Here is a 57671-nt window from a genome sequence, read left to right on the forward strand (position 1 = left end):
CGGCTAGTTTTGCACCTATGGTAGCTCAAGCAGCTGAGCTTAGCGATAGATTGCCTGTGATTTGGCTACATATGGCTGAATGTACAGGTTGTAGTGAAAGTCTTTTAAGAAGTGATGCACCTACAATTGATAGCTTAATATTTGATTATATCAGTTTAGAGTACCATGAAACAGTTATGGCAGCTTCTGGTTGGCAAGCTGAAGAGAATTTAGAACAAGCTATAGAGAAGTATAAAGGCAAATATGTCTTAATGGTAGAAGGCGGAATTCCAGATGGCGATAGCGCCTTTTATCTAACAGTAGGCCCAAAAGGCACAACAGGTAGAGAACATGCTATCCACGCTAGTGATAATGCTCTTGCTATCTTTGCTATCGGGACTTGCTCTAGTTTTGGTGGTATTCAAGCTGCAGCTCCAAATCCTACAAACGCAAAACCACTTCACAAAATCACCAATAAACAAGTAATCAATGTCCCAGGCTGTCCGCCAAGTGAGAAAAATATAGTTGGTAATGTCTTAAATTTCTTACTATTTGGCACACTTCCAGCACTTGATGTCTATAATAGACCAAAATGGGCTTATGGACTTAGAATTCACGATCTTTGCGAGAGAAGAGGGCATTTTGATGCGGGTGAATTTGTCCAAGAATTTGGCGATGAAGGCGCTAAAAAAGGCTATTGCTTATACAAAGTCGGCTGTAAAGGGCCATATACCTTTAATAACTGCTCTAGAGAGAGATTTAATCAACACACTAGTTGGCCTATTCAAGCAGGTCATGGCTGTATCGGCTGCTCTGAGCCTGATTTTTGGGATCAGATGGGGCCATTTGAGATGCCACTAGGCGATAGATTATATAATACCGTGTTTGATGGGCTTGGAGCGGACGCTATAAGCGATAAGATCGGTATAGGTGTATTAGCCATCACAGGTGTAGCTGTAGCGGCTCACGCACTTATTGCTACTGCAACAAAAGAGAAGGAGTAAAATATGAGCGAACAAAGAATAGTAGTTGATCCGATAACTAGAATTGAAGGTCACCTTCGTGTAGAGGTGGTTGTTGATGAGAATAATGTAGTTAAAGAAGCTTATAGTGGCTCAACTCTTTGGCGTGGCATTGAGGTGATCGTAAAAGGTAGAGATCCAAGAGATGCTGGTTTTATGACGCAAAGAATTTGCGGAGTATGTACATTTTCGCACTATAGAGCAGGGGTTGAAGCTGTAGAAAATGCTCTTGGTATCGTCCCACCACTTAATGCCAAACTCACTAGAACGCTTATGAATGCGGCTCTATTTTTACATGACCATCCTGTGCATTTCTATCAACTTCATGCGCTTGATTTTGTAGATGTGGTGAGTGCTCTTAGCGCTGATCCAAAAAAGGCTAGTGAAGAGGCATTTAAATACTGCGATACTCCATATGCTTGTGGTGCAGACCAGCTAAAATTAGTCCAAGATAAGGTTAAAAAATTTGTAGAAAAAGGCAACCTTGGGCCATTTGCTAATGCTTATTGGGGGCACTCTACTTATAAATTTAGCCCAGAGCAAAATCTAATAGCCCTTAGCCACTATTTAGAGTGTTTAAGACTTCAAAGAACAATAGCTCAAGCTATGGCGGTATTTGGTGCTAAGCAACCACACCCTCAAAGCCTAACTGTCGGTGGCGTAACTTGTATAATGGATCTACAAGATCCAGCAAGACTAGGTGAATATATGGTGAAATTCCAAGAGATGGCTGATTTTATCAATCGTGCTTATTGGCCTGATTTGGTGATGGCGGCTAAGGCTTATGCGAATGAGCCAAGTGTGGTAAATGATGTAGGAGCTCCAAATTTACTAACATATCGAGATTTCCAAATTGGTGCTAATGAGTATCTATTTGATGGTGGTTATATCTTAAATGGCGATATATCTAAGGTATTTGAAGTAGATGAGAGCAAAATCACCGAAGAAGCGACTCACTCATGGTATAAAAACGACGCTCCACTTCACCCTTATGATGGTGATACTACGCCAAATTACACAGGATTTAAAGATGCTAAAACTCTAAATGCTAAGGGTAAAATGGAAGATTCTAAAGTCTTTGATTTAGATGGTAAATATAGCTGGATCAAAGCCCCAAGATATGATAGTTTGCCTATGCAAGTTGGCCCATTAGCAAATATAGTTGTAAATTACGCTAAAGGCAATAAAAATGTAGTGCCAGTAGTGGATAAATTCCTAGCTGAAACAGGACTTCCTGTGAGTGCTGTGCTATCAACTTTGGGTAGGACTGCTTGTAGGATGATTGAAGCAAAAATTATCGCTGATAATACTTTAAGGGCTTTTAATAATCTAATTGAGAATTTAAAAATCGATGATAGCACTTGTGCTAAATATCAAATAGATAGCAAAAAAGAGTATAAAGGTAGATTTATCGGTAATGTGCCTCGTGGTATGCTAAGCCACTGGTGTAGGATTAAAAATGGAGTGATTGAGAATTGGCAAGCTGTCGTTCCATCTACTTGGAATGCTAGCCCAAAAGATGCTAAAGGTCAAATGGGTAGCTATGAGGCTTGTTTGATTGGACTCAAAATCGCTGATTTAAAACAGCCTTTAGAGATAATACGCAAAATTCACTCTTATGATCCTTGTATAGCGTGTTCTGTCCATGTGATGGATACAAAAGGCAATGAATTAAGTAGCTATAAAGTTAATCCGAATTTAATCTAAGGAGCAGATATGAAAAATAGTAAAAAACATATCGCTGATTATGAATTTAGCATAGGATTACGCCTTACGCACTGGATTAGGGCTATATCTATTGTGGTTTTGAGCGTGAGCGGATTTTATCTTGCTTATGTCTTTGTAAGTCCTACTATAACAGGTGAGCCTATAAATTTTATGAACGCTAAATGGCGTGCTGTTCATCAAATAGCTGGATTTATACTAATAGGTTGTTTTATCTTTAAAATTTATCTATTTTTCTTTGATAAGCAAAGCCATATAGAAAGAGTGAGTGTAAGGGATTTTCTAAGCCCAAAAATTTGTATAGAGCAGATCAAATACTATCTATTTTTAGGCAAGCACCCGCATATGCAAGGAACCTATAATCCACTACAATTTGCCTCTTATCTATTCTTTTATATTGTGCTTTTTGTGATCTGCTTAACTGGATTGATTTTATATGTCAATGTATATCATGATGGGCTTGGTGGGTTGCTTTATACACCTATGAGAGTTATTGAGGCTTGGATGGGAGGACTTGCTAATGTGCGTCAAATTCACCATATTTCTATGTGGATTATCTTTATTTTTATGGTAGTTCATATCTATATGGCTGTATTTAACGCTATAAAAGGCAAAGATGGTGCTATTGATGCGATAATCAGCGGCTACAAATTCCCAAAAGAGAAGTAGATGCGTGTCTTAATCCTAGGTATAGGAAATGTAATGTTCGCCGATGAGGGAGTCGGCGTTCATTTTGTTAAAATGATAGAGAATAACTTTAAATTCACTTCAGATGAGCATAGCTTAAAATTCATTGATGGTGGCACCTTAGCTAACTATCTAACGCCGATAATGGCTGATAGTGATTATCTCATTGTTGTTGATTGTATTGATGCCGATGGCGGGCAGATTGGTGATGTGTATTTTTTTGATTTTGAAGATATGCCAAAGAGTATAAAGTGGTCTGGGTCAGCTCATGAGATTGAGATGCTACAAACTATAGAGATGATGGATTTGGTAGGTGATAGACCAAAGACTAAGATAATTGGCGTGGTACCAAAGAGAGTCGAGCCTATGAGTTTTGAGCTTAGCAGTGAGATTTTAAATTCAGCCGACCTAATGAGTAAAATAATCTTAAAAGAGCTAAAATCAATCGGTTTTGAGTATAGCAAGATAGATGACAAAAATTTACAAGATATCGCAAATGAGTGGAAGAAAGGGCAATTTTGATACTTTGCTTTGAGTTTAAATTTAGTTGTAGTCTAAAGACATTTGCTTTTTTTCTTGATTTTTGGGCAAAACAAAGTACTTTGCAGTATGCTTTAAACTACGAAAAAGACATAATACGACTTTATGTTAGCGCAGCAGATGAAGAGCTTGGTAAATTTAGCGATGAGTATCTTTCCTTGGTTCCTCACTCTATATTTTTACAATCTAGCAAAGTTAAAGTAGCTGAGTATTTGCCAGCTCATCAAGAGCAAATTTTTGATTTTAAATTTAAAAATATCACTCCAAAATCTTTAAAAAATGGAAAAAATGAGTTTGGCTTTGGCTTTGATGATGAATTTATAAATGAAGCTGTAAAACGTATAGAAAATGGAGAAAGTATCATATATGAAGGTGCTTTGATATCTAAATTTGATAGTTTTGATGCGGATTATCTTTTGCCTACAAACCTAAATACTCTTCCTAAAATATTTGTTGTTGATGAAAAATCATTGATCGCATTAGCTAGTTTTGAAAAACCTATTTTATCTCTAAAAACAAATGCTATTTTTAGAACAAATCATAAAAACACACCGACTTTTTTTGATGTAAGAGCGGCTTGGGATATAAATATTTATAAGATAGCTAGTATTTTAAACTCAAAAGGTATAAATTTCTTAAAAGTGAAATCAAGCCAAAATGAGTTTAAGATAAACGTTTTAGATGATAGCTTTTTGATAGTAAGAAATAGTGAGTTTTTACAAAGAGAGGATTTGGATTTTATCGGCTCTAAAAGTGATAAAAATTTAGCCACCTTTGGACTTATGCTAAAAGAATTTAACTTGCTAGATACTACCGTAGCAAGGCTATTTTTTAGTCATAAATTTGATGATTTTATCAAGGTTTATAAGGGGAGTGATGAGTTTGATATGTTTAAACTCAGTATTCCAAAAAGCTATGAAGAAATTTATGAGCAAATAGCTACGTTTAATGGTGGAGATAGACTGCTTGAAAACTATAAAAAAAGTTTTCTTTTACCTAGTGGTAAGTTTAGTTTGCCAAACAACTTTTATTCTATTTATACTATTTTAGATGAGATTTTGGGCTTTGATGGAAAGTTATTTGACTTTGCTAGAGATTTTGGAGGCTCAAAAGGCGTTAGGATAGACTATAAAATGAAAAGTAAAAATGAATTTGACGTCATTACTTTGATACGTTCTGCTATGAGTTTTAAATTAGCCGGGGCAGAGCCTAAAAATATTAGTTTTGGTTGTTTTGAAAGTTTGGCTTTTTTTGTCAGTGATTTTGGCGATATCATCAAAGATGAGTTTGAATGTCAAAATTTCTTACTTAGTGGCGAACTTTTTGAGAGCAAAACTATAGCAAATTTAGTTTTAAAATATTCAAATTCAAACTATAAAACGAGATTTAGCGAGCAATACCCTCTTGAAATCTCTTAGAATAGAAATTTTTGGTTTAGTTCAAGGTGTAGGTTTTCGTCCTTTTATATATAATCTTGCTCTTAGATTTGGGGTTTTTGGTAGAGTTTTTAACGACTGCGAAGGCGTTAAAATAGATATTTACGCTAAAGATGAAATTTGCGATCAGTTTTGCAAGGCTATATTTGACGAACTTCCGCCACTTGCTAGGATTGATGATTTCAAAGTACTACATAGTGAGCTTAAATTTGATACTTTTAAGATAGTAAATTCGCAATTTACCCAAAAACTAAACCCGATACTTCCTGATTTTGCTATTTGTGATGAGTGTAAAGCCGAGTTTTATGACCATACTAATCCGCGTTATCATCATCCGTTTATAAACTGTACTAATTGTGGCCCTAGATTTTCTATCATAAAATCCTTGCCTTATGATCGTAAAAACACAACTATGATAAACTTTAAAATGTGCGATAAGTGCGAATATGAATATAAAAATCCGATTAATCGTCGCTATCACGCTCAGCCTATAGCTTGTAATGATTGCGGACCAAAAGTTTATTTAAAAGATATGAGTGAAGAGATTTTGGCTAAAAACAAAGAGGCGGTAAAACTATGTGCAGCTTGGCTAAAAAAAGGTAAAATCATAGCTATAAAAGGAATAGGTGGTTTTCATCTTGTTTGTAGAGCCGATGATAGCGAAGTTTTAAGAACTCTTAGACAAAAAAAACAGCGCCCAAGCAAACCATTTGCGCTTATGTGTAAAGATGAAAAAATGGCATTAAAATATGCTAAATTTAGTAAAAAAGAGTTAGAGCTTTTAAACTCAAACATTAAGCCTATAGTTTTAGCTTCAAATTTAAATGCTCTTCTAGAAGAGCTTGCGCCAGGACTTCAAAAAATAGGAATATTTTTAGCTCCTACCGCTCTTCATCTACTGCTTTTTGAATATATAGATTTTCCTATCGTTGCAACTAGCGCAAATATCAGCGGCGAGCCTATCATTACAAATTCCATAGATATAGTTAAAAAGCTAGGAGGCGTAGTTCATCTCATCCTTGACAATGATAGAGAGATCATAAATCCAAGTGATGATAGTATCGCTTTTTTTGCAGATGATAGACTTCAATGGATACGTACTTCAAGGGGTATAAAACCAAAAATAATCCGTTCTAAATTTAGTCAAAAAGGCTGTTTTTTGGCTCTTGGCGGTGAGCTTAAAAATCAATTTGCTATTTATAAAGATGGATTGATATTTAGCTCTGTTTATATCGGGGATTTAAAAAATATAGCTACTTTTGAAAGATTTCTAAATTTAGTTGAGAAATTTAGCCAAACTTATGATTTTAAATTTGACTTTATAGTCGGCGACTTGCATCCACATTTTTTACACACAAAGTATTTTGAAAAGCAAGGATTTAAGCTGTATAAAGCCCAACATCACTGGGCGCATTTACTTAGTGTAATGATAGAAAATGATATTAGCACTGAAGTACTTGGAGTAGCGTTTGATGGTACTGGATATGGCGATGATGGGAATATTTGGGGTGGAGAGCTGTTTTTATGTGATCAAAAGGGTTATAAAAGGATCTTACATTTTGATGAGTTTGAGCTTATAGGTGGCGATAAGGCTATCAAAAATATATATTATTTGGCTTATGCAATTCTTAGAAAGTACGATATCGATGCGCCGGAATTTAAAAGTAGATTTGATGAGAAAACTCTTTTAAATTTAGACAAGGTATTAAATCGCAATATAAATTTAGTAAAAACAAGCTCGCTTGGACGTATATTTGACGCATTTGCCTGTTTAGCTCTTAAGATAGATACCATAAGTTACGATGCGCAGGCTGCTATGAGCTTAGAAGCTTTATATGATGAGAGTTTAGATATTTCATATAAATTTGAGATAGAAAATGACGTTATAACTTATAAAGACGTGTTTTTGAATGCTTTGAGTGGTAGCCCAAGAGTTTTGGCGACCGGGTTTATAAATGGTTTGGCAGATCTTATATTAAGCGTTGCGCTTATGTATAAAAAGCCGTTAGTTCTTAGTGGTGGAGTTTTTCAAAATAGAGCTTTACTAACTAAGACGATATCAAATTTAAAACAAGCGGGCATTACGTTTTATCTACCAAAAGATGAGCCTGCAAATGACTCAGGACTAGCTATGGGGCAAATTTACTATGGTTTAAACTTTTTGGGTTATAATTCAAATAAATAGTAAAAAGGTTGTATGATGGATAAAGAAGATAAGATTATAAGATTTAGTGTCTCTTTGCCAGAAGAGCTTTTGGGCGAATTAGACAAGATGATAAAGACAAAAAATTACGCTAGTAGAAGCGAATTTACTAGAGATCTTATCAGAGAAAAGATAGTACAAGATAGCTGGTCAAATGAAAAAGAAGACCTTATAGGTGTCCTTAGTATAGTTTATGATCATCATCAAAGTGGTCTAATGACTAAAAAAATGAGTATAGAACATGATGCTAATGTAAATATTATATGTACAAATCATATTCATATAGATCATCATAATTGTCTAGAAAATATGGTTTTAAAAGGTAAAGCCAAAGAAGTAGAGATTTTTAGCGACAGAATTGCTGGTCTTAAAGGTGTTAAGTTTTCAAAACTTGCTAGGGTAGCAGTGCCAAAACATTAAATATAAATTCAAAGGAGAAAATATGTGTAAAGATTGCGGTTGTAGCATGGGAAACCATAGCAATCACGACCATACTCATAATCACGACCATCCAGCTTTAAATGAGAAAAAGACGATAGAAGTAGTAACCAAAATATTACAGGAAAATGACCACGAAGCTGCTCATAATAGAGCGCATTTAGACGAATATGGGCTATTGTGTCTGAATTTGATGAGTAGCCCAGGAGCGGGGAAAACCACGCTTTTAGAAGCTACTATAAAATCAAGTGGGCTAAGAGTTGGGGTAGTTGAGGGGGATTTAGAGACAAATAAAGACGCCAATCGCATTATAAACGCAGGCGGCAAGGCTCATCAGATTAGCACCGGTCAAACTTGTCATTTAGATGCTTTTATGGTACATAATGGCTTACACCACTTGCCGCTTAAAGAGCTTGATTTGGTATTTATAGAAAATGTTGGAAATTTAGTTTGCCCAGCTAGTTATGATGTGGGAGCTCACCTTAATGCTGTCTTAATCAGTGTGCCAGAAGGAAGCGATAAGGTGGCTAAATATCCTGTTATGTTTAGAGCAGCTGATATAGTGGTTATAACGAAAACTTCGCTATTAGAGCATTTTGATTTTGATATTAATGAGGTGAAAAAAGAGGCTAAAAAGCTAAATCCAAAAGTTGATATCATAGAAGTTGATAGCAAAACGGGTCTTGGCATAGATAAGTGGATAAATTATTTAAAAATGAAAAAGGAATTAAAATAATGTGCCTTAGCATACCTTCAAAAGTGATATCAATAGATGAGAATAATTTTGCTATAGTCGATACTATGGGAGTTAGGCGTGGGGTGAGCTTGGACTTGATAGCTGAGCCTGTAAAAGTAGGGGATTATGTGCTGATACATGTAGGCTTCGCGATGGAGAAGATAGATACCAAATACGCCTTAGAGAGCTTAGAGATTTATAAGCAGATCGCAGATGATATGAATAACGGCAAAATACCAGCCGATGAAGGCGATATGGGCTTAGTGGCATTGAAGTAGAGATTGATGTTTAAAAGTATTGAGTTATTTGCTGGTGGCGGAGGTATGGCTCTTGGATTAGAAAGAGCCGGTTTTGCTCATATAGGTTTGATAGAAATAGATAAATCATCTGTTAAAACTTTATTGGCAAATAAACCCAATTGGAATGTTATTTGTGATGATATTAGCGTGATTTCTAGCAGAGATTTAGAAAAAGAATTTAATATAAAAAGTGGTGAATTAGATTTACTCTCAGGCGGTGCGCCTTGTCAGAGCTTTAGTTATGCTGGCAAGAGGCTTGGGCTTGAAGATGCTAGAGGGACGCTCTTTTATCATTATGCTTTGTTTTTAAAAAAATTACAGCCTAAAATGTTTTTGTTTGAAAATGTAAAAGGACTTTTAACGCACGATAAAGGCAAGACTTTTAAAATAATTTGTGATATTTTTTGCGAACAAGGCTATAATATAGAATATAAAGTGCTAAATGCGCTTGATTATGGTGTGGCGCAAAAAAGAGAGCGATTGATTGTAGTTGGAATTAGAAAAGATTTGCAAGGTAAGGTGTTTTTTGCTTTTCCTAAAAAGCACGATAAGAAGCTGGTTTTAAGAGATATTTTACAAAATGTCCCAAAAAGCCAGTGCGCTAAATACTCAGAGCAAAAAGCGGCTGTTTTTGCTCTTGTGCCTGCTGGTGGGTATTGGCGTGATATAGACCCAAATATAGCAAAAGAGTATATGAAAACTTGCTGGGATATGGCTGGTGGCAGAACTGGAATTCTAAGGCGACTTAGCTTTGATGAGCCAAGCCTAACTGTGCTTACAACACCGCAAATGAAACAAACTGACAGGTGCCATCCAAGCGAAATTAGACCATTTAGTGTAAGAGAAAATGCCAGAATTCAGTCTTTTCCAGATGAGTGGGAGTTTTGTGGCTCTATGGCAGAACAATACAAACAAATCGGCAATGCTGTGCCTGTAAAACTAGCATATGAAGTGGGTAAAGAAATAATTAAGTCATTAAATGGAGAAACGAAGTGGGGCGAGAGTTTATTTTAGACTTTATATCAAAAACAGACTTTGAAAAACATGTTTTGCAGACTTTAAACGAGTATCAAGAAGTGCTAAAAAGCATTGATTTAAGCAAATTTAACTCAAATATAATTGACCCTATAAAATTGCTTTTTGATAAAAATATTTATGCTAAAAGTTATGAAGAAATTATAGCCTTAGAGCTACAAAGACAAAGAGATAAGTCAAATAATAACTCTATTGGATATTTTCATCAAAATATTTTTAAATATATTAAAGGTTGCGAAGTTCCAAAAAGTGGCTGGGATATAGTATTTAAAGGCGAAAAAAACTCATATTTTGTTGAGCTAAAAAATAAACACAATACAATGAATAGCTCATCAAGCCAAAAAACCTTTATGAAAATGCAAAATCATCTTTTAAATTCTAAAAATTCCAAAGATATTTGCGCCCTTGTAGAAGTAATAGCTAAAAAATCAGCAAATGAGCCTTGGGTTATTAGCCTTGATGGACAAAGGCAAGCTAAAAATGAGAAATTACGCAGAATTTCTATTGATAAATTTTACGAAATTATAACAGGTGATAAAGTGGCTTTTAAAAAAATGTGCGAACAATTACCTAAAACTATAGAAAAACTACTAAAGCAAAACTTGCATTTGCAACTACAAAAAGATAGCGTTTATGAAGAGATTAAAGATCTTGATAATGATATTTTGATGGCTCTTTATAAGTTAGCCTTTAACACATATGAGGGTTTTTAATGGATTTGATAAATAGTTTTAGAGATAAAGATAAGATTTTAGCCTTAAGCCAGATAATTAAGCAAAGAAGCAAAAGGCCATTAAATATCATGGAAATTTGCGGCGGTCATACTCATAGTATTATGAAATTCGGTATCCCTGAACTCGTTGGTAAATATGTAAATTTCATCCATGGCCCAGGATGCCCAGTTTGTGTAATGCCAAAAACTAGGATAGATGAAGCTATAAAACTTGCTAGTTTTGATGGTGTGATATTTTGTACTTTAGCTGATATGTTAAGAGTGCCTGGAAGCAAAACTAGTCTTATGAAGCTAAGAGGCGAAGGGCATGATATAAGAGCTCTTTATACGCCTCTTGATACTTTAAGTATCGCTGAAAAAAATCCAGATAAAAAAGTTGTATTTTTTGCTATAGGATTTGAGACTACTACTCCTATGACTGCGGTTTTAATACAAAAAACTATAGAACTAGGTCTAAAAAATATCTTTTTTCATATAAATCATGTCACAGTCCCAGCACCAGTAAGGGCTATAATGAGTGATAAAGATGTGAAAATCGATGCGTTTTTGGGTCCTAGTCATGTGAGCGTGATTACTGGTAGTAAAATTTATGAAGAGTTAGCAAATGAGTTTAAAACGCCTATTGCGGTGAGCGGATTTGAGCCTTTGGATCTTATGGATAGTATATTAAATTTAGTCAATCAGCATGAAAATGGCACTCATAAGGTCTATAATGAGTATGCTAGAGTGGTTAGCAAAGATGGTAATTTAAAGGCCAAAGAGCTAATAGAGCGTTATTTTGAGCCTTGTGATTTTGAGTGGAGAGGGCTAGGCGAGATACCAAAAAGTGGTATGAAGCTAAAAGACGAGTTTAGCTATTTAGACGCTAGAGTTAAATTTGATTGCAGTGTGCAAAGCACAGGAGAAAATAGAGCTTGTATATGTGGCAAGATACTTCGAGGTCTTGCTAAGCCGTATGATTGCAAAGTTTTTGGCAAGGTGTGTAATCCGCAAAATCCTATAGGAAGCTGTATGGTTAGTAGCGAGGGCGCTTGTGCGGCTTATTATAAATACGCTAAAAGGGTATAAATGCAAAAAATCATGCTAAGCCATGGTGGTGGCGGTGAAGAGATGAATAAACTCATAAATGGGTTGATTTTTAAGATTTTTGATAATGAAATTTTGGCTCAAAGCAATGATAGTGCGATTTTAAATTTAAGTGGTAAAATAGCCTTTAGCACCGATAGCTTCGTAGTAAGCCCTATTAAATTTCCAGGTGGCGATATCGGTAAAATCGCAGTTTGCGGGACGATAAATGACCTAGCAATGGTAGGGGCAAAGCCTGGGTATATTAGTTGTGCTTTGATTATAGAAGAGGGGCTTGGTATTGATGAGCTTAAAGATATTTTAAATAGTATGAAAAGCACGGCTGATGAGGCTGGAGTGGCTATAGTTTGCGGTGATACTAAGGTAGTTAGCAAGGGGAGTTGTGATAAGATTTTTATCAATACTTCAGGTGTCGGAGAGATAGTAACTGAAAATATCGAAGTAAAAAATTTAAAAGTAGGGGCAAAGATCTTAGTCAGTGGAGATATCGGAAGACATGGAGCAGTCGTGCTTGCTAGCCGTGAAGAACTATCTTTGCAAAGTGAGTTAAAAAGTGACTGCAAAGCACTAAAAAATGTTGTTTTAGAGATACTTGGTTGTGGTATAAAACCTCAATGCATGAGAGATGCTACAAGGGGAGGAATCTCTGCTGTGTTAAATGAGTGGGCGAATTTCAAAGGATTTGAGCTAAAGATCTATGAAGAAAAGATAAAGATCAAAGATGAAGTTAGTGGAATTTGCGAACTTCTTGGTTTTGAGCCTTATGAACTTGCTAATGAGGGGACTTTTGTCATAGCAGTAGATCCTAAAGACGAAGAAAAAACGCTTGAGATTTTGCGTAAATTTGACGAAAATGCAAACACTATAGGCGAGGTTGTAAGCGATAAAAAAACAGGTGTGATAATAGAAAATATTTATGGCTCAAGTAGGTATTTAGAAGTACCAAAAGGTGAGCTTTTACCGAGAATTTGTTAAAGGAAGATAATGCACGAGTTAGCCATAGTTCAAGATCTTTTTAAGCTTTGTGAAACAAATGCTATGAAAAATAACGCTAGAAAAGTGACAAGAGTAGAAGTCCAAATAGGCAGGCTTAGTGGTGTTGAGCCACACTATTTAGAGAGTGCGTTTGATGCATTTAAGATAAATACTATCTGCAGTGACGCAAAGCTTGTCATTGGCACACAAGACGTTATTGTAAAATGCAGTGGTTGTGGTTTTGAAGGAGCACTCTTAGAAAATAACTTTTTATGCCCAAAATGCGGTGAAAATAAGCTTGATGTTGTAGCTGGTGAGGATATGTATTTGATGCGTCTTGAGATGGAATAGTTTCCATCTCTAACCTATCATTTTGTTTCTGAATTAGTCAAATATAGTAAATGGAAGCTGTAAGGTATTTTTTATGATATTATACGGCGTTTTGATAATATCTTTGATGATTTGTGTTTCAAATTTAGGTTCATCTAAAGTTCCTCTTACTTCTATGACAGTTGAGATAGTCTTATTATCTCCTAAAAATATATGACCTACTAATGGAATCTTGCCTATAATAGAACTTGCGTCTTTTAATAGCTTTAGCTCAAAATCTATATTTATATCTTTGCTGTCTAAATCTATACTTCCACGTCCTGCGATATCTGCGCTACTTCCTGTTAAATTTAAAGCCTTTATATTTAGTCTGTTGTTATCGCGCTCTATGAACATCACGCCATCATTTACGGTAAATCCTTTGTCGTTAAAATCAGGAACTTTAAATATCAAAAGCGATGGGACGGAATTTATAAAGCTTAGAAATTTTTGATAGAATTTATAGCTGCTTAAATATGTATTTTTTACCTTTATTTCGCTTTGAAAGGTATCAAAATCCTTGCCGTATAGTTTTATAGTAAAATTACCCTCGTTAAATGAATTTAATCCTAAAAAGTCATTTGCAATCTCAGAGCTGAGATTTTGCCCAAATATTTTTAAATCACCATTTTTCTTTATCACTCTTATGTTTGAATCAAAGCTATTATTTCCATCAAATACCAACTCATTTTTAGTAATACTTCCGCTAAATTTATCAAACGATATTGTGCGGTTTAAATCTTTTAAGTATAAAGCAGAATTTGTAGCAAAAAATTTGATATCTTTTTGCTCGTTTTGATTGCTCATATTTTTATCTACTATAAGAATTAGATCTTTAAAATACGCTTTTATCAAGCTACCCGAGATATCAAATTTCATAAGCTCACTTTTGCTAGTTACGTTTATATCTTTATTTAAATTTATGCTAAAATCATCATCTTTATAAGGCGTACCATCACGTTTTTGAAGTGGCATATCAAATTTAGTACCCGTAAGATTTATATTGAATTTAGAAAAATCATCTGTTTTGAGACTCAAATTTGCATCTTCAATACCCAGCTCTTGCATTATTTGAGAACTCTTTTTTAAATTTGCAAGGTTTGTTAAATTTATAGTTTTTTTGGTTATATTCATATTAAAGTTTAGCTCTGGCGATGAGAGTTTTACTTCATCATTAAAGTCCAAATTTACAGTGGCGTTTTGATCTTTGATATTAAGCACCTTGCATTCATTTATACAGATATTTTTAAAATACGTACCAAATTTAGCGTTACTAGTATTTGTATCTATGGCTCCATATATGGTTGCTTCAAAGATATCATTTTTAAGATCTGAATTTTTTATATCTATGATATTATCTTTTAAATATATGAGCCCTTGTTTGCTATAAAACTTAGCCCCGCTTATATCGATGTTTGAATTTTCTACTTTAAATTCCCCATAACTATTTATAAAAAACGGATCAAAATTTATATCTAATGTTAAATTTGCATCCATTTTTCCACTATTTTGACTTAATGGAAAGTCTATCTCATAAGCTTTTAATATTTCGTGGATATCATAATCAAGCAAAGAATTTGTTTTTAAATTTAGCACTAAATGCGAGTTTTGAGTTAGGAGATTATATATATTTATGCTACTTCCATTTATAGATTTATCTTTAAATTTTGGGTTTGAAAGCGCAAAACTAAGAGTATCGTTTTTCAAAGTCACATCTACAAACTCAGCTACTGCTGGAGTTACGTTTTGATGAAATTTTATAATAGGATCTTTAGCTCTTGCTTTTGCATACATCTGTTTTGGATAATACTCTAAGTTGTTTAAATTTATCTTTCCACCAAATTCATACAATACATACTCTTTTGCTATAATATATCCGTATATCCAGTTTTTTATCTCTTGGTTAAGACCAGTTTTTATAGCTAAATTTTCTATAAAGTTTTTTAAGCTATCTGCTTTTGTATCAAAAACATAATAATCCAAAATATCGTTATTTAAATTTAAATACAGCCTTCCGTTTAGCTCATAAGAGGCAAAATTCCCCAAAAAGCTATATTTGTTTTCTGCTATATCTACTTTAAAATTTCCCCAAATAGTAAGGTTGTAATCTTTAAATTTGATCTCTTTCGCACTTACTATCAAAATCTTGTTTTTATTTTCTATGACTGTATTTATGGTAAGCCTTGGTGTATCGATATAAAATATATTGTCTTTGTATAATAATTTAATACTAAATTCGCCGTAAGTTAAATTTTCTATATTGATCTCTTTAAATAGTCTATTTAGCCAAATTATATTATCACTTATATCAAGTAGCTCTTTGTTGCTCTTTTTTTGATTTTTTTGTTTATGAATTTCTAAATTTTTTAAATTTACAATTAGTTTTTTATCTAATTTTATATATAATTTTTCGATATCAATTATATTTGAATGAAAATTGTCTATTTTTATTCCGTTGATTAAAGTTAGAAGTAAGGCAGATATTATAATGATAAAAAGTGCAAAAAAGAAGCGTATTTTTTTGATAATTTTTGAAATCGTGCTCATAATTTTCCTAAGTTTATTTGCAACGCTCGCAAGACCTATATATACTAGCAAGGTTGTATATCTTCCAAGTGGAAGCGTGGGGGAAATTATATCATATTTAACTCAGCGCAACTTTAATGTCAATAAATTTGACAAATATGTTTTAGTTTTTATGGGTTTTCCGCAGTCTGGTTGGATAGAGATCGGCTCTGAAAAATTAAGCAAATTTGACTTTTTATACAAGCTTACGACCGCAAAAGCTGCTATGCAAAACATTACACTGATACCAGGAGAGACGACTAAGTATTTTTTAAAGCAGATCGCAGACGAACTAAATCTTAACTATAGTGTTCTTATAAAAGAGTATGAAGCGCAGTCTCCTATAAAAGAGGGTTACCTTGTCCCTGAAACATATAAAGTGCCAAAAGGGATTAGTGAGAAACATTTGATATATTATATGGTAAATTTATCCACAAAATATCATCGTCAAATCAGTCAAAAAATATTTGGTGAGTGGGATGAAAAAAAATGGTTTAACTTCTTAATTATAGCTTCAGTTATCCAAAAAGAGGCTGCTGATGCGAGCGAAATGCCTATCGTTTCATCAGTCATCTATAATAGGTTAAAAAAAGGTATGAAGCTTCAAATGGACGGAACTTTAAACTATGATTTATACTCACACGATAAAGTTACTAGTGAGCGTATAAGGGAAGATAAAAGCAGATATAACACCTATCTTTATGAAGGACTTCCGCCTAGTCCTGTCTGTAATGTGAGTTTAGATGCTATAAAGGCGGCTATTTTTCCTAAAAAAACAGATTTTTTATACTTTGTGCGTAACCCAAAAACGCTCAAACATACATTTAGCAAAAACTATGAAAGCCATATAAGAGAGATAAATAAAACAAAATGATAGCAAAAACTCACGTTAGTTTCGCTCTTTGCTTAGCTTTAGCACCTATTAGTTTAGCTAGTTTTGCACTAGATTTTGAGATAGATAGGGAACTTCTTGGGATTTTTATGGCTAGCGTTTTTTTAGGTTCATTATTTCCTGATATAGATGAGCCAAACTCAAAAATAGGTCGTAAATTTACTGGAGTATCAAATTTGATAAAAGCTGTGTTTGGACACAGAGGCGTTACACATTTTTTTATAATTCCTATTATTTTTACTATAGTTTTTCTACTATTTTTACCTAAAAATTTAAATTTAGTAGTCGCTGGTGCTGGATTTATAATAGGATATTTTTTACATATTTTAGGAGACGCGCTGACAAAAAGCGGTATAAAAGATGCGTTTTATCCATTTTTTAAAGGAAAAGTTTTTGCTTTGTTGCCTGTGAAATTTAGATTTTATACAAATTCAGCTTTTGAAAGAACTCTGCTTTTGCCGACTTTAGTCTTTATAGTATCTATGGAGATTTACGCTATTTTTGGTGATAAAATTCCACTTGATAAGCTTATAAATGAATTTCAAATATTAAGTATTTTTTAATTTTTTTATTTCGCCTTTATAAATTTTTAGCTACAATTTTTAGAAATTTTACACAAAGGTCAGCAGATGCAAAAGAAAGATGTTAAAAAAGTTGTTTTAGCTTATAGCGGCGGACTTGATACAAGTATCATTTTAAAATGGCTACAAGATGAGTATAAATGTGAAGTTGTGACTTTCACAGCCGATATCGGTCAAGGCGAAGAGGTAGAGCCAGCTCGCAAAAAAGCTATAAGTTTAGGTATAAAACCTGAAAATATCTTTATAGAGGATTTACGTGAAGAGTTTGTAAGAGACTTCGTATTTCCTATGTTTAGAGCAAATGCCTTGTATGAGGGCGAGTATCTTTTAGGCACATCTATCGCTCGTCCACTTATCGCAAAACGTCTTGTTGAGATAGCTGCTAAAACAAAAGCAGATTGTGTAAGTCACGGTGCTACTGGCAAGGGAAATGATCAAGTTCGTTTTGAGATAGGAGCTTACGCCCTAAATCCAAATATCAAAGTTATCGCTCCTTGGAGAGAGTGGGATCTAAATAGCCGTGAAAAACTTCTAGCGTATGCAGAGAAAAATGGCATTGATATAAGCAAGAAAAAAGGTAAATCTCCATACTCTATGGACGCAAATTTACTTCATATATCTTATGAAGGACTTGTTTTAGAAGATCCAAATCACGCTCCCGAAGAAGATATGTGGAGATGGAGTGTCAGTCCAAAAAATGCTCCTGACACAAGCGAAATCATCGAAATAGAGTATAAAAACGGAGATCCTATTGCGATAAATGGTAAAACTATGAAGCCTTATGAAATTTTAACAGAGCTAAACAGACTTGGCGCAAAACACGGGATAGGACGTATTGATATCGTAGAAAATCGCTATGTAGGTATGAAAAGTAGGGGTTGTTATGAAACCCCAGGAGGCACTATAATGCTAAAAGCTCATAGAGCCATAGAGAGCATTACTATGGATAGAGAAGCAGCGCATCTAAAAGACGAACTTATGCCAAAATATGCTAGTTTGGTATATAACGGATACTGGTTTTCGCCTGAGCGTAAAATGCTTCAAGCTGCGATAGATGAGAGTCAAAAGAACGTAAATGGCAGTGTTAGGGTTGAGCTTTATAAGGGCAATGTTATAGTAATAGGCAGGGATAGTAAGACCGATAATCTATTTAACGAAGCCTACTGCACGTTTGAAGAAGATAGCGTTTATGACCAAAAAGACGCGAATGGATTTATAAAACTTAACGCTTTACGCTTTATAATCGCTGGAAAAAATGGACGTAAATTTTAGCAAAAAGCAAATAATCAAGAATGGTTATTTACCTATTAAATTTGTATTAAAATTTAAAAACGTTTTATAAAGTTTAAATAAAAATAGTCTAAATAGGCTATTTTTATCTTAAATTTGAAATAAATTTAAATGAGTTTTTAGCATAAATTTTGGAGTAAATTTTAGTAAATTATGAAATACAAATTAGATTGTAAAGAGAGTTTTGAAAGCTCATTTTTGTTTTGGCTGACTCGTTTTGTCAAGTATAAGCTAAACTCACTCTCAAACAAAGAACTTCAAGATGGCTCCGCTCTTGCTTCGGTAAATTTTGCACTTACAAAAGGTGTAAAAAACATAGATGAACTTGATGGTCTAGCAAAAAAGGCTAGAAATGCAGGGCTTACTGGTATAAATACTTATTTTAATCCATTAAAAAAGATTTATGAAGTACTTAAATTTTATGAATTAACAAGCCTAACTTTGATAGATGAAGAGCTCATAAGCGAAGTTTTAGCAAGTACTACTGGAAATCTTAGCGACGCTACAAAGAAAAACTACCGTATCGCCGTGATAAATTTTTTTGAGTTTATAGAAAAACAAAATGAAGAAGATGGTAAAGCTCATCTTTTTAATATCGAGCTTAAAAATTGGGGCGGAATCACAGGAAACAAAGGGCAAAAACTGCCTGAGTTTATGAGCGAAGATGAAGTAAAAGAGTTTTTAAAAGCCATAGATGAAGCTGATTTTAAGCAAAATGGAAACAGAAATAAACTTATCATAAAACTTATTATTTTTACAGGAATTCGTGTAAGTGAAGCTCTAAATTTAAAAAGAAAAGATCTTAGTGAAGATGGAGATCTATTTATCATAAGAATACGTGGCAAAGGAAATAAATACCGCGTAGTTATGATAAAAAGGCATCTCATAGAAGAGCATCTTCAAAATATAGCTATAAATTACATAAATCAAGACGGATATCTTTTTGTAAATAAAAAAGGCACCAAACTCACACAAGCTTATATAAGTCGTATAGTCGAGCAGATACTTTTTAAAGCAGGAATCCGCAAAGAAAAAAACGGCGCTCATATGCTTCGCCACACGTTTGCTACTATGCTCTACAAAAAACAAAAAGATCTTGTTTTAGTTCAAGAAGCTCTTGGTCACGCTAGCTTAAATACTTCTAGGATATATACTCACTTTGATAGCGATAAACTCAAGCTTGCTGCTAAAGTAGCCGAAGATCTAAATGAACTCTGATTTATTCATTTTAAAGCCAAATCAGAGTATAATTTACCCCTAAATTTAAATAAGGACAAATTTGTTCGCCGATACAAAATTATTTTATGCTATCAGTGCTCTAATCGCAATCGGGATCGTATTTTCGCTTTCTTTATCTGCATTTACGGTTTTATATTTAGATTATGCGAGTTACCACTTTTTTATAAGGCAACTAATAGTTGGAATGTTGGGAATTTTTATCATTTGGTTTATATCAAGACTAAATCCAAATAGAATCATACTTGGAAATTTAAGTACTTTTGAAGTCATAGGGTTTTTTATATTTTTTAGCTCATTTTTGCTTATGATTATTATGCAGTTTTTACCCGCTTCTTTAGTCCCTGTAACAGGTGGAGCAAAGAGATGGATAAGGCTTGGGGGCATATCTTTATCTCCGGTTGAGTTTTTCAAGATAGGCTTTGTATTTTTTCTAGCTTGGAGTTTTACTAGAAAAATAGATAACAATAAAAAACGTCTTAAAGATGAGTTTAAGATACTTTTTCCGTATTTTATACTTTTTGGTATGGCTGTATTTTTGATAGCTATATTACAAAAAGATCTAGGACAAGTCGTCGTTTTAACTCTAGTTTTGATGATACTAGCCACGTTTGCTGGGACTAGCAAAAAGTTTTTTGGAACTATAGGCGTAGTTGGTATCATACTTGTAGTTCTTGCTATCATATCTCAACCTCACAGAATCAGGCGTTTTCAGTCATGGTGGGTGACAAATCAAGACTTTATACTATCTATTTTGCCTAGTAATATTGCTGAGTTTATGCGGATAAGTGACGCTGAAGAGCCTTATCAGATAACCCACTCTTTAAATGCCATATATCATGGTGGTTTTTTTGGTGTTGGACTTGGAAATGGTACGTTTAAACTCGGTTTTTTGAGTGAAGTGCATACAGACTTTGTTTTAGCAGGTATCGCAGAAGAGATAGGCTTTGTGGGAATTTTAGCTATAACTTATCTTATGATTTATATCATTTATAGGATATTTAAAGTTTCATCAAGAAGCAAAAATAAAGTTTATCATCTATTTGCTCTTGGTATTGGCTCTATCATCACACTAGCGTTTTTGATGAACGCTTATGGTATTACTTCTATCACGCCTATAAAAGGTATTGCGGTACCATTTCTGAGCTATGGAGGAAGTTCTGTTTTAGCACTATGCGTTGGTATAGGAATGGTTTTAATGATCAGTAAAAAGGCGGATTTATCATGATAGCGATCACAGGTGGGGGCACGGGCGGTCATCTAGCCATAGCAAAGACTTTGGCTATAGAGCTACAAAATAGGGGTTTTCAAATAGTATTTATAGGCTCATCAAGAGGTCAAGATAAGATGTGGTTTGAAAACGACAATACTTTTAAATTTAAGTACTTTTTATCAAGTAGTGGCGTAGTAAATAAAAAAGGCATAAGCAAGCTAGCTAGCTTACTAAATATACTAAAATTATCGATAAAATGCGGTCAAATTTTTAAAAAACATAATATAAATTTGGTGATTAGTGTTGGTGGATACAGCTCTGCTCCTGCTTCATTTGCGGCTATATTTTTTAGAAAAAAGTTGTTTATACATGAGCAAAATGCTATTTGCGGAAGGCTAAATCAAATTTTAAAGCCTTTTTGTGCAAAATTTTTTAGTTCGTATGGAAATAATCCTTATGATTATCCGGTGGATAAGAAATTTTTTGCTGTTTCTAGGGTAAGAAATGATTTAAAAACGGTAATTTTTTTAGGCGGTTCTGGGGGAGCTAGTTTTATAAATTCACTGGCTTTAAGTTTGGCGCCGAGACTAGATCAAAAAAATATCAACATTATCCATCAATGCGGAGAAAAAGATTTTGATAGTCTGCAAAAATCTTATGAAAATTTAGGTATCAAAGTGGAGCTTTTTAAATTTAGTCCAAATATTGAGCACTTTATGTCTAAAGCAGATATTTGCGTAAGTAGGGCAGGGGCAAGTACTCTTTGGGAATTAGTAGCCAACGCACTTCCTAGCATTTTTATACCCTTTCCATACGCTGCTAAAAATCATCAGTTTTTTAACGCTAAGTTTTTGCAAGATAAAAAGCTAGCTACTATTTGCGAACAAAAAGATGCAAGTAGCGAACATATACTTAATATCATATTAAAAATGGATATAAATCGGATTTCGCTTCACCTTAAAGATATGATTTGTCAAAATGGCGCTAAAAAAATCATAGACGAAATTCTAAGTGATTAATTTTATTTGGGTCAAGCAAATCAAAAGCATAATAAAATTAGCTTTTGGTTGCTATGACAAAGATGAAAAATAAATACATAAAAAATTCAAAAATTTCACAAACCAAATTTAGAGAAATTTTGAACTATTTTTGCAAAGATTTAGAGATAAATAAAATCTCTAAATTTAGCTAAATTTCAAGGCAAAGCTTATCAAAATTTTCAAATAAATTTATATTTTAATGGCAAATGAGTGTGAAAAAATAAGCAAATTTAGCACAGAAATAGATGAGAGCTATTTTAAAGCTGTAGTAAAAGATGTCGTGGTGCAAATGGTAAAACACCTGTGTTTGGCTTACTCAAACGCAGTAATAAGAACTCCAATAATATTGATAACCAAAGCTTCAAAAGTTCCATCATTTTTACAGATAGAAATATTATCATTAATATAAATTTACTCTGACTGCGTTTTTTTGAAATTTTGATTAAAAACTAAAATTAGATATAATCAGCATTAAATATTCTAGACAACAGAAAAGCTAAATTTATACAATATAATATAATTTTCCATTTAAATATAAAATTATATTGATTTTATTGTTTTTTGAGCGTAGTAATAGGATATGAAAAAGAAAAAATCGATAATTTAGATAGTATGATTCGTGGTTGGTTTGTAGGTGATTTTGAACCAAATGTATTAAAATCAGACCAAGTAGAAGTAAAGGGTAAAAAGCTACAAAAAAGGCGACTAATTAATGATATTTTGGTTATAATTATATAAATTATTTAAAGGAGAACTGATATGTGGGGTGTATTAATATTTGCACCAATAATAGGTATTTTGGGTTTTATCGTATCAAGTGCGATTGCATATAATATCTTTTTTTTAAATTTTATGACTTTTTATATGAAGTAGAAGATAATGATGGGAAAGTAGCAAAAAGAATAAGAAAAATTATAGAAATTGTATATTATATGGTTGTATATTTTATATTTTGTCTTATTGCTTCATTGGTTCTTAGGGTTTGGGGTATATTTTTTTAAAAATTTTTATTATATAAATTATTAAAGGAGAATTGATATGGCATTATTTTCACACGAGGATAAACAAGCAATATATGGATTATCTGATATGGCTACAGGATTGAGAAAAGATTTTTTCAAAATATTTGGCAAAATTAAAAAATTTTGGATTATTTCTCCAATTGCAGTAACAATACTGTTGTCTTTTGTTTTTTATTTCGATGGTAAGGGTGTATTTGGTATTCCTATCGCTGTTTTAACGATGCCTTGTGTTCCTATATTATTTATTCTAAAGTTTATATTATATTATAAAATATCTAAAATTCAAAAACAAGATAAGTATGTTGATGATGAACTTTTGTGGTATAAGTTTCTTAATCAGTTAGTATCTTTTTTCTTATGGTTTATATTGTTTGTATATATATCTGGTCTGTTTATTGGATTAGCTGGAGTTACAATGTTCTAAACAACCCACGCTTAAATGCGTGGGGAGTGTATTATATACTTATATAAAGCTTCTTTTTTCTAAGTTACTAACCATATTATCCATAATAGAATTAGCATTTTGAGTATTTACACCGACCAAGTCCATTACCCATTTATGTCCAGATATAATCAGTTTCCACATAATATATGAACTTGCTAGATACCCTAAAATAATAATTAATTCTCTTATTACTCCAATTTTGATGATAGATGAAGGGTCTGCCATATTTAGTGGTATTGCATTGAATTGTTCAGAACTAATTAAAATAAAGAATTCTGATATTAAGGTATTTAAAAATAGAGATAAATAGATAAATAGCACTATCAATATTGGTTGGAGAAAAATAGTTAAACCACTAATTAAAAATTAAGTAATTTTATCTACTTGTTTAGTGCTAAGAGCAAAAGCTACCACAAATGGCGATATATAAAAGTATTTACATAAAGATACAATATAACCTATAGAAGCAATTAAACTAGCAATACAAACTGTAACTACGGGAATTGCTTTTACCATTTCTTCTAACATCCATTGAGTAAAAATTAAAGATACAAGGCTTTTAGTTGCATCACTAGCTATTTGAAGTATAGTCCCAATAACTGCTTTAGCTATGAATCCAATTGTTGGTATGGCACCAATAATTATAGTTAAAGCATCTATTATAGTTTCTTTGGTTATAATTATACTAATAAATTAAAGGAGAGATGAGGTGAAAAATATGCACGATAGACAAAGAAAACTTGCGGAGATAGCAGAATTTGGAGTTCGGACTAGTGAATTTGAAAGAGAGACTAGAAAAAATTTTTGAAAAAAGTTTTAAACCTAAAATATTTTGGATGATTGCCCCATTTGCGATTTTTATACTATTAACAATTCTTGTCAAATATGGAGTTGTTCATAAAAACATTATAGGTTTTATATTGATAATACCTACACTTATCGTTCCGCTATTTTTTCTTCTTCCGCTTTGGATATTTCATAAGATTGGCATTACTTGTAAAGTAAAGAAATGGCTTGGAGACGACATTGTTGATTATATTTATGGATACGCAAAATTTTGGGCGTTTTTTGTTTTGTCTCTTTGGATAACTTCTATTTGTATTAGTTTAATTAAACTTGGAAAAGGTATATTTTAGAATGATTGACTTTACAAATTGCAAAGTAGAGCGCACCAAATTTTACGATGGCTTGAATGGAGAAAAGTTAGCCATATATTTTAACGATGAGCTTTATATGTTTGGTTAAACCCAAAAGCATATTTAGATGATTTACGACTGCAAGAAAACAAAAAGGCAAAAAATGAATTACCTTGAGTGCTTTGTAATGGGCTTTTTTGTAGGTGCGTTTATAATAAGTTTTGCAATGCTATTTTTGCCAAATTCTAAAGAAGATATTTAAACATTATGCATTTTTGCCATTTAATAAGTAGCATTTACCATATATTTATAAAAGGACATTCGATGCGTTTAAGTTTTGCGTTTTTAATAGCTCCCTCGCCGTATCCTATTTTCTCCGCCAACTCTTTATTAAGTTAAATTTCGCTCTTTACAAAACAAGCGAAGCGAAGTTTCTATAAAACGCTTTTAATTCTTCGCTTGTCATTTTACCCATTTAAAACATATAATATTTTATCAAAAACGAAATTTAAAACTGCTTTTTTCTAAGTATTTAAGCCTTGCAACTATCTCTTTAAATCTTTTTACGCTTATTTTTGGCTGTTTTAGTATATTTTTATAAAAAATTCATTTTTTATCTAAATTTATAGTCAAAAACTGCCCAAATACTTGAATTCGGTTAAAAAATAGTGTAGAATACTAGCTATAATTTTTTAATCAAAGGATTTGAAATGACAAAAGCAGAATTTGTTGGCTTGGTCGCTTCTAAAGCTGGTCTTACAAAAAAAGATACTGAACTTGCACTTGATGGCTTTTTAGAAAGCATTAGCGAAGTACTAACTAAAGGTGATAGTATAACTTTTGTTGGTTTTGGTACTTTTGGTATCACTGAAAGAGCTGCTAGAACAGCAAAAGTTCCTAGCACAGGCAAAGAGATCAAAGTTCCAGCTAAAAAAGCTGTTAAATTCAAAGTAGGAAAAAACCTTAAAGATGCAGTAGCTAAAGTTAGCTGCGGTAGTTCAAAATGTGCATCTAAAAAGAAATAATCTGATTTTTAATCCCTTCTTTAAGGAGGGATTTTTTTACTTAGACTTACTTTTTATCACCATAATTTCATCTTTAAAATTACTAAAATTCCAACGATATCAATGAAAAATTCAGCCAAATTTAGTTAAAATAAACCTTATGAGAATAGATAAATTTTTAAATACCGTAAATATCACAAAACGAAGAGCTATAAGCGAAGATATGTGCAAAAGTGGCGTCGTATCAGTAAATGGAGTCGTTGCTAAACCTAGCAAAGAGGTAAAAGTAGGGGATAAGATAACCATAACTTTTCTTACTAGAGTTGTAAATTACGAAGTCGTAGGGATACCGAATTTAAAAACCGTACCAAAAAGTGAGCAAGAAAAATATGCAAAGTGTATTTGAGCTTGGGCTTGATGAGTTAGATGCTATAGTACAAAAGCTTCCTAAGACTGGCGTTATCGTGCTTAGAGGAGACCTTGCAAGCGGTAAAACTACACTTACAAAAGCTATAGTCGCATCTTTTGGTATTAAAGCAGACGTGACTTCGCCTACATTTAGCATAATGCAAAATTATGAAAATATATATCATTACGACATATATCAAAATGGTTTTGATGGTCTAAAAGCAAATGGTTTATTTGAAAATTTATTTGAAGATGGACTTCATATAGTTGAATGGGGTGATGAAAATTTGATACGTTTGCTTAAAAAATATGGTATTGACGTGTGCATAGTAGATATCACGGCTAAAGAAAATAAAAGAATTTACGAGGTGAGCTTTGCATAAACTTGAAGTAAAAAATTTAAAAAAAACTATCAAAAAAACTAAAATTATAAATAATATCTCTCTAAATGTAAAAAGTGGAGAAGTAGTAGGGCTTTTAGGTCCAAATGGCGCTGGTAAAACAACTACATTTTATATGATATGTGGGCTTATTTCACCAACTAGCGGGAGTATTTATCTTGATGATATAGATATTTCAAAAACGCCACTACATAAAAGAGCTAGACAAGGCATAGGATATCTTCCGCAAGAAAGTAGCATATTTAAGGATCTAAGTGTAGAAGAAAATTTGACTTTAGCGGCTGAAATTTTTTATAAAGATAAAGAAGAGATTGATCGCAAAGTCGGCGAAATGCTAAATTTGTTAAATATAGAGCCTATTAGAGCTAGAAAAGGACTTAGTCTTAGTGGCGGAGAAAGAAGACGCTCAGAGATAGCTAGAAGTCTTATGATTATGCCTAAGTTTTTGCTTCTTGATGAGCCTTTTGCAGGAGTTGATCCTATCGCAGTCGCTGATATCCAAAGCATTATAAAAGATCTAAAGAAGCTAGGAATTGGCATACTTATCACAGATCACAATGTTAGGGAGACTTTGGCTATTTGTGATAGAGCGTATGTCATAAAAAGTGGAAGCTTGCTTGCTAGTGGAACTTCTAGTGAGGTCGCAAATAACAAACTTGTCAGAACTCACTATCTTGGCGAAGAGTTTAAACTTTTAGACTAATGAAACTTACACAAAAGCTCACTCAAAAAGTAAAATTAAACCAAACTCTAAGAAGTTGGCTACCGATACTTCAAGCACCAGTTGATGAGCTAAAAGAGGCTTTGGAGCCGTTTATTAAAGATAATCCATTTGCTAGTATCGAACAAAACAAAAGTAGATTTCCTAAAAACTTTTATAATGAGCTTTATAAAAGTTCGCCAAATGAAAGCTTAGAAAGCCAAGCTTTACATCATGAAAGCTTATATGAAAAGCTTTATTCTCAGATCAATGCTCCACTTTTTCCAACTACGAAGTCTTGCAAAATAGCAAATTTAATCATCGAATGTATAAACAACGAAGGGTATTTTGAGTGGGACGATAAAATTTTAAAAGAATTTAGTATAGACGAAGTAGAGCGTATCAGAGCGAGATTTGCATATCTTGAGCCGACTGGAGTTGGTGCTAAAGACTACAAAGAGAGTTTTTTGTTTCAACTTGAAGAATTGTGTGATGATGAAAAAATTTATGCTTTAGCAAAAACAATCATTTGCGATATGGAAAATATTGGCTCTTATACAAAAGATAAAGATTATGAAGCAGCACTAAAGATCATAAAAAAATTTAAAAATCCGCCTGCTATAGAGTATCTTGAAGATGAAAGAGAGATTATCCCAGATATCTTTGTTTATAACATAAATGGATCTATAGAGGTTAAAATAAATGACGAGTATTATCCAGATATAATTATCGATGCAGATGGCGTAGATGAAAAATGTGATTTTGTATCTTCTAGAATCAAAGAAGCAAAAGACTTGATTGATGCTTTAGAGATGAGAAAATCTACTCTTTATAAGATAGGACTTATGATTATAGAGTATCAGTATGACTATTTTTTTGGTGGCGATATAAAACCTATGAAGCTAAAAGACATCGCAGATGACCTTGGGCGAAATCCTTCAACCATAAGTCGCGCCATACAAAATAAATTTATTAGTTCGCAAAGAGGAGTTGTGCCGCTTAAGAGTTTTTTTGCTGCTGCTGCTAGTGAAGAGATATCAAACGCTGCTTTAAAAGAATTCTTAAAAAATCTTATAAAAAACGAGAATCGCCAAAAACCGCTAAGCGATGAGAGTATTTTAAACTCTATAGAAAAAGAGTTTGATATAAAGCTAGTTAGAAGAACCATAACAAAATATAGAAAAATGCTAGGCATAGCAAGCTCAAATGAGAGAAAAAAAATATATGCTATAAATGCTTAATTCTGATAGTGTTTATAAATTTTAGTTAAAATAGATATCTATGTTTTAATGTGATTTTGATACAATAATTATAAAAATTACAAAGAGGAAAATATGCAAATCAATATTGATTTAAAAGAAAATAGTTACCCAGTTTTTATAGATGAGCTAAAAGCCCTTAATATCGGCGGTAAAGTTGCAATCATAACAAACTCAAAAGTCGGCGGACTATATGTTAAAGATATTTTAAATTTGATAAAAGCCGATGAAATTTTTGTAGTTACTCTGCCTGATGGCGAACAATACAAAAATCTTTCTAGTATAGAGCAAATTTTAGAGCAGCTTTTCATATCTAAACTTGAGCGAAGTAGCACATTAATAGCTCTTGGTGGCGGAGTTATAAGCGATATGACCGGATTTGTAGCAAGCATTTATGAGCGTGGAATTAAATTTATAAATATACCTACTACGCTTTTAGCTCAAGTAGATGCTAGCGTGGGTGGCAAAACAGGGATAAATAATAAATTTGGTAAAAATCTCATCGGTACATTTTATCAACCGCGCGCTGTTTATTGCGAAACTAAATTCTTAAAATCACTGCCTTCTAGAGAGTTTAGCGCAGGAGTTGCAGAAGCTATAAAGATGGCTGTTATGTTTGATAAAGATCTTTTTTATTTTATGCAAAATAGCGATCTTAATGATGATGAAGCCCTAAAAAATGTCATAGCAAAATGCGTAAGTTTAAAAGCCGCAGTAGTAGCAAAAGATGAAAAAGAGGGCGGTATAAGAGCGGTGTTAAACTACGGTCATACATTTGCCCACGTTATAGAAATGCAGACGAATTATACAGGGTTTTTGCACGGAGAAGCTGTCGCGATCGGTATAAATATGGCAAATCATTTGGCTCTTAAACTTGGGCTTATCTCAAAAGATGAGTTAGAAATGGTAAAAAATTTACTTTGTAAATTTAGACTTCCTGTGACGTATGAGATAAAAGATGAGTTTGAGTTTTACAACGCTTTTTTCTTAGATAAAAAAAGTCAAAATAGCAAGATTAAATTTATACTACCAAAAGGTATCGGGGATTTTTGTATGAAAAACGATATCTCTAAAGAGATAGTTTTAGACACTTTGAGAGAATTTAAATGAAACGGCTGATCGTTCTTTTACTCTTTGTGGCTTTTAATGTTTTTGCAGAAACAAATAGTAGCCAAACAGATAAAATAGAAGAGATAAATCTCAAGATAAAAGATTATGATGCTAAACTAAAAAATAATATTTGGCTTATTAGGTATTCAAACTACAACACGTATCAAAATTTGCTAACAGAGATAACAAGAGTAAGATCTGAGCTAGAGCTGGCAGATAAAAAAGATATACAAAAAATAGATGAGCTAAAGACTAAAATCTCTAGTTTAAAAGAGCAGATCGAATTTCTAAAAGAGTATGAAAAATCTCCGTTTCAAAGTATGCTAGTAGTCCCTGATATCGAGGAGATAGGGAAAATAACAAACCCAGTGGCCTTAATAGGCGGTTTTTCATATATAAAAAAGCTAAAAAATGAAAAAGATGACTATCAAAATAGGCTATTTCAGCTAGAAAACGCTTTAGAATCTTTCAGGCAAAAAGAGATTTTGTTTAAAGAGCTTTATGATCTAAATCAAACAAGTCTAAACTCATCAAAATTATATGAAGTACGCAGAGAAATAAATGAGTTTCAAATAGCAAAAGACATAGCTACTACGACATTTGGTGTGTATCAAAAAAAGCTTGATGAAGCCATAAATAGAGCTAGTTTAGAAGTAAAAGATCAGATAAAACAGGCTTTTAGTATAGTTTTGTCTATCATTATAGTGAGTTTGCTTGGATTTTTATGTAAGATTATAACTAAAAAATACATTTCCGATAATCAAAAAATTTATACTATAAATAAATTTATAAATGTTTTAAATTTCACGATTATTATCTTTATTCTACTTTTTGCTTATATAGAAAATGTAAGCTATATGGTAACTATCTTAGGTTTTGCTTCGGCTGGTCTTGCTATTGCTATGAAAGATATGTTTATGAGTTTGCTTGGCTGGAGCGTTATCATTTTTGGCGGTACTTTTCACGTAGGAGATCGCATAAGAGTACGTTATCAAAATAGCGATTATGTAGGCGATATCATCGATATAAGTTTGCTTAGAATGACTATATATGAAGATATCACGCTTACCACCTACCGCACAAATAGACGTAGCGGGCGTATAGTTTTTATACCAAATAACTATATATTTACAGAACTCATTGCAAATTATACTCATAGCGGTATGAAAACTGTGTGGGATGGTATAGATATAATGCTTAGTTTTGATAGTAATCATAAAAAAGCTATGTATATCATCAAAAATATCACTAGAAAATACTCAAAAGGCTATACCGACATAGCCAAAAAGCAGATGAATAAGCTAAGAGATCAGTATAGCATCAAAAATCCAAACGTGGAGCCTAGAATTTATAGCTTTTTTGAGCCTTATGGTATAAATATAAGTGTTTGGTATATGACAAACTCATACGCCGCTTTGGCTCTTAGAAGTACCATAAGCAGTGAGATAGTAGAAGCCCTAAATTTAGAAGACGATATAAAGATAGCTTTCCCTACTCAGACACTTTATTTTGGCGCAAAACCTACTGATCAACTAAGAAATTTACCAGATGTTAGTAAGGAAATATTATATTGAAAGTATATTTTAAAACCTTTGGTTGCAGGACAAATATCTACGACACCGAGCTTATGAAAAGCTATATTAAAAATGCAACTATCACAAACGACGAAAATCTAGCCGATATCATCATAGTAAATTCATGCACTGTAACTAATGGTGCAGATAGCGGAGTAAGAAGCTATGTAAATGGTATGAAAAAGAGTGGCAAAAAGGTTATTTTGACCGGTTGTGGTGCTGTTAGCAAAGGCGAAGAACTATTTAAAAATAGTTCGGTTTTTGGCGTACTTGGAGCAAGTCATAAATCAAAAATCAATGATTTTTTAAATTTAGATAAACCATTTTTCGAGCTTGGAGATCTGAATTTTATAGATAAAAATATAATTAGCAACTATGAAAATCACACAAAAGCTTTTATAAAAATTCAAGAAGGTTGCGATTTTAAATGTAGTTATTGCATCATACCTTCAGTTAGAGGTTCTAGCAGAAGTATTGATGAGAAGATCATTTTAAAAGAAGCTATGACGCTAGCTGACAATGGCTACAACGAAATAGTCCTAACAGGCACAAATATAGGAAGTTACGGCCATACAAACAACTCTAGTTTAGGAAAACTCTTGCAAAAACTAGGAATGATAAATGGCATAAAAAGAATTCGTCTTGGCAGTATAGAACCAAGTCAGATAGATGATAGTTTTAAAGAAATTTTGCACGAAACTTGGCTAGAAAAACACTTACATATAGCACTTCAGCATACAAGCCAAAGAATGCTTAATATTATGAAAAGACGAAATAAAGCTTTTAAAGATATTGAACTTTTTAATGAGCTTTCAAATTTAGGTTTTGCTTTGGGGACTGATTTTATCGTAGGGCATCCAGGAGAGAGCCAGGAGTTATGGGATGAGGCTCTAATAAATTTTAAAAAATTTCCACTCACTCATCTTCACGCTTTTATCTATAGCCCTAGAAGTGGCACTACTTCAGCACAGATGAAAATGGATGTAGATGGTATAACTGCGAAAAAAAGATTAAATATTTTAAAGGATATTGTTAGCGTAAATAATTTTGAATTTAGAAAAAAAGTCAAAACAGCTCTTGAAATTTTAGTTGAAAAGCAAGAAGCAAATGGGCTTTACGATGGATTTGATCAGTTTTATAACAAGATAAAGATCAAATCTAACAATGATATTTCAAAAGAGTGGATTAAAATCGAAAATTATGAGGTAAAAAGTGATGTCAATTATGCAGAAATTTGAATTAAATAAAAAAAATATAATTATAGTAGTTGGAATCATACTTTTTTTATTGCTTACTTTTGTAGCAGTTCGCAATAGTCCTAAAAATATAAATTTGATGCAGTATGACAATCTTTTGCAGTCAAATTCTATCCAAAATGCGGTTGTAGATGGCGATGAAGTCATACTTAAAGTTGGAAGTAGGAGTTATTGCGTTCTTAAAGATTCTATAAATTTAAATGAACTTGGTCAAAAAGTGGCTATAAAATCATCTGGAGATTTTAATATTTTTATTTGGATCTTGTTTTTTGCATCTTTGATTTTTGCCTTTTTTGGTTTTAAATTTATAAAAAAAGACTTACCAAAAGAGACTAAAAATAGTTTGCCACAAGATGATTTAAGCTCTATGGTCACATCTGCCATAACGCCTTCTATTTCAAATATTATGTTTAAAGATGTTGCTGGGATAGACGAAGTAAAAGTTGAGCTTATGGAGATAGTTGATTTCTTAAAAAATCCAAAAGCGTATAAAGATTTGGGTATTAAAATGCCAAAAGGCGTGTTAATGGTAGGACCTCCTGGTGTCGGTAAAACGCTTGTGGCAAAAGCAGTCGCAGGAGAGGCAAATGTACCATTTTTTTACCAAAGTGGAGCAAGCTTTGTGCAGATCTATGTCGGAATGGGTGCAAAAAGAGTAAGAGAGCTATTTGCAAAAGCTAAAGCTTACGCTCCTAGTATCATATTTATCGACGAAATAGACGCTGCAGGAAAGACAAGGGGTGGTGGTAGAAGTGATGAGAGAGAAGCCACTTTAAATCAGCTTCTTACTGAAATGGACGGCTTTGAAGACAACAGCGGAGTCATAGTCATAGCAGCAACAAACAAGATAGATGTTATAGACGAAGCTCTGCTTAGAAGTGGTCGCTTTGATAGGCGTATATTTTTAGGACTTCCTGATCTTAAAGATAGAACGGCTATATTAGAATCATATCTTAAAGATAAAAAGCATCAAGTAGATATAGTAAATTTAGCTATGAATACTACAGGTTTTAGCGGAGCAGGGCTTGCGACTTTGACAAATGAAGCTGCTATCAATGCTTTTAGAAATAAAAGAGATTTTTTAAATGAAGACGATTTTAACGAAGTTAAAAATAGGGTGCTTTTTGGAAAGAAAAAACTACATTCTTTAAGCAAAGATGAAAAAGAGATCCAATCTTTATATAAAGCTGCAAGAGCGGTTGTGGCTTATAAATTCGGTATTAAATTTGAACGGATCTCTCTTTTAGAAGATCATATTTTACAAAGTGATGATTTTTTAGAGTCAAAAACTATTTTGTTATCAAAGATAAAAGTTTTACTAGCTGGTATGGCTGCGCTTAGAGTTTATAAAAATGAGCTTTACACAAACTCAAATTTGGATTTAGTTGCTGCTAAAGAGATTGCTAGAAAGCTGATCTTTGACTACTCTATGAATGAAAAGTTTTCGTCAAATGATGCCGAAGTTAGCTCATTGCTATGTGCTAGCTATAAAGATATGCTTGAGTTTATGGGGCAAATACAAGCAGAGCTATTTAAAGTGAGCAATTATCTTTTTAATAACGAGAGTATAGATATACAAACTATGAAAAATATAATAAAGGAGGATCAATGAAAGCAAAAATCGGAATACTTACTTTAAGCGATAGAGCGAGTGCTGGAATTTACGAAGATAAAAGCGGTGCTGCTATAAAAGATATCTTAAGTCAGTGGATAACTAGCGAAGTAGAATTTAAATACCAAGTTATACCTGATGAATTTGATCAGATAGTTTTAAATTTAAAAAATATGTGCGATGATATAAAGTGCGATCTTATACTAACAACAGGAGGAACAGGTCCTGCTAGACGTGATGTTACACCAGAGGCGACTGAAGCAGTTTGCGATAAAATGATGCCTGGATTTGGTGAGCTTATGAGATCTACTAGCCTTAAATACGTCCCTACGGCTATACTTTCTAGACAAACTGCTGGCATCAGAGGCAAAACCCTTATCATAAACTTACCTGGACAGCCAAAAGCCATAAAAGAATGTTTAGAGCCTATATTTCCGGCTGTGCCTTACTGCCTAGATCTAATAGGTGCTGCATATTTGCAGACTGACGAAAGCAAAATAAAGGCTTTTAGACCAAAGAAGAAGTAGGCTATCTATATCTGAGCTTGATGATTTTTGGGTATAATTTTGGAAAAAATCTATAAAGGTAGTAAAGAATCTTTAGCTTTAAACTAAGATATTTAAATCCTTTGCTTTTAAAAGCTGATCTTATATCTGCACAAGCAAACTCTAAGGCTTTTTGATACTCTTTAAAGCTATATGGTTCTATACTTAAAGCAGCGTCATAGCGAAGATGTAAAAAGTAGCATTCCAAATACTCTTCTTGTTTTTTTGTTTTTTTAAATTTAGAAAAAAATTCTCTCAGGTCAAGTTCGCATTTTCTAACATCTTCAAAGTTTTTAAATTTCATATTTTTAGAGCTGTTATTAAGACCAACTCTGTAGCTATAAACGCTTTCATTTATTTTTACGATTTTTTGTGAAAGCCATAGTATTTTTGCACTTAAATTTGAGTCTTCGGCTATAAAGATATCTTCTAAAAATAGTAGATTGTTTTCTTTTATAAGGCTAGTTTTTATGAGTTTAGCGCACATTGTAGGAAATATGCTTTTAGCATTGTTGATAGTAAAATAATCAAATAAAAAACTCTCTTTATCAAGTAATCCGCCATCACAAATATAATTATTTATTTTAGTAGTATATCCGTCTTTGTAGGTATTAAAATCTCCAAAAACAGTGTCGGCATCGTATTTTTTTGCCGCTTCATAAAATTTAGATAAGCTATCTTTTGCGGCAAAATCATCGCTATCTAAAAACGCCAAATACTCGCCTTTGGCTAATTTTATACCGGCATTTCTAGCTGCACTCGCACCGCTGTTTTTCTGATCTATGACAACAAGGCGGCTATCGATATTAGCAAATTTATTTAAGATTTTTAGAGTATCGTCACTGCTTCCATCATTGATCGCTATAACTTCTATATCTTTAAAGCTTTGATTTAGCAGTGACTCTAAACACTCTTTTAAAAATCTCTCCGCGTTAAAGCAAGGGATTATCACGCTAATTTTTGGCACTATTTTTTATAACTTTCTACAAATTTCGCTATTTTATCAATTCCCTTTTTTATGCTATCCATATCACAAGCAAAACTTAGTCTAAAGTATCCATCCATACCAAATCCTATGCCTGGCACAGTAGCTACTAGGGCTTTTTCTAATAGCTCTTTGCAAAATTTCATTGAGTCTGGCTCTACTTCTTTACAATTTACAAATAAATAAAAAGCACCATCAGGCTTTACTACATTAAGTCCTTTTATGGCATTTATGGCATCTACTGCGTAGTCGCGACGTTCTATGAATTTAGAACGCATAAACTCTATATCTTTATCCGCCTCTCCAAGCAAAGCAGGCACAGCTCCACATTGAACTATGCTTGAAATATTGCTAGTGCTTTGACTCTGTAGTTTTTTAACCGCTGAATTTATATCATCAATAACACTAGCCATATATCCAAATCTCCAGCCCGGCATAGCTCCGCATTTGCTAAGACCATTTATAGTTATGGTGCGTTTAAACATATCAGGGCTTATACTAGCTGTAGCTACGAACTCACCATTATATGTAAGTTTTTCATAAATTTCATCACTTAAAACAACGATATTTGTACCTTCTAAAACTTTTGCTATGGCTTCAAGTTCAGTTTTTGTATAAACGCCACCGCATGGGTTACTAGGGCTGTTTAACACAATAGCTTTTGTTTTTGGAGTGATAGCTTTTTTTAAAGCTTCACTTGTGAGTTTAAATTTACTACTTTCATCTGTTTGAACTATGACAGGAGTTCCGCCACTAAATTTAACTATCTCAGGATAGCTTACCCAGTATGGAGACGCTATGATGACTTCATCACCTTCATCTATAATACATTGAAAGACATTAAATAAAGAGTGTTTAGCTCCTACATTTGTGATGATTTGGCTTGTTTTATACTCTAAGCCATTATCTCTTTTTAGTTTTGTAGCGATTGCTTCTAATACTTCAGGCGTACCAGGGACAGGCGTATATTTGCCACAACCATTGTCTAATGCTCTTTTTACCGCATCTTTTATAACATTTGGTGTATCAAAATCAGGTTCGCCAGCACTAAAGCTTATGACATCTTTTCCATCTGCTTTCATCTCTTTAGCTTTTGAGCTTATGGCTATAGTTAGGCTCTCTGAAAGCACTCCTATTTTTTTAGACAACATTTTTTACTCCTTTATCGAATTTATATACTGCTTATAACACTCATTTAAATCATTTTCGGATTTACAAATATTTTCATTATTTTTTGAAATTTCTTTTTCTAGCAACTCTATCTTTTTTATAAGATATCCAAGCATCTCTTTTGTTATGTCTGGAAGTTTGTTGTGTTCTAATGGTTTAGCGCAGCCGCCGACTGCTCTAGCAGGAACTCCCACGGCAGTACAATTAGGTGCTACATCTTTTACGACGACAGAATTTGCTCCTATTTTAGAGCCTTTTCCTATGGTTATATCTCCAAGTATTTTAGCTCCAGCTCCTACTACTACGCCATCTTCTAAAGTAGGGTGCCTTTTACCTTTATCAAGACTAACTCCGCCAAGAGTAACGCCTTGATATATTAAACAATCATTTCCTATAACAGCAGTTTCTCCTATCACGACTCCAGTTGCGTGGTCTATGAAAACTCTTCTGCCTATATTTGCGGCAGGATGGATATCTACTCTAGTTAAAAAATTACTAACTCCAGCAAGCATTCTAGCCATATTGTGCCATTTTTTCTCCCATAAAAGATGAGTAAAACGGTAATTTACTATAGCCCAAACACCTGGATAGTTAAATACAAGCTCCCAAAAGCATCTATATGCTGGGTCTTGCACTTTAGGCTGACTTAAATCTTCTTTTATAATACTCCAAAAACCCATATTTATCCTATCGTTTTTAAGTAGCCATTATCATTTAAAAATAGATACAATTCACCTAAAATATGTTTTTTTTGTTTTTCATCTACTAAAGTAGAGTTTTCTATCTTTTCGTTTAAAGTATCTCTGATAGCGTGTATATCGTAGTCTAAATCCTCTAAGATATCCATAATGGATTGCGACTCTAATATATTTTTTATCTCATAATTTCCATTTTCATCAAATATGATAGTCGCTTCAGTAGGATGGGTAAAGAGATTGTGCTTCATACCAAGTACTTCTTGATACGCCCCAACTAAGAAAAATCCTAAGAAATACTCCTCTTTTTCTACATCTACATCATGTAAAAATAGCGGATTTTTATTTGCATCAAAGCTTATCTCTCCATCGCTATCACAAGTTATGTCCCAAATGGACGCCGATAAAGTAGGGCGCTCATCAAGTCTATCTAAAGGCATTACTGGAAAGTTTTGCCCAAGACCCCAAAAATCAGGCAAACTTTGAAACATAGAGAAATTTACTAGGTATCTTTCTTGAATTTCTTCTTGAATTTTAAGAAGCTCAGCGTAGTTTTGTTTATTGCCTAGCATTGAGATCGATTTTTTCATAATGAGATGCACTAAGATCTCAGAGTTTGAGCGATCCTGTAGATCAACATAGCCAAGGTCAAATAGCGTCAAAACGCTTTCCATGTGGGCTATACTATCGTGAAGATACTCTATGGCGTTACTAGGTTTTATGTTAGTATAAAGATCATAAAGCTCACTGATCAAAGGAGGGTTGTTCTTTTTTAGCACAAGCTTTTCTTCTGTATATTCTTGACTAAATAATTCAAGCACGGGAGCTACTAAAACAGCGTGATTTGCAGCTATATATCTGCCACTTTCTATGAAAATATCAGGTTCTACTTCGTTTTTTTGATTTGCTATAGTTTTTAGCAGATAAACGACGTCATTTGCATACTCTTTTAATGTATAGTTTCTGCTAGGATGCTCTTTAAACTGCGAATACTCTATAGCTAAACCGCCACCTAAATTTATAGCTTTTAAATTTAAAGCTCCCATTTTTCTAAGCTCTGCGTATATATTTCCAGCTTCTACTAGGGCTTTTTTGAGTGGATGAATTTCATTTATTTGACTTCCGATATGAAAATGTATCATTGTGAATTGTTCTATTAGATCATTTTCTTTTAGCAAATTTACTGCTTCAATAAGCTCTGTTGATGTTAAGCCAAATTTGGAATTTATTCCGCCACTTTTTGCCCAGACGCCAGTTCCACTGCTATGAAGTCTGATTCTAAGGCCGATATTTGGTTTTGGCTTAAATCTCTCTTTGGCAGTCGCGATGATGGCTTCAAGTTCGTTTAATCCCTCTATGGTAAGAGTGATGTTGTGTCCCATTTCAGCAGCGATAAAGCCGATATCTATAAGCTCTTTATCTTTAAAGCCATTTACTGTGATCGGCGCGCTATGATTGTTATATGCCATAGCAAGTAGAAGTTCAGCCTTACTTCCTGCTTCCAAGCCATATCCGTAAGGCTCGCCTAATTTAGTCAAATTTTCTACAAAACCGGGGTATTGATTTACTTTTAAAGGATAAACCGCGTTAAAACTTCCTGAATAATCAAATTCCTTTTTTGCACGATCAAAACTAGTATAAACTTGAACTATCTGCTTTTTAATCAAGTGTGGAAATCTTAGTAAAAGAGGGCCTCTATATCCGTCGTTTCTTATCTCTTTTACTATGTCGATGATAGCTGGTTTAAAGTCGGTATTTAGGCAAATTTTCCCGCTATCAATTATAAAATTAGAATCCCCCCAAAGGCTAAGCCCATAATCATTTATCATAACACTTCCTTAAGATCATCTAAACTTAGACGTTTTTCATCTTTGTTTTCTAAATTTTTATACCAAATTTCGCCGTTTTTGGCTTCATCTTCGCCTATACATAAAAATATTTTAGCAAGTTTTTTGTCTGCTAAATTTAGATGTTTATTTAGACTTTTTGCTTCATAAGAAATTTCAACTTTATGTTTTTTTCTAAGATTAAATCCAAGAGAATAAATTTGTTTTATATATTTTTCATCTAAAGCGCAGATATAAATTCCATCTCTTTTTGGAGCAAACTCTTTTTGCTTGAGTATCTCCATTATGCGCTCACAACCCATAGCAAAGCCTATGGCAGGAGTAGGTTTTCCGCCTAAAAACTCAGTGAGTTTATCATATCTTCCGCCACCTGCGACTGCACTTTGAGAACCTATCTCATCGCTCACAAACTCAAAAGCAGTTTTGCAGTAGTAGTCTAGCCCACGCACGAGCTTAGGATCTACTTCAAATTTGATTTTGTTTTGTATTAATATTTCTTTTAAATTTGAAAAGTCTTTTTCGCACTCTTCATTTAAATTTTCAGTGATAAGTGGAGCATTTTTTAACAACATCTGACAATGCTCTTTTTTACAATCAAGTATGCGGATCGGATTTGTTTCAAGCCTTCTGTTGCAGTCTTCGCATAGTTCATTTTTATTTGCTTCTATAAATTTAATAAGTTTTTGTCTGTATTTTGGCATACAGTCGCTATCGCCTAGCGAATTTAGTTTTAGAGTGGCTTTTATACCAAGTTTATTTAAAATTTCACCCACCATTAGTATAATGCTAGCATCTTCATATACGCTAGATTCACCAAAACACTCTACACCAAACTGATGAAATTCACGCAAACGTCCTCTTTGCGGTCTTTCATATCTAAACATACTTCCGTGATAGAAGTATTTTTTAACCCCACCGGCTTTATCAAATTTAGCTTCTATAAAAGCGCGAACTACTCCAGCAGTTCCTTCTGGTCTTAAACATACGTCATTACCGCCTTTGTCGATAAACTGATACATCTCTTTTTGGGCTATATCGCTACTTTCGCCTACACTTCTTTTAAAAAGCCCGGTTTCTTCCATTTTTGGAGTTTCGCAAAATTCATAACCATAATTTTTGGCAACACTTTCACAAATTTCTATTATAAATTTATAAAGTTTTCCATCATCATCAAGTAGATCTTTCATTCCGCGAAGTGCATTTATCATATAAATTTCCTTATCTCTTCTTGTATTTGACTTACGCTAAGCCCTGCGTCTATCTCTAAAACATTAAATTTTAAGTCGGCGAATATTATACTCATAAATCCTTGAACTCTCATTAAATATTCAACGCCTCGTTTTTCGATATCATCACTATTTCCACGCGTAAAAAGTCTATTTTTGATAAGCTCTTCATTTGCTTTTAAAAAGATAAATTTATCCCCTAGATCTTCGTTTAATGCAAATTTATTTAAATTTAAAAGTTCGCTTATATCAAGATTATCGTCATTTGCCATAGCATAAGCTATTCCGGATATAAATCCTCTGTCACTTAAAACCAAATTTCCGTAATTTGGCTTAATAACTTTTTCGTAATGTTCGGCACGATCTGCTAAAAATAGTAAAATTTCAGCTTTATTGCAAATTTTACTAGCATTTTTAAGTAAAAATTCCCTTACCCAAGAACCAAACTCAGTTCCGCCAGGCTCTTTTGTGATAATGGCATTAGGTTTAAATTCCTTTAAAAGAGAAATTTGAGTAGATTTTCCGACACCGTCGATACCTTCAAATGTTATTAACATTTTTCACCTTTTATATTGTCTAAAACAGTTTTTGGAACTAAATTTGTTATATCGCCACCATGCGTAAGAACTGAGCGAACTATGGAGCTTGATATAAATGCGTTTTTAAGGCTCGGCATAAAATATATAGTTTCAAACTCACTCCATAAAGAAGCGTTTGCATAGCCTATTTGTAGCTCATACTCAAAGTCGCTTACTGCACGAAGACCCCTAACTACGGTATTTATACCATTTGATTTTGCAAAATCAACAAGCAAGTTATCAAAGCCCATGACTTCTACGTTTGCTATGGAGCTAGTCGCTATTTTTGCCAAATGCAATCTTTTATCATAACAAAAATAGGGCGTTTTACTCTCATTTAGTGCAACTGCTACTATGACTTTGTCAAAAACTTTACAAGCTCGCTTGATGACGTCCATATGTCCGTTTGTGATAGGATCAAAAGTCCCTGGATATATACAAGATTTATTCATTATTTTTACCTTATGATTGCTCTATTTTTTTCTACTATGATTGCTTTAAAAATTTGATTATTATCGCTTTTTACCTTGATTATTTCACCGATATTTGCATCTTCAAGTGCTTTTACTTGAATTTCTACTTTTAGTCCGCCATCTACTATAATGGCATTTATCGTATCTCCTCTTTTTATATCGCTTAGAGTTTTGAACTGCCTATTTGTTAGAACTTTATCTCTTTTTATACGTGTTTTTGTGATGAGTTTTGCCTTTGGAATATTCAAAATAGCATCTTTATCAAAATCTTTTAAGCTAACTTGCACACTTTTATAATCATTTAAATTTAAAATATGATCCTTATCCATATCTATAAGCGAGACAAAAACACTTACTGTAGCATCTATTTTAAATTTAAAAAATATACTTCTGTTTAGATTATTTGGCATTTTATATATCGCTTTGACATTTCCGTCTTCATTTCTCATAGATAGCAAAACTACGTCTGTAAGAATGTACTTATCAAAGTCTTCTGGAATGGAGTTTGGCTTTAGTATGGATAACGAATTTATAGTGATATTTGGAATTTCTTTTTGAATTTTATCTTTTATAATATCATGCAAAGTCGCACCAAAAGCCAAATTTGAAAAAATATATGAGATAAATATAAAAAGTAGAATGGAGCGGGAAACGAGATTCGAACTCGCGACCCCAACCTTGGCAAGGTTATGCTCTACCCCTGAGCTATTCCCGCTTATCATTTTTAAAGAGCGTGATTGTATCATAAATTTATTCATATGTCAAGATAGCTTTAAGATTTTTATGATATTTTCGTTTGAAATCCCTGATTCTCCTATTTTTGAGAGATAAATGGCATTTGACATAGCAAGAGGTTTTATCATAGCAGGGCTAAATTTATTATCATTTATAGGAGTAAATTCTCCATTTTCATAGTGTCCGATGACTATATTTGCACGGCTATTTTTCATAGTGATATCGCCTTTAAATTTAGCAAAAAAAGTTTCGTGTGAGAAGTTTGCCTGTCCGCTTAATTTTTTAAGAGCAGGGATACCGGCTAAAAAGCAAGCCACAAAGCACGACATAGGATTTCCTGGTAATAACAAAACTATCTGAGAGCCTTTTTTATATAGTTTTGTTGGTTTTGCTGGTCTGATATCTAGGCTATCAAACATTTCTTCAAAGCCAAGTTCAAGTAAAACTTCTCGCATAAAATCGGCTTCGCCTTTACTAGCGCCGCCACTTGTGATAATCGCATCATAATTAGCATGCAGGTTTATTTGAGTTTTTAAAATATCTTTATCATCTTTTAAGATGCCTTTATACTCGCTTTTAAAACCATTACTTTGTAAAAGCGCCATTATCCCAGAAGCGTTTGCGTTATATATGGATCTTTCATCACAAAACTCCCAAGGCTCATTTATCTCATCTCCACTACTAAAAACGGCGATTTTAGGTCTAGCATATACTTTTACGTAGCTTATACCTTGAGACGCTAAGAGCATTATTTTAGCAGAGTCTAAGCGGTCATTTGCTTTAAGTAAGATATCGCCTACGCTCACTTCTTCACCTTTTATGCGTCTTGCGTTGTCTTGTTTTAAATTTGAAGGCACTAAAAGTCTTCCTTGCTCATCAAATTTTTCATCTTCTAACATAACTATGCTGTTTGCTCCTTTAGGAAAAATAGCTCCGGTCATTATCTTATAACATTCGTTTTTATCTATTTCGTATTTGGCTTTATCTCCTGCAAATATAGTTCCTTTTATATTTAGAGGCGAATTTCTATCATCGTAATTTATAGCGTAACCATCAAGTGCTGCGTTATCAAAGCAGGGCAATGCTTTTTTAGCATAAATATCTTCAAACAAGATCTTGTCTATTGCTTTTTCTAAGCTGATGATTTCGCAGCAATCTAGTGCTTTTATGGAATTTATCACATTTAACGCTTCATCTACTAACAAATTTTATCCTTTATTCGCTTAGTCGTTTTATATCTGCGCCGAGATTTTGTAGCTTCTTCTCAAGGTTTTCATATCCTCTATCTAAATGATAAATTCTATGAACTCTAGTGGTTCCATTTGCTCTAAGTGCAGCTAAAACCAGTGCCGAACTAGCCCTTAGATCAGTAGCCATAACATCTGCTCCATTTAAGCTTGATCCGCTGATAGTGGCGATATGCCCGTTTAGTTTTATATCAGCTCCCATTCTGCTAAGCTCGCTAGCGTGCATAAATCTGTTTTCAAAAAGCCGCTCATCTATGGTACTTACGCCATCAGCGACTGCGGCTAAAGCCATAAATTGTGCTTGCATATCTGTAGGAAATCCCGGAAATTCAGTAGTGATTATATTTACCGGGGCTAATTTTGCATTAGATATGACTTTTATGCTATTTTTTTCTAATTCAAATTTAACGCCCATATCGCTAAGTTTATCAAGGACTGAAACTAAGTGGCTTGGCTCTACGCCATTTAGCGTTATCTCTCCGCCGCTTATAGCACAAGCACAAAGATAAGTACCAGCCTCAATACGATCTGGTATTACGCAAATTTTAGCTAAATTTAAAAGCTCTCCGCCATTTCCGTGTATTATAAGCTCACTCGTGCCAATTCCATCTATCTTGATACCGCTATCATTTAAAATTTGACAGACTTGTGCGACTTCGGGCTCTTTTGCTGCGTTTAATATAGTTGTTTTACCTTTAGCTAATGCTGCAGCCATGACTATATTTTCAGTTCCAGTTACTGTTATTTTATCAAAAACTATATTTGCGCCTTTTAATCCACCATTAGCTTTTGCTACGACATATCCGTCTTTTATCTTGATATTTGCACCCATTTTTTCAAGTGCGCTAAGATGTAAATCTATAGGTCTTGCTCCGATAGCACAACCTCCTGGAAGCGAAACTTCACACTGTCCAAACCGCGCTAAAAGTGGCCCTAAAACTAAGATTGAAGCTCTCATTTTTCGCACGATATCATAAGTAGCTTTTGTGGAATTTATAGTCGATGTATCTATAAGTAAATTTGAGCCATTAAATTTAGCATTTGCACCTAAATTTACAAGTAATTTTACTAAAGTCTGCGTATCTGCAACGTGCGGAATATTTGAAAACTCTGTGTTATTTTTACCTAAAATACTCATAGCAATGAGTGGTAAAGCTGCGTTTTTTGCACCGCTAATATCCACTTTGCCACTAAGTCTATTTCCGCCTTTTATCTCTAAATAATCCATTATCAGCCTTTAAAAAATATGGTGATTATACAATACTTATTCTTATATTTTGATTTTAAGAAAATATTTGGTAAAATCATCAAAATAACTTAAAAATGGAGATAAACTATGTTATTTAAAGGAGTTTTAACCATATCTGCTTTGTTGTTTATCTTAAGTGGTTGTTCTACAAAAAGCATAGATCCGAAACAAAACAGCTATGATAATGCAGACTCAAAATATCAAAAAAACGACACTACAAGCGGGTATAATTTTAATTATAATCAAGACGCTGATGGGTTTTACAATATAAATTTAAGTAAATATCTTAATAAAAAATTAGGAAATGATTGTTCTGGTTTTGTATCTTTAGTCAATGAAGATAGTAAATCTTTGTATTTTGATGAGAATATAGTAAATAATTTTTATGATAAAAATGGTAGAAAATCACAAGCCATTTTCAATCTTTATAAATCACAAAATAAAATTTCATACACAGATCCAAAACCAGGAGATTTAGTATTTTTCAACAATACTACTTCTAGGACTAATAAATCAAAAAATAAAGCCATAACGCATCTTGGCATTATAGATAAAGTAGAATCAAACGGCACCATAACTTTTATGCATAATATAAATGGTAAAAATATAAAAAGCGTTATGAATTTAAATCACAAAAATACGCATAAGCTAAATGGTAAAAAAATCAATGCATACATCATACTAAAATGTCAAACCCCAGCTTGCCTTATATCGAATAAATTCGCCGGATTTGGTAAAGTGGATAAAAACGTTCAAATAGACTAAATTTGATAATTTCAAGGATAAATTTGCTTACAACGCCGGTTCTTATAGCTATAAATTGTGTAGTGTATTTTTTAGAATATTACGTTTATAATAGCGACGTGTTTGGTATGTATTTTGGGCTAAATGAACTATTTTTTTTAGGTGCTTACTGGCAGCTTTTGACTACTATGTTTTTGCATGGATCGCTTATGCATCTACTTATGAATATGGCTGTACTTTATCAGTTTGGTATGATTTTAGAAAGATATCTTGGTGGTTTTAAATTTATACTACTTTATATAGGTGGCGGTATCGTTACTAGCTTGCTTAGCCTTAGTTATCTTGCTTTTGCAAACGTAAATTTAGTGGGTGCAAGCGGTGCGATATGCGTTCTTTTGGGTTTTATGGCAAATTTGGATAGATACAATAGAAAAGGACTTTTCATCGCAGTGATTTTGATGAGTTTCGCTCCGCTTTTACTAGGTGCGAATATAGCTTGGTATGCGCATATATTTGGATTTGGTATAGGCTATCTGTTTGGATTTTTAAAGGTTTTTAGATGAACTTTTTTGAAGACATTTGGAAAATTCAAAATGATGGGAATTTAGAAAGTAAATTTAGTGGATTTGAACGTATATTTGCAGATTTTAACTCTGGTTGTTACGATCTAAACTCAACTTCTAAGCCAAATCCTTTAGTGGCTCCTAGTTACGCACTAAACTGCGCCGTATATGAGATGAAAGAGTTAAAAAACCATAAAAACGAAAACAAAGACGCAGCTTTTTTACACTCTATAGCACATATTGAGTACAGCGCAATAGATATAGCTCTTGATGCTTGCTATAGATTTAGAAATCTTCCAAAAGAGTATTATTTTGACTGGTTAGAAGTAGCAAATGATGAGATAAGGCATTTTAAGATGATAAATGAGCTTTTAGAAAAGTCAGGATATAAATATGGTGATTTTGGCGTACATAATGGGCTTTTTATAGCGATGCAAAAAACGCAAAACTCTCTCATAGATAGAATGGCGGTTTTACCAAGATATATGGAGGCAAACGGGCTGGATGCAAATTTGTTTATGATGAGTAAGCTTAGGGCTGATTCTAAAAAAAGATATCTTTTGGAGGTTTTAGAAGTGATACATGCCGAAGAGATAGATCACGTCAAAAAAGGCGATAAGTGGTTTAAATTTGCATCTGCAAAGTGTGGCATAGATCCAAATTCGTGGATAGATATAGTTTTAAAACATTATCCAAATGCATTTAACACAAAAAGAGTTTTAGATAAAAAACATAGGCTTTTTGCTGGTTTTAGCGAGTCTGAAATCACAAAAATTTCGTATCTACAAAAGGATAAATAGTGAAAAATAAAACTACAAAAAATGGTATGTCCATAAGCCAAAAGTCTTTAAAGGCTGATGTTTGTATAAATACTAGCAAAGCAGTAGCAACAGAACAATCCATAAGCCATTTTAAAACAAGTGAATCTGACATTAAAACTATATATTTTATAAGACATTCAAAGGCTAAAAAAGAAGGGAATAGTGACTTTGATAGAGACCTATCTGAAAAAGGCAAACAAAATGCTGAATTTATGGGTAAAAGATTAAAAAAATATAAAGTACTTCCAGATATGATATTTGCCTCTCCTGCAAAACGCGCCATAAAAAGTGCAAATTTACTAGCACGTGAGACTAAATTTAAAAAAGATATAATCCAAGTCAAAGCTCTGTATAATGCAAGTTTGGAAAATATGCTTGAGTTCATAAACTCTATTAATGATAAATATAATACTATTTTTATTATAGGTCACAATCCTAGTATAACGCAGATCTCAGAGCTTTTAAGCGATTCTGATATCGGAAATATACCTACTGGCGGGATATTTTGCATAAAATTTGATTGTTGTAGTTTTAAAGATATAAAAGCGCATCACGGACATGCTGTATTTTTTGACTATCCTAGAAAGCATCTTTGATTTATTGTAAAAATAATAGAAAATAGGGGATAGCTCAAAAATCGTTTTTATGGTATTCTACTATAAAAAACAAAAAACAGAGAAGATCAAATTTATATATTGCATTTTTTGATCTTTGCTTAATAAAAATCCATATAAGCTCAAAAAAATCAACGAAATCATATTCTCAAATCTATAGTTGACATAAACTAGTTATTTATAAAAAATATCAAATTTATATATATTTATATATAAAAAATTTGAGTGTTTAATTTTATGATTTTTATAAATATATAATCATTGCTTTAAAATATCAAAAAAATTAGATGAAGTATATATGTAAAATCATATGTAAAATCATATGTATAGTATGAATCAAAAAACTATGATAAATTTAATGGATAAATTCTAAAAACTCAAAAAGTAAATCTCATCAAATACTCATAAAAACATAGTTTTACTGATATGCAGATAGGGATAGAAGAGTATATTTATAAAACTTTGAAAATATTTGTTTTCAATACAAAATAATAAAAATAGCATGTATTTTACTTTTTTAAGCAAAATAAGCATACTTTTTATGCGAGCTTAGTTTTTTTCTACGGCTTACTTTTATAGACGTTTATCTTTTAAATTTAATTAAATATCTATCGTATAGGTTTATATTTATACATTTTTTGCTAGAAATAAATCAAAAAATAAATTCTTAGCTAAAAACTCCAAATTTATTATTCGTAAAATTTAGATGCGCTTTGTATGAGTTCTTCTAGATTGCACTCTTTTTCATTTTGTATGATATTTTTTATACCGCAAAGTAGATTTATAGAAGCTTCTATTTCTACTTTTCTTGTGGATATGCTCTCTACATTAGCCCCAACGCTTACACCTTTTGCACGTCCATATTTATATAAAAACTCAAACATATCAAGGCTTAGTTCAACAGAAGCACTAAGTGGATCGTCGCTTTCAAATAGTCTATCTTCAAACTGTTTAGACACTGAAATACCAAGCCATCTCATAAATTCAAGCGTTTTAGGGCTACCGCAAGGCGTAAATGTAAATATTATAGGGACTTTTTTTATTCCTAAATTTGCGTAGTCGTCTAAAAACCGTTTTGCATTTTCTATGTTATAAACTGCTTGAGTGATAAAAAATTCACATCCTTTGACGATTTTTGAAGCCACTCTTAGGTCTTCATCGCCTTTTTTTTCATGCCTTTCAGGTATGCAGATCCCGCCTACTGTTACGTTTCTGCCCTGCTCTTTTTTTAGTTGATAGGCTTCATTTAGATTAAATTTAAGCAAGTCATTCTTTGAGCTTGCTCCTACAAAAACGGATAACATATCATTATTATAGGTATTTAAAAAGTTAGCAAATTCTTCTTTTGTGTAGTTTCCTACAGCTTTATAGATGACTGCTGGATATGATAGTTTTAAAAACTCTTTATGGTAAATCTCAGGCTTGATAGTTCCGCAAAACTCAAATGTACGCTTCTTATTATTTCGCGAACTTTCATCTTGTAAGTCATATATCACAAGTCCGTCTATGCCGGTGTTTTCTAGTCTTTCTAGTTGTTTTTTGGCTATTTGATAAGCTTCATCTTTGCTTAAATTTATTTTTGGCGGAGTGATACCGTAAAGCAAAATGCCAGGTTTATTTTCTTTGATCTTATCTTTTAGCATTGATAAACCTTTAGGACTTGTCCCAAAAAGGGACAAGTTGTTTAGCTTAGACGAACAATTTTAACAGCTGCGGTCATATTTTTAAGGCTAGGTTTAACCTCTTCCCATTTTCTTGTTTTTAGACCGCAATCTGGATTTATCCAAAGTTGGCTTTTTGGAAGAACTTCTAGTAAGGCGTGAATTTGATTAGCTATCTCTTCTACGCTAGGAACTCTTGGACTATGGATATCATAAACTCCAGGCCCTACTTCCTGTTTGTAACCAACTGATTTAAAGATTTTTAATAGCTCATTTCCGCTTCTAGCAGTTTCTATACTGATAACATCGGCGTCCATCGCTTCAATGGTCTTTATGATATCATTAAACTCAGAATAACACATATGTGTGTGAATTTGAGTCTGTGCTTTAGCTGATGAAACGCTTAATTTAAAGCAATCTACTGCAAATTTTTCATAACTAGATACGTTTTCACGTCTAAGCGGATAACCCTCTTTAAATGCAGCTTCATCTACTTGTATGATTTTGATACCTGCATTTTGAAGATCATTTATCTCATCATAAATACAAAGCGCAAGCTCTTTTGCTATCTCGCTTCTTGGTTTATCATCTCTTACAAAGCTCCAGTTTAGAATAGTTACAGGTCCAGTTAGCATACCTTTCATTATCTTGCTTGTTTTGCTTTGAGCGTAGCTTATCCAGTCTACGGTCATAGCTTTTGGACGACTAACATCACCAAAAAGGAGTGGCGGTTTAACGCATCTACTACCATAGCTTTGTACCCAGCCATTAGCACTAAATGCATACCCTTTTAGTTGCTCTCCAAAGTATTCAACCATATCATTACGCTCAGGTTCGCCATGAACTAACACATCTAAGCCGCACTCTTCTTGAAAAGCTATGCACTCGTCGATGTATTTTTTGATATCTTTTTCATAAGACTCTTGCGATATCAGAGATTTTTTATAAGCATTTCTTACTTGACGAAGCTCTGGAGTCTGCGGGAAGCTACCTATAGTCGTAGTTGGAAGCTCTGGAAGATTAAATTTAGCTTTTTGAACCTTTATACGCTCTTCATAAGGAGTATCTCTTTCAAATTTAGATATGTTTTTTACCCTTTCTTGAACAGCTTTATCGTTTATTAATTCAGAAGTCTTTCTTGAAGCGATAGCAGCTCTGTTTTTAGCAAGCAAGCCCTCACCTACTTCGCAAAAATGCTCGTCGTTTGCTAATTTTTTTAGCAAATTTACTTCTGTTAATTTTTCTAATGCAAAGCTAAGCCACTCTTTTATGCTTAGTTTTTCTTCGTATTTTAGAGTATATGGAACGTGTAAAAGTGAGCAAGAAGTGCCTATATTTAGGCGTTCGCTTGGGATATACTCTTTGATCTTGTTTATTAGCTCAAGTTTAACATCAAGATCGCTTACCCAAACGTTTCTACCATCTATAAGTCCAGCAAATAGAACTTTATCGCTATTTTTTAGGATTTCTAAAGAAGCTTTTTGGTGGCTTGTATGTACAAAATCAAGTCCAACGCCCCAAACTTTAGTTTTTACGATCTCTTTTACAGCTTCATTTGCATGCTCAAAATATGTCATAAATATAATCTTAACATTATCTTTGACGCATAGCTTGTCATAAACAGGGACTATTTGATCTTTTAGTTTTTCAGCTTTATCGGTGACGAAGATAGGCTCATCTATCTGAACTACGACTTCATTATCCAGCTTAGAAATTTCAACTAAAAGCTTAGCATACTGCTCTACTAGGGCGTCTAAATGACAAAGTGCGCAGCTTCCATCAGTTGTTTTACTAAGCGCTAAAAACGTTATAGGCCCTATCAAATTTATCTTTGGAGTGATGCCTTGGGCTTTTGCTTCTTTATATTCATTTAATATTTTTGTAGGATTTAGACTAAATTTAGTCTCTTTGCTAAGTTCTGGAACAATGTAATGGTAGTTTGTATTAAACCATTTTGTCATCTCCATAGCTACACTTGTCTTATTTCCTCTTGCCATTGAAAAGTATAGCTCTACTCCACTAAGCCCCTCAAATCTCGGCGGAATCGCTCCAAAAGTTATAATATTATCAAGCATCAAATCATAATAAGAAAAGTCATTTGCACTTATAAAATCTATATGTGCGTCTTTTTGATACTTCCAGTGTCTCGCTTTTAGCTCTTTTGCCACCTTCTCAACTTCACTAAAATCACTCTTGCCAGCCCAAAAACTCTCAAGCGCAAATTTAAGCTCTCTTTGTTCGCCTATCCTAGGAAATCCTATTATAAAACTTTTTGACATATTTAATCCTTTATTAAAATACATAATTATAGTATAAAAGGTCTTAGACCAACTAAATTTAAAAAATATAATGTTTTTAGTGGAATTTACGCATTTCAAAAATAACTAATGGCGGTTTTAATCCGTGAAGCTTATAAAATAATTTATCATCATCTAAGTATAAGAAAAAATGGTTATGTAATAGCGTAAGGCGGGTCTTGCGTTTAAAAATACAGTTGCAATGAATAGGAAACGTAACGATAAAAGCTAGATATGAAAATACACCTATAAAAGTAAATTCTAAGTTAAATATAAATTTGAAATCTTTTTTATTTTTTAGTGCTTTGCTTATCGCTTTTACACATGGGACAGCTCATACTTACGCCTTTTTTTGTACTTTTAAAATAGTTTGGTGATTGTAACTAAAAAAATATAAAATTTAAATTAAAAATAATTTTTTTATAAATTAACTATTTATTACTTCAAATTCAAGTCCGTTTTTTGTCTCTTTGAATTTATAAAAACTTTCATTGCTAGGATAAACTACCTCTTTTTTGCGACTATTGTTAATGCTATTTTTAGAAAAATACTCTAAAAGCGATACTAACTCTTTTTGTAATAATATCTTTAAGCTCATACTCATTCCATGTTCTAAATTTTTTATAAATTTACCATCAATTTGGCTTTGATGCGATATGACATTTAATTTATTTTTAAATCCCAAAAAATTTAATTTTTGGTAAAGAATGGCTTTTGATTCAAATGGTGCTATGTTGTCTTTTGTCGAGTGATAGCTGATAAATTTAGTTTTATTAAACTTTTTTTGAATTTTTAGGTGGTCTAAATTGTCTATATCTCTGATGCATTCCCTGGCTTTTGAAAAGAAATAAGGCGATTTTTCATCTAAACTCCATAGCGTTATATCGCTAATTAGGATTTCTAAATTTGGAATTAGTTCATCATCTGATTTAAAGGAATAATATTTTGTAAAATCTATTTGCTTTCCAAAGCCTGAGTATAAGAGATTTGTTTTTGTATAGCTTGAATTTTCTATAACAGCGTCGATTAACCAAGGTGCGATTTTAGCGCACATATAAGCTATATATCCACCATGACTTGAGCCAATCAAAATACAAGGAAGATTTTTTAACCCCCCCCCACCAGCTAAAATTTTGGTTAAGTTATGCCTAGTAAAAATGAGTGCGTTTATGACATCTATCGCACTCATTACTCCGAAATTTTGGTATTCATTGTCAGGTTGGGCAATAGTAAGACTAAGGGACATCTTATAGTCATTTGGCAATTTGCCTAACTTTTTTAAATTTTCAATCTTTTCATTAATAATCCTAAAAACATAATCATTTTGAAAATTTAGATCTAGCCCAATAGCTTCAGCCATCTTTTTTAAAATAAATTTGTCTATTTCATCGGCAAATAAAGTTCCACCTAAATGAGTTCTGTTTCTAATACCAAAATATCTCACTTGTAGCACAATAACTCCAAATTTAGAAGTAAATTCGGCCAAATTTTGTTGATAGCTTGAGTTATTGTCATCTCCGCAACCTGGCACTAAAACTACAATTGCTTTTTGCTCTAATTCATCATCAAAAGTAACTTTAAATTTAAGCTTTGATCTGCGTTTAATAGCTAGTTCGACATCATCACAAGAGTCTATTTCAAATTCCCTAGTTAGCGTCATTAGCTTTCTTTAAATAGTTTTGAAGCTAAAATTTGAGCTTTATCTTGATCGCTATCTTTTTTAAGCGTTTTAAAGACTCTATTTAGATGATTTTCAAAAAATTCGTGATTATTTAGCTCTTTTTCATCATCTTTTTTTATGACACTCGTGTATTCTCCATCACTTCCAAGCTCATAAGCAAGCTCGTTATCACTAAGTTGCAAACGTAAAATTTCATTTAATTTATCGGCAAGCATAGGCTCATATATAGGGGTCATAAGCTCAAGTCTGCGCTCTAGATTTCGTGGCATCCAGTCCGCGCTGGATATGTAAAATTTAGGACTTGCGTGCTTAAAATAAAATATCCTAGCATGCTCAAGGTACTTTCCTATGATAGAGCGAACGCGGATATTTTCACTTATGCCAGCTACACCCGGTCTAAGACAGCAAATTCCTCTTATGATAAGATCTATCTGAACCCCTGCTTTACTTGCTTTGTAAAGCTCTTTTATGACGTCGCTATCAACTAAAGCATTCATTTTGGCGATGATCCTGCCCTCACCGCCCATTTTTGCTTCATTCTTTATCATATCTATAACACGTTCTTTTATCTGCATAGGAGACATAGAAAGCGAGTTTAGACGTCTGTTTTTGCTAAATCCAGATAGTATGTGAAAAAAAGTAGTAGTATCTTTTGCAAAGTCTTCTCTACTAGTAAAGTAGCTCACGTCTGTGTAGATCTTTGCGCTACTTCCGTTGTAGTTTCCAGTACCAAGATGCATATAAAATTTGAGTTTGTCGCCTATTTGACGTATGACTTGAGAAACTTTTGCATGAACTTTAAATCCTGTAATACCATATATCACATGCGCCCCTGCGTTTTCAAGCGCTTTTGCCCAGTGAAGATTGTTTTCTTCATCAAATCTAGCTTTTAGCTCTACCATTACGGTCACTTGTTTGCCATCGTTTGCAGCGTCTATGAGAGCTTGAATGATGCTTGAGTTTTTCTCAACTCTATAAAGCGTCATACGTATAGATATGACCTTTGGATCTTTTGCTGCTTCTTTGATAAACTGAGTTACTGGATCAAAGCTTTCGTATGGATGAAAAAGCAAAACGTCTTCTTTATCTATAGCATCAAACATCGAAACATTTTGTCCAAATGGAGGAAGTGTCTTTGGCGTATATTGAGGTAAGAGCAAATTTGAAAACTCTTTATCGCCGATGATCTGCCACAAAGCTCCAAGGGTTAGAGGAATAGTGTATTCATATATATCTTTATAAAATATTTTCATATGCAAATTTAAAAACTCAAGTATCTCTGGATCTGGATCTTTTTCGATTTGCAAACGAACAAAAGCGCCTTTTCTGCGAAGTTTTAAGCCTTGTTCTAGTATCATCATAAAATCGTCCGCTTCTTCTTCTTCGATCACCATATCAGCGTTCCTAGTTACTCTAAATGCACAACTTGCAAGTAGTTTGTACCCTGGAAATATCTCTTCTGCGTGACGATGAACTATGCTTTCTATAGGTACATATATGCCATCTCCGGCGTTGTAAAATCTAGGAAGCACACGGCTGATACGTATCATTCCAAATTTTATTATCTCAGGATGAGCATCATCGCAAAGTTTCACTGCAAGTCCAAAACTAAGGTTGTTTAGATGCGGAAAAGGATGGGTTGCATCTACTGCGATAGGAACGATAACTGGCAAAATATTTGAGAAAAAGTACTCATCAGCCCTAAGTTTGATATCTGAGTCTAAATCTTCGTATTTTTTGATGTGCAGCCCTACTTTTGCTAGTTTTGAAACAGTATCTTTATAGTAATCTTCTAAAATTTGTTGCTCGTCTTTTAGGTATTTTCTTATCTCTCTTAACTGATCAAGAGGAGTCATTTCATCATTTCCACTTACTACGACTCCAGCGGCAAAAAGTTGCTTTAGTCCGGCTATTCTGATCATATAAAATTCGTCTAAATTTGTATAATAAATAGCTATAAACTTGAGCTTTTCAAGTAGCGGAAGATCTTTTTCACATTGAGCTAGTACGCGCGAATTAAATCTTAGCCAAGATAGTTCGCGATTGATAAAAATATCTCTGTTTTTCATATTTTGACCCTTTCAAATTTGGTATGATTATACTAAAAATGAGTGAAAAATTCACTTAATATTCTAAATTTAAAATAGAATTATTATTAAAATGTGTAAATTTATACTTAAATTTAAAACTTTGTTTGCAATTTTTTCCAAAAAATATTCGCACAAAAACACAAGCCCAAAAATCATCAAAGCCGTGCTTAAAAATATGATTTTTAAAAGCCCTTTAAAGGTTCGCATATTTTTTGCTGCAAAATGATAACTAAATAATGGCAAAATTCCGCCACACATTCCCATAATAAACGACGAAGCAAAGAATTCCGCGCTCATCAAAACAGATAAAATAGCAACGCTATTTTCGGTGGAAATTTCTAGCAAAATAGCGTTTGCGACTATCATAAAAACAGACGAAAATGTAGAACTACCATTTAATACTATATTTTTTATCAAATTTAAATTTATATAAATTTTGCTTATTTTTAGGTTTAAATTTTGCAAAACAAATGGTGCTAATCCAAGCGCTCATACCTATACAAGTAGCAAGTGCAGCCCTAGGTCAAACACTGCTAAAAATAGATAATCTAAGACTAAATTTATAATAGCAACGATAAGGTTTAAAATCATACTATATATCGGCTTTTAGCTATTCTTAGATAGTCATCTATCGCAAAACATAGAGCTACAAATGGATAAAATAATATATAAATTCTTGCATATTCTATACATAAATTTGCTAGTTCTAAGTCATCTATAAAATATAAACATAACCATTTTAAAGATAAAATTCCTAAAACAAAAAACAGCATAGAAACCATCACGATAAAAATTAAACTAAAGCTAAAAATTTCGCTTGCTTTTTTATACTCTTTTTGCCCAAGATGAATTGAAATTTGCACGGACGAACCGACAGCAATTATGTCTATTAGACTAAAAGATATCATTATAAAAGGCATTATTAATCCAGCAGCCGCTAAGGCTTTAACGCCTAAAATTTTACCGATAAAAATATCGTCTATGATAAAATATAAAGACATAAAAAGCATACTTATCATATTTGAAAAAGCATATTTTATAAATAATTTTGTAGGTTTAAAGCTCATATCAACTCCTATTTTTTAAATTTTTTGCTATTTAAAAAAATAAAACGCTAATAAACTCAGTTGATAGCTTGTATGTATAAATTTAATTTTAAGTATAATTTATTTTGACAAGCGTACCGATAAGTCATCATAAATCACCTTTTTTAAATTTAAACAGTTATACAAAAAATAAGTAAAAATTCCACTTAATATTAAATCTGTTAAATATATTTAATTATAAAATACAATATAAAATTTGGTAATTATGTAAAATACGCACCATAAAGTATAAATTTAATAAGGTTTTTACATTAAAATTTAAATATAAAAACCTTAAATTTCAATTAGAAATTATAACTAAAAGTTAAGTTAAATAGCCTTGGATCGCCATAAACCATCTTATTTGCTCCTATACCTTCATAATATCGTTTATCAAATAAATTATCGATATTTAGCTGGATATCAAAGTTTTTATTGATTTTATATCCAAGCATTAAATTTACTAAAGCATAGTCATTTTGAGTTATTCGACTATCACCGCTATCTACGTAAATTTTACTTTTATATAAAATACCTCCGCCTATTCTAAGATTTTGAATGGTATATTTAGCAAATAAATTAGCAGTAGTTCTGGCGGCTTCAGTGTTGTATTTCATACCTTTTGCATCTTCTGCTTTAAAATGAGTAAGACCAAAACTTAAGCTCAAATCACTATTTATATCGCCCATAACATCAATCTCAAATCCCTTGCTCAAAACACCTTTTGAAGCGATATAAGCAGATTGTGACGTACCTGGTATCTTTATATCTGGTTCATAAGCCGTTGCAAGCTTATCTTGTTCTATTTTAAATAGACCAAATGAAGTTTGAAGAGCTCCTCCAAAATACTCTGCTTTGATACCGACTTCATAGTCTTTACCTTCTACAGGATCAAGATATTTTCCATTTATATCTTTTTTATCTTGCGGTTTAAATATACTTGTATAACTAGCATAAAGAGAATAATTTTCGTTTAAATCATATACTATTCCTATGTACGGAGTTATTTCTCTTGTAAAATTTCTATTTTCATTTCCGCCTTCAATGCTATATTTCCAGTAACTCATTCTACCGCCTACTAAAAATTTAGCATAGTCTGTAATTTCAAATTTATTTGCCATATATATTGCTTTTTGAATAGTTTTGTCACGATTATTTTGATCTATATATGGAAATCTCGGATCGTTTATATATAAATTGTTGAAATTTAAAATAGTATCGGAAGTAAATTTAAGTCCAGCAGGCGTATTTTTTGAATTCCAATAGCTACTTACGCTATCTGCGCTTTTTTTATAGTTATTATACATAGCACCAAAAACAAATTCATGATTTTTATCAAAAGCGACGTAAGGAAGCGT

Annotated in this window: 55 protein-coding genes, 1 tRNA gene and 1 pseudogene (2 of these 57 only partly in view); 38 read left to right on the forward strand and 19 right to left on the reverse strand. The window is 32.9% G+C overall.

Annotated features, from left to right (window positions below; all coding sequences use genetic code 11):
• The 14 genes in view from CHLWT_RS04440 to hypA are tightly spaced (at most 22 nt apart) and all read left to right on the forward strand, a layout consistent with a single transcriptional unit that may run on beyond the window.
• On the forward strand, positions 1–983 hold the 3' portion of the coding sequence (locus CHLWT_RS04440; RefSeq protein ID WP_112000518.1) for a hydrogenase small subunit. Its footprint begins 169 nt before the window's first position; 983 of the gene's 1152 nt are visible here — the last part of the coding sequence; the start codon falls outside the window, past its left edge; it ends in the stop codon at positions 981–983.
• A gap of 3 nt (positions 984–986) precedes the next feature.
• Positions 987–2708 carry a nickel-dependent hydrogenase large subunit gene (locus tag CHLWT_RS04445; protein ID WP_112000517.1) on the forward strand — a complete coding sequence of 574 codons (1722 nt, stop codon included), beginning with the start codon at positions 987–989 and terminating at the stop codon, positions 2706–2708.
• Positions 2709–2717: 9 nt separating this feature from the next.
• Positions 2718–3395, forward strand: coding sequence for a Ni/Fe-hydrogenase, b-type cytochrome subunit (cybH, locus tag CHLWT_RS04450; RefSeq protein WP_112000516.1), 678 nt, complete (start codon positions 2718–2720; stop codon positions 3393–3395).
• A complete protein-coding gene (locus CHLWT_RS04455) occupies positions 3396–3935 on the forward strand; it encodes a HyaD/HybD family hydrogenase maturation endopeptidase (RefSeq protein ID WP_112000515.1) in 540 nt (179 codons plus the stop codon).
• Positions 3932–5371 (forward strand): hypothetical protein, encoded by a 1440-nt coding sequence (locus CHLWT_RS04460; RefSeq protein ID WP_112000514.1) that lies wholly within the window; start codon positions 3932–3934, stop codon positions 5369–5371. Before CHLWT_RS04455 ends, CHLWT_RS04460 begins: the two co-directional genes overlap by 4 nt.
• Positions 5358–7574 carry a carbamoyltransferase HypF gene (hypF, locus tag CHLWT_RS04465; RefSeq protein ID WP_112000513.1) on the forward strand — a complete coding sequence of 739 codons (2217 nt, stop codon included), beginning with the start codon at positions 5358–5360 and terminating at the stop codon, positions 7572–7574. Before CHLWT_RS04460 ends, hypF begins: the two co-directional genes overlap by 14 nt.
• A 15-nt stretch (positions 7575–7589) precedes the next feature.
• The gene (gene nikR, locus CHLWT_RS04470; protein WP_112000512.1) at positions 7590–8012 is read left to right on the forward strand and encodes a nickel-responsive transcriptional regulator NikR; all 423 of its coding nucleotides are present in this window, start codon (positions 7590–7592) and stop codon (positions 8010–8012) included.
• Between the two features lie 22 nt (positions 8013–8034).
• Positions 8035–8766 (forward strand): hydrogenase nickel incorporation protein HypB, encoded by a 732-nt coding sequence (gene hypB, locus CHLWT_RS04475; RefSeq protein WP_112000511.1) that lies wholly within the window; start codon positions 8035–8037, stop codon positions 8764–8766.
• The gene (locus CHLWT_RS04480) at positions 8766–9044 is read left to right on the forward strand and encodes a HypC/HybG/HupF family hydrogenase formation chaperone (protein WP_112000510.1); all 279 of its coding nucleotides are present in this window, start codon (positions 8766–8768) and stop codon (positions 9042–9044) included. Before hypB ends, CHLWT_RS04480 begins: the two co-directional genes overlap by 1 nt.
• 6 nt (positions 9045–9050) lie before the next feature.
• Entirely contained in the window at positions 9051–10079 is a 1029-nt protein-coding gene (locus CHLWT_RS04485) for a DNA cytosine methyltransferase (protein WP_112000509.1), read from the forward strand.
• A complete protein-coding gene (locus tag CHLWT_RS04490; RefSeq protein WP_112000508.1) occupies positions 10058–10813 on the forward strand; it encodes an Eco47II family restriction endonuclease in 756 nt (251 codons plus the stop codon). Before CHLWT_RS04485 ends, CHLWT_RS04490 begins: the two co-directional genes overlap by 22 nt.
• Positions 10813–11901 (forward strand): hydrogenase formation protein HypD, encoded by a 1089-nt coding sequence (hypD, locus tag CHLWT_RS04495; RefSeq protein WP_112000507.1) that lies wholly within the window; start codon positions 10813–10815, stop codon positions 11899–11901. Before CHLWT_RS04490 ends, hypD begins: the two co-directional genes overlap by 1 nt.
• Positions 11902–12894, forward strand: coding sequence for a hydrogenase expression/formation protein HypE (gene hypE, locus CHLWT_RS04500; protein ID WP_112000506.1), 993 nt, complete (start codon positions 11902–11904; stop codon positions 12892–12894).
• Between the two features lie 9 nt (positions 12895–12903).
• The gene (gene hypA / locus CHLWT_RS04505; protein ID WP_112000505.1) at positions 12904–13245 is read left to right on the forward strand and encodes a hydrogenase maturation nickel metallochaperone HypA; all 342 of its coding nucleotides are present in this window, start codon (positions 12904–12906) and stop codon (positions 13243–13245) included.
• A 33-nt stretch (positions 13246–13278) separates the two neighbouring features.
• On the opposite strand, the gene CHLWT_RS04510 is transcribed toward hypA, so the two are convergent.
• Positions 13279–15810: a YhdP family protein gene (locus CHLWT_RS04510; RefSeq protein WP_112000504.1), complete on the reverse strand. Its 2532-nt coding sequence runs from the start codon at positions 15808–15810 to the stop codon at positions 13279–13281.
• On the opposite strand from CHLWT_RS04510, the gene mltG reads away from it, so the two are divergent.
• From mltG to mog, 20 genes and pseudogenes are all read left to right on the forward strand, one after another.
• Positions 15707–16702, forward strand: a complete 996-nt coding sequence (gene mltG / locus CHLWT_RS04515; RefSeq protein ID WP_373924819.1) for an endolytic transglycosylase MltG — start codon at positions 15707–15709, stop codon at positions 16700–16702. The two genes, CHLWT_RS04510 and mltG, sit on opposite strands and share 104 nt — an antisense overlap.
• Positions 16699–17283, forward strand: a complete 585-nt coding sequence (locus CHLWT_RS04520) for a metal-dependent hydrolase (RefSeq protein ID WP_059428956.1) — start codon at positions 16699–16701, stop codon at positions 17281–17283. The genes mltG and CHLWT_RS04520 overlap by 4 nt, the downstream gene beginning before the upstream one ends.
• A gap of 66 nt (positions 17284–17349) precedes the next feature.
• Positions 17350–18573, forward strand: a complete 1224-nt coding sequence (locus CHLWT_RS04525) for an argininosuccinate synthase (protein WP_111985379.1) — start codon at positions 17350–17352, stop codon at positions 18571–18573.
• A gap of 171 nt (positions 18574–18744) precedes the next feature.
• Positions 18745–19809, forward strand: a complete 1065-nt coding sequence (locus CHLWT_RS04530; RefSeq protein ID WP_112000502.1) for a tyrosine-type recombinase/integrase — start codon at positions 18745–18747, stop codon at positions 19807–19809.
• A 61-nt stretch (positions 19810–19870) separates the two neighbouring features.
• On the forward strand, positions 19871–21055 hold the full coding sequence (locus tag CHLWT_RS04535) for an FtsW/RodA/SpoVE family cell cycle protein (RefSeq protein WP_063998157.1): 1185 nt from the start codon (positions 19871–19873) through the stop codon (positions 21053–21055).
• Positions 21052–22059, forward strand: coding sequence for an undecaprenyldiphospho-muramoylpentapeptide beta-N-acetylglucosaminyltransferase (murG, locus tag CHLWT_RS04540; protein WP_112000501.1), 1008 nt, complete (start codon positions 21052–21054; stop codon positions 22057–22059). The genes CHLWT_RS04535 and murG overlap by 4 nt, the downstream gene beginning before the upstream one ends.
• Before the next feature lie 53 nt (positions 22060–22112).
• Positions 22113–22413 (forward strand): annotated as a pseudogene (locus CHLWT_RS09435) (IS1595 family transposase); the annotation flags it as partial.
• Positions 22414–22641: 228 nt separating this feature from the next.
• Positions 22642–22818 carry a hypothetical protein gene (locus CHLWT_RS04550; RefSeq protein WP_170253204.1) on the forward strand — a complete coding sequence of 59 codons (177 nt, stop codon included), beginning with the start codon at positions 22642–22644 and terminating at the stop codon, positions 22816–22818.
• A gap of 300 nt (positions 22819–23118) precedes the next feature.
• Positions 23119–23526 carry a hypothetical protein gene (locus CHLWT_RS04555; RefSeq protein WP_112000499.1) on the forward strand — a complete coding sequence of 136 codons (408 nt, stop codon included), beginning with the start codon at positions 23119–23121 and terminating at the stop codon, positions 23524–23526.
• A 941-nt stretch (positions 23527–24467) separates the two neighbouring features.
• Positions 24468–24683, forward strand: a complete 216-nt coding sequence (locus tag CHLWT_RS04560; protein WP_143211755.1) for a hypothetical protein — start codon at positions 24468–24470, stop codon at positions 24681–24683.
• 710 nt (positions 24684–25393) lie between these two features.
• Positions 25394–25708, forward strand: a complete 315-nt coding sequence (locus tag CHLWT_RS04565; RefSeq protein WP_034961209.1) for an HU family DNA-binding protein — start codon at positions 25394–25396, stop codon at positions 25706–25708.
• A gap of 139 nt (positions 25709–25847) precedes the next feature.
• Complete coding sequence (locus CHLWT_RS04570) at positions 25848–26093, forward strand: S4 domain-containing protein (protein ID WP_034961211.1); 246 nt, start codon at positions 25848–25850, stop codon at positions 26091–26093.
• Complete coding sequence (tsaE, locus tag CHLWT_RS04575) at positions 26077–26478, forward strand: tRNA (adenosine(37)-N6)-threonylcarbamoyltransferase complex ATPase subunit type 1 TsaE (protein WP_063998162.1); 402 nt, start codon at positions 26077–26079, stop codon at positions 26476–26478. Before CHLWT_RS04570 ends, tsaE begins: the two co-directional genes overlap by 17 nt.
• Complete coding sequence (gene lptB / locus CHLWT_RS04580) at positions 26471–27199, forward strand: LPS export ABC transporter ATP-binding protein (RefSeq protein WP_063998163.1); 729 nt, start codon at positions 26471–26473, stop codon at positions 27197–27199. The genes tsaE and lptB overlap by 8 nt, the downstream gene beginning before the upstream one ends.
• The gene (locus CHLWT_RS04585; RefSeq protein ID WP_063998164.1) at positions 27199–28437 is read left to right on the forward strand and encodes an RNA polymerase factor sigma-54; all 1239 of its coding nucleotides are present in this window, start codon (positions 27199–27201) and stop codon (positions 28435–28437) included. Before lptB ends, CHLWT_RS04585 begins: the two co-directional genes overlap by 1 nt.
• 93 nt (positions 28438–28530) lie before the next feature.
• On the forward strand, positions 28531–29565 hold the full coding sequence (gene aroB, locus CHLWT_RS04590; protein ID WP_151062167.1) for a 3-dehydroquinate synthase: 1035 nt from the start codon (positions 28531–28533) through the stop codon (positions 29563–29565).
• Entirely contained in the window at positions 29562–31139 is a 1578-nt protein-coding gene (locus CHLWT_RS04595) for a mechanosensitive ion channel domain-containing protein (RefSeq protein WP_111948258.1), read from the forward strand. The genes aroB and CHLWT_RS04595 overlap by 4 nt, the downstream gene beginning before the upstream one ends.
• A complete protein-coding gene (gene mtaB / locus CHLWT_RS04600) occupies positions 31133–32377 on the forward strand; it encodes a tRNA (N(6)-L-threonylcarbamoyladenosine(37)-C(2))-methylthiotransferase MtaB (protein ID WP_373924808.1) in 1245 nt (414 codons plus the stop codon). Before CHLWT_RS04595 ends, mtaB begins: the two co-directional genes overlap by 7 nt.
• Positions 32355–34007 carry an ATP-dependent metallopeptidase FtsH/Yme1/Tma family protein gene (locus CHLWT_RS04605; protein ID WP_112000094.1) on the forward strand — a complete coding sequence of 551 codons (1653 nt, stop codon included), beginning with the start codon at positions 32355–32357 and terminating at the stop codon, positions 34005–34007. Before mtaB ends, CHLWT_RS04605 begins: the two co-directional genes overlap by 23 nt.
• A complete protein-coding gene (gene mog / locus CHLWT_RS04610) occupies positions 34004–34534 on the forward strand; it encodes a molybdopterin adenylyltransferase (RefSeq protein WP_112000095.1) in 531 nt (176 codons plus the stop codon). The genes CHLWT_RS04605 and mog overlap by 4 nt, the downstream gene beginning before the upstream one ends.
• Before the next feature lies 1 nt (position 34535).
• Here mog and CHLWT_RS04615 read toward each other — a convergent pair whose 3' ends face one another.
• The 11 genes from CHLWT_RS04615 to murA form a co-directional block, all read right to left on the reverse strand.
• Complete coding sequence (locus CHLWT_RS04615; protein WP_112000096.1) at positions 34536–35519, reverse strand: glycosyltransferase family 2 protein; 984 nt, start codon at positions 35517–35519, stop codon at positions 34536–34538.
• Positions 35519–36688 (reverse strand): pyridoxal phosphate-dependent aminotransferase, encoded by a 1170-nt coding sequence (locus CHLWT_RS04620; protein WP_112000097.1) that lies wholly within the window; start codon positions 36686–36688, stop codon positions 35519–35521. Before CHLWT_RS04620 ends, CHLWT_RS04615 begins: the two co-directional genes overlap by 1 nt.
• 3 nt (positions 36689–36691) lie before the next feature.
• Positions 36692–37387 carry a serine O-acetyltransferase gene (cysE, locus tag CHLWT_RS04625; RefSeq protein WP_063998171.1) on the reverse strand — a complete coding sequence of 232 codons (696 nt, stop codon included), beginning with the start codon at positions 37385–37387 and terminating at the stop codon, positions 36692–36694.
• A gap of 2 nt (positions 37388–37389) precedes the next feature.
• The gene (gene speA, locus CHLWT_RS04630) at positions 37390–39228 is read right to left on the reverse strand and encodes a biosynthetic arginine decarboxylase (protein ID WP_111948298.1); all 1839 of its coding nucleotides are present in this window, start codon (positions 39226–39228) and stop codon (positions 37390–37392) included.
• A complete protein-coding gene (gene hisS, locus CHLWT_RS04635) occupies positions 39228–40457 on the reverse strand; it encodes a histidine--tRNA ligase (protein WP_063998173.1) in 1230 nt (409 codons plus the stop codon). Before hisS ends, speA begins: the two co-directional genes overlap by 1 nt.
• Complete coding sequence (tmk, locus tag CHLWT_RS04640) at positions 40454–41032, reverse strand: dTMP kinase (protein ID WP_059433304.1); 579 nt, start codon at positions 41030–41032, stop codon at positions 40454–40456. The genes hisS and tmk overlap by 4 nt, the downstream gene beginning before the upstream one ends.
• Positions 41026–41505, reverse strand: a complete 480-nt coding sequence (coaD, locus tag CHLWT_RS04645) for a pantetheine-phosphate adenylyltransferase (RefSeq protein ID WP_059433303.1) — start codon at positions 41503–41505, stop codon at positions 41026–41028. Before coaD ends, tmk begins: the two co-directional genes overlap by 7 nt.
• 5 nt (positions 41506–41510) lie before the next feature.
• Positions 41511–42110: a flagellar basal body P-ring formation chaperone FlgA gene (gene flgA / locus CHLWT_RS04650; RefSeq protein WP_170253210.1), complete on the reverse strand. Its 600-nt coding sequence runs from the start codon at positions 42108–42110 to the stop codon at positions 41511–41513.
• Positions 42111–42166: 56 nt separating this feature from the next.
• Positions 42167–42241 (reverse strand) — tRNA-Gly (locus CHLWT_RS04655).
• 46 nt (positions 42242–42287) lie between these two features.
• Positions 42288–43466 carry a molybdopterin molybdotransferase MoeA gene (locus CHLWT_RS04660; protein WP_112000099.1) on the reverse strand — a complete coding sequence of 393 codons (1179 nt, stop codon included), beginning with the start codon at positions 43464–43466 and terminating at the stop codon, positions 42288–42290.
• Between the two features lie 10 nt (positions 43467–43476).
• The gene (gene murA, locus CHLWT_RS04665) at positions 43477–44736 is read right to left on the reverse strand and encodes a UDP-N-acetylglucosamine 1-carboxyvinyltransferase (protein ID WP_112000100.1); all 1260 of its coding nucleotides are present in this window, start codon (positions 44734–44736) and stop codon (positions 43477–43479) included.
• A gap of 108 nt (positions 44737–44844) precedes the next feature.
• Between murA and CHLWT_RS04670 the strand changes: the two genes are divergently transcribed.
• The 4 genes from CHLWT_RS04670 to CHLWT_RS04685 are packed head-to-tail and all read left to right on the forward strand — an operon-like array spanning position 44845 to position 47481.
• Entirely contained in the window at positions 44845–45522 is a 678-nt protein-coding gene (locus CHLWT_RS04670; RefSeq protein ID WP_112000101.1) for an NlpC/P60 family protein, read from the forward strand.
• A gap of 23 nt (positions 45523–45545) precedes the next feature.
• Entirely contained in the window at positions 45546–46064 is a 519-nt protein-coding gene (locus tag CHLWT_RS04675; protein WP_111975187.1) for a rhomboid family intramembrane serine protease, read from the forward strand.
• Positions 46061–46864: a ferritin-like domain-containing protein gene (locus CHLWT_RS04680; RefSeq protein ID WP_112000102.1), complete on the forward strand. Its 804-nt coding sequence runs from the start codon at positions 46061–46063 to the stop codon at positions 46862–46864. The genes CHLWT_RS04675 and CHLWT_RS04680 overlap by 4 nt, the downstream gene beginning before the upstream one ends.
• Positions 46864–47481: a SixA phosphatase family protein gene (locus CHLWT_RS04685; RefSeq protein ID WP_244948762.1), complete on the forward strand. Its 618-nt coding sequence runs from the start codon at positions 46864–46866 to the stop codon at positions 47479–47481. Before CHLWT_RS04680 ends, CHLWT_RS04685 begins: the two co-directional genes overlap by 1 nt.
• 707 nt (positions 47482–48188) lie before the next feature.
• Here the strand turns inward: CHLWT_RS04685 and CHLWT_RS04690 are convergent.
• From CHLWT_RS04690 to CHLWT_RS04720, 7 genes are all read right to left on the reverse strand, one after another.
• Positions 48189–49142: a methylenetetrahydrofolate reductase gene (locus tag CHLWT_RS04690; RefSeq protein ID WP_111948270.1), complete on the reverse strand. Its 954-nt coding sequence runs from the start codon at positions 49140–49142 to the stop codon at positions 48189–48191.
• 41 nt (positions 49143–49183) lie between these two features.
• Complete coding sequence (gene metE / locus CHLWT_RS04695; RefSeq protein WP_112000103.1) at positions 49184–51439, reverse strand: 5-methyltetrahydropteroyltriglutamate--homocysteine S-methyltransferase; 2256 nt, start codon at positions 51437–51439, stop codon at positions 49184–49186.
• 445 nt (positions 51440–51884) lie between these two features.
• Positions 51885–53117, reverse strand: a complete 1233-nt coding sequence (locus CHLWT_RS04700; RefSeq protein WP_112000104.1) for a DUF2920 family protein — start codon at positions 53115–53117, stop codon at positions 51885–51887.
• Complete coding sequence (locus CHLWT_RS04705) at positions 53117–55207, reverse strand: RNA degradosome polyphosphate kinase (RefSeq protein ID WP_063998183.1); 2091 nt, start codon at positions 55205–55207, stop codon at positions 53117–53119. The genes CHLWT_RS04700 and CHLWT_RS04705 overlap by 1 nt, the downstream gene beginning before the upstream one ends.
• A gap of 69 nt (positions 55208–55276) precedes the next feature.
• Positions 55277–55693, reverse strand: coding sequence for an MATE family efflux transporter (locus CHLWT_RS04710; RefSeq protein WP_112000105.1), 417 nt, complete (start codon positions 55691–55693; stop codon positions 55277–55279).
• Between the two features lie 122 nt (positions 55694–55815).
• Positions 55816–56295 carry an MATE family efflux transporter gene (locus tag CHLWT_RS04715; protein WP_112000106.1) on the reverse strand — a complete coding sequence of 160 codons (480 nt, stop codon included), beginning with the start codon at positions 56293–56295 and terminating at the stop codon, positions 55816–55818.
• Between the two features lie 323 nt (positions 56296–56618).
• Positions 56619–57671 carry the end of a TonB-dependent siderophore receptor gene (locus CHLWT_RS04720; RefSeq protein WP_112000107.1) on the reverse strand. 1086 nt of this gene lie beyond the right edge of the window, so 1053 of the gene's 2139 nt are visible here — the last part of the coding sequence; its start codon lies off the right edge, out of view — the gene reads right to left on this strand; its stop codon occupies positions 56619–56621.

The sequence above is a fragment of the Campylobacter hyointestinalis subsp. lawsonii genome, from assembly GCF_013372165.1.
Taxonomy (GTDB): Bacteria; Campylobacterota; Campylobacteria; order Campylobacterales; family Campylobacteraceae; genus Campylobacter; species Campylobacter lawsonii.

Excerpts from the sequence above, each read along its gene's own strand:
- CHLWT_RS04690 (WP_111948270.1), bottom strand. The coding sequence starts at position 49,142 with ATGCTAAAAGATAAGATCAAAGAAAATAAACCTGGCATTTTGCTTTAC.
- tsaE (WP_063998162.1), top strand. The coding sequence starts at position 26,077 with ATGCAAAGTGTATTTGAGCTTGGGCTTGATGAGTTAGATGCTATAGTA.
- CHLWT_RS04620 (WP_112000097.1), bottom strand. The coding sequence starts at position 36,688 with ATGTTGTCTAAAAAAATAGGAGTGCTTTCAGAGAGCCTAACTATAGCC.
- CHLWT_RS04510 (WP_112000504.1), bottom strand. The coding sequence starts at position 15,810 with ATGAGCACGATTTCAAAAATTATCAAAAAAATACGCTTCTTTTTTGCA.
- CHLWT_RS04530 (WP_112000502.1), top strand. The coding sequence starts at position 18,745 with ATGAAATACAAATTAGATTGTAAAGAGAGTTTTGAAAGCTCATTTTTG.
- CHLWT_RS04715 (WP_112000106.1), bottom strand. The coding sequence starts at position 56,295 with ATGAGCTTTAAACCTACAAAATTATTTATAAAATATGCTTTTTCAAAT.
- hisS (WP_063998173.1), bottom strand. The coding sequence starts at position 40,457 with ATGATAAATGCACTTCGCGGAATGAAAGATCTACTTGATGATGATGGA.
- CHLWT_RS04680 (WP_112000102.1), top strand. The coding sequence starts at position 46,061 with ATGAACTTTTTTGAAGACATTTGGAAAATTCAAAATGATGGGAATTTA.
- CHLWT_RS04445 (WP_112000517.1), top strand. The coding sequence starts at position 987 with ATGAGCGAACAAAGAATAGTAGTTGATCCGATAACTAGAATTGAAGGT.
- cysE (WP_063998171.1), bottom strand. The coding sequence starts at position 37,387 with ATGGGTTTTTGGAGTATTATAAAAGAAGATTTAAGTCAGCCTAAAGTG.
- CHLWT_RS04520 (WP_059428956.1), top strand. The coding sequence starts at position 16,699 with ATGATAGCAAAAACTCACGTTAGTTTCGCTCTTTGCTTAGCTTTAGCA.
- hypB (WP_112000511.1), top strand. The coding sequence starts at position 8,035 with ATGTGTAAAGATTGCGGTTGTAGCATGGGAAACCATAGCAATCACGAC.
- CHLWT_RS04670 (WP_112000101.1), top strand. The coding sequence starts at position 44,845 with ATGTTATTTAAAGGAGTTTTAACCATATCTGCTTTGTTGTTTATCTTA.
- CHLWT_RS04705 (WP_063998183.1), bottom strand. The coding sequence starts at position 55,207 with ATGAAAAACAGAGATATTTTTATCAATCGCGAACTATCTTGGCTAAGA.
- murG (WP_112000501.1), top strand. The coding sequence starts at position 21,052 with ATGATAGCGATCACAGGTGGGGGCACGGGCGGTCATCTAGCCATAGCA.
- CHLWT_RS04480 (WP_112000510.1), top strand. The coding sequence starts at position 8,766 with ATGTGCCTTAGCATACCTTCAAAAGTGATATCAATAGATGAGAATAAT.
- nikR (WP_112000512.1), top strand. The coding sequence starts at position 7,590 with ATGGATAAAGAAGATAAGATTATAAGATTTAGTGTCTCTTTGCCAGAA.
- hypD (WP_112000507.1), top strand. The coding sequence starts at position 10,813 with ATGGATTTGATAAATAGTTTTAGAGATAAAGATAAGATTTTAGCCTTA.
- CHLWT_RS04555 (WP_112000499.1), top strand. The coding sequence starts at position 23,119 with ATGGCATTATTTTCACACGAGGATAAACAAGCAATATATGGATTATCT.
- coaD (WP_059433303.1), bottom strand. The coding sequence starts at position 41,505 with ATGAATAAATCTTGTATATATCCAGGGACTTTTGATCCTATCACAAAC.
- CHLWT_RS04485 (WP_112000509.1), top strand. The coding sequence starts at position 9,051 with ATGTTTAAAAGTATTGAGTTATTTGCTGGTGGCGGAGGTATGGCTCTT.
- CHLWT_RS04595 (WP_111948258.1), top strand. The coding sequence starts at position 29,562 with ATGAAACGGCTGATCGTTCTTTTACTCTTTGTGGCTTTTAATGTTTTT.
- CHLWT_RS04605 (WP_112000094.1), top strand. The coding sequence starts at position 32,355 with ATGTCAATTATGCAGAAATTTGAATTAAATAAAAAAAATATAATTATA.
- murA (WP_112000100.1), bottom strand. The coding sequence starts at position 44,736 with ATGGATTATTTAGAGATAAAAGGCGGAAATAGACTTAGTGGCAAAGTG.
- tmk (WP_059433304.1), bottom strand. The coding sequence starts at position 41,032 with ATGTTAATAACATTTGAAGGTATCGACGGTGTCGGAAAATCTACTCAA.
- CHLWT_RS04565 (WP_034961209.1), top strand. The coding sequence starts at position 25,394 with ATGACAAAAGCAGAATTTGTTGGCTTGGTCGCTTCTAAAGCTGGTCTT.
- CHLWT_RS04525 (WP_111985379.1), top strand. The coding sequence starts at position 17,350 with ATGCAAAAGAAAGATGTTAAAAAAGTTGTTTTAGCTTATAGCGGCGGA.
- mog (WP_112000095.1), top strand. The coding sequence starts at position 34,004 with ATGAAAGCAAAAATCGGAATACTTACTTTAAGCGATAGAGCGAGTGCT.
- CHLWT_RS04700 (WP_112000104.1), bottom strand. The coding sequence starts at position 53,117 with ATGACGCTAACTAGGGAATTTGAAATAGACTCTTGTGATGATGTCGAA.
- CHLWT_RS04570 (WP_034961211.1), top strand. The coding sequence starts at position 25,848 with ATGAGAATAGATAAATTTTTAAATACCGTAAATATCACAAAACGAAGA.
- CHLWT_RS04585 (WP_063998164.1), top strand. The coding sequence starts at position 27,199 with ATGAAACTTACACAAAAGCTCACTCAAAAAGTAAAATTAAACCAAACT.
- cybH (WP_112000516.1), top strand. The coding sequence starts at position 2,718 with ATGAAAAATAGTAAAAAACATATCGCTGATTATGAATTTAGCATAGGA.
- CHLWT_RS04455 (WP_112000515.1), top strand. The coding sequence starts at position 3,396 with ATGCGTGTCTTAATCCTAGGTATAGGAAATGTAATGTTCGCCGATGAG.
- hypA (WP_112000505.1), top strand. The coding sequence starts at position 12,904 with ATGCACGAGTTAGCCATAGTTCAAGATCTTTTTAAGCTTTGTGAAACA.
- metE (WP_112000103.1), bottom strand. The coding sequence starts at position 51,439 with ATGTCAAAAAGTTTTATAATAGGATTTCCTAGGATAGGCGAACAAAGA.
- aroB (WP_151062167.1), top strand. The coding sequence starts at position 28,531 with ATGCAAATCAATATTGATTTAAAAGAAAATAGTTACCCAGTTTTTATA.
- hypE (WP_112000506.1), top strand. The coding sequence starts at position 11,902 with ATGCAAAAAATCATGCTAAGCCATGGTGGTGGCGGTGAAGAGATGAAT.